This is a genomic window from Pseudomonas sp. TH49 (assembly GCF_016650625.1).
Taxonomy (GTDB): domain Bacteria; phylum Pseudomonadota; class Gammaproteobacteria; order Pseudomonadales; family Pseudomonadaceae; genus Aquipseudomonas; species Aquipseudomonas fluorescens_H.
Genome location: NZ_JAEKFL010000002.1, coordinates 2805067 through 2848636, shown reverse-complemented (window position 1 = coordinate 2848636; position 43570 = coordinate 2805067). Strand labels below are relative to the sequence as shown.

Annotated in this window: 47 protein-coding genes and 1 pseudogene (1 of these 48 cut by a window edge); 27 read left to right on the top strand and 21 right to left on the bottom strand. The window is 59.4% G+C overall.

Going from position 1 to position 43570, the window contains the following annotated elements:
* Positions 1 to 553, bottom strand: a 553-nt coding sequence (locus tag JFU48_RS29845; RefSeq protein ID WP_201138489.1) for an SOS response-associated peptidase, incomplete at its 3' end; no start/stop codon positions are given.
* 95 nt (positions 554 to 648) lie between these two features.
* Between JFU48_RS29845 and JFU48_RS29840 the strand changes: the two genes are divergently transcribed.
* From JFU48_RS29840 to JFU48_RS29830, 3 genes are all read left to right on the top strand, one after another.
* Positions 649 to 1074 carry a LexA family protein gene (locus tag JFU48_RS29840; protein ID WP_034154886.1) on the top strand — a complete coding sequence of 142 codons (426 nt, stop codon included), beginning with the start codon at positions 649 to 651 and terminating at the stop codon, positions 1072 to 1074.
* Positions 1067 to 2344 carry a translesion error-prone DNA polymerase V subunit UmuC gene (umuC, locus tag JFU48_RS29835; RefSeq protein WP_201138488.1) on the top strand — a complete coding sequence of 426 codons (1278 nt, stop codon included), beginning with the start codon at positions 1067 to 1069 and terminating at the stop codon, positions 2342 to 2344. The genes JFU48_RS29840 and umuC overlap by 8 nt, the downstream gene beginning before the upstream one ends.
* Positions 2345 to 2454: 110 nt before the next feature.
* Positions 2455 to 3408 (top strand): DUF2971 domain-containing protein, encoded by a 954-nt coding sequence (locus tag JFU48_RS29830; protein WP_201138487.1) that lies wholly within the window; start codon positions 2455 to 2457, stop codon positions 3406 to 3408.
* A 47-nt stretch (positions 3409 to 3455) separates the two neighbouring features.
* Here the strand turns inward: JFU48_RS29830 and JFU48_RS29825 are convergent, their stop codons facing one another.
* The 3 genes from JFU48_RS29825 to JFU48_RS29815 form a co-directional block, all read right to left on the bottom strand.
* Positions 3456 to 4415: a hypothetical protein gene (locus JFU48_RS29825; RefSeq protein WP_201138486.1), complete on the bottom strand. Its 960-nt coding sequence runs from the start codon at positions 4413 to 4415 to the stop codon at positions 3456 to 3458.
* Positions 4416 to 4902: 487 nt separating this feature from the next.
* Complete coding sequence (locus JFU48_RS29820) at positions 4903 to 5109, bottom strand: hypothetical protein (RefSeq protein WP_003222579.1); 207 nt, start codon at positions 5107 to 5109, stop codon at positions 4903 to 4905.
* Between the two features lie 153 nt (positions 5110 to 5262).
* Positions 5263 to 5454, bottom strand: coding sequence for a YegP family protein (locus tag JFU48_RS29815; protein WP_003222582.1), 192 nt, complete (start codon positions 5452 to 5454; stop codon positions 5263 to 5265).
* Between the two features lie 275 nt (positions 5455 to 5729).
* Here JFU48_RS29815 and JFU48_RS29810 point away from each other — a divergent pair, with 275 nt between their 5' ends.
* From JFU48_RS29810 to JFU48_RS29780, 7 genes are all read left to right on the top strand, one after another.
* Positions 5730 to 6695, top strand: a complete 966-nt coding sequence (locus JFU48_RS29810; RefSeq protein ID WP_003222584.1) for a glycosyltransferase family 2 protein — start codon at positions 5730 to 5732, stop codon at positions 6693 to 6695.
* A 3-nt stretch (positions 6696 to 6698) separates the two neighbouring features.
* The gene (locus tag JFU48_RS29805) at positions 6699 to 7409 is read left to right on the top strand and encodes a class I SAM-dependent methyltransferase (RefSeq protein ID WP_201138485.1); all 711 of its coding nucleotides are present in this window, start codon (positions 6699 to 6701) and stop codon (positions 7407 to 7409) included.
* A complete protein-coding gene (locus tag JFU48_RS29800; RefSeq protein WP_201138484.1) occupies positions 7406 to 7792 on the top strand; it encodes a GtrA family protein in 387 nt (128 codons plus the stop codon). Before JFU48_RS29805 ends, JFU48_RS29800 begins: the two co-directional genes overlap by 4 nt.
* A complete protein-coding gene (locus JFU48_RS29795) occupies positions 7789 to 9885 on the top strand; it encodes a DUF6311 domain-containing protein (RefSeq protein WP_201138483.1) in 2097 nt (698 codons plus the stop codon). The genes JFU48_RS29800 and JFU48_RS29795 overlap by 4 nt, the downstream gene beginning before the upstream one ends.
* 74 nt (positions 9886 to 9959) lie before the next feature.
* Positions 9960 to 10880 carry a LysR substrate-binding domain-containing protein gene (locus tag JFU48_RS29790; RefSeq protein ID WP_027614510.1) on the top strand — a complete coding sequence of 307 codons (921 nt, stop codon included), beginning with the start codon at positions 9960 to 9962 and terminating at the stop codon, positions 10878 to 10880.
* A 175-nt stretch (positions 10881 to 11055) separates the two neighbouring features.
* Positions 11056 to 12264 (top strand): low temperature requirement protein A, encoded by a 1209-nt coding sequence (locus tag JFU48_RS29785; RefSeq protein ID WP_201138482.1) that lies wholly within the window; start codon positions 11056 to 11058, stop codon positions 12262 to 12264.
* Positions 12265 to 12317: 53 nt separating this feature from the next.
* A complete protein-coding gene (locus JFU48_RS29780; protein WP_003222593.1) occupies positions 12318 to 12683 on the top strand; it encodes a 5-carboxymethyl-2-hydroxymuconate Delta-isomerase in 366 nt (121 codons plus the stop codon).
* A 3-nt stretch (positions 12684 to 12686) separates the two neighbouring features.
* Here JFU48_RS29780 and JFU48_RS29775 read toward each other — a convergent pair whose 3' ends face one another.
* Positions 12687 to 13622: a LysR family transcriptional regulator gene (locus tag JFU48_RS29775; protein ID WP_045122326.1), complete on the bottom strand. Its 936-nt coding sequence runs from the start codon at positions 13620 to 13622 to the stop codon at positions 12687 to 12689.
* A 199-nt stretch (positions 13623 to 13821) separates the two neighbouring features.
* Positions 13822 to 15003, bottom strand: a complete 1182-nt coding sequence (locus JFU48_RS29770; protein ID WP_201138481.1) for a cyanate transporter — start codon at positions 15001 to 15003, stop codon at positions 13822 to 13824.
* Positions 15004 to 15270: 267 nt separating this feature from the next.
* Here JFU48_RS29770 and rnd point away from each other — a divergent pair, with 267 nt between their 5' ends.
* The 3 genes from rnd to JFU48_RS29755 all read left to right on the top strand — a co-directional run bounded on the left by rnd (position 15271) and on the right by JFU48_RS29755 (position 17745).
* Positions 15271 to 16404, top strand: a complete 1134-nt coding sequence (gene rnd / locus JFU48_RS29765; RefSeq protein ID WP_103485622.1) for a ribonuclease D — start codon at positions 15271 to 15273, stop codon at positions 16402 to 16404.
* Positions 16401 to 16694, top strand: a complete 294-nt coding sequence (locus tag JFU48_RS29760; protein WP_201138480.1) for a YcgL domain-containing protein — start codon at positions 16401 to 16403, stop codon at positions 16692 to 16694. Before rnd ends, JFU48_RS29760 begins: the two co-directional genes overlap by 4 nt.
* A gap of 118 nt (positions 16695 to 16812) precedes the next feature.
* Positions 16813 to 17745 carry a D-2-hydroxyacid dehydrogenase gene (locus JFU48_RS29755; protein WP_003222601.1) on the top strand — a complete coding sequence of 311 codons (933 nt, stop codon included), beginning with the start codon at positions 16813 to 16815 and terminating at the stop codon, positions 17743 to 17745.
* Between the two features lie 124 nt (positions 17746 to 17869).
* On the opposite strand, the gene JFU48_RS29750 is transcribed toward JFU48_RS29755, so the two are convergent.
* On the bottom strand, positions 17870 to 18463 hold the full coding sequence (locus JFU48_RS29750; RefSeq protein WP_003222603.1) for a nitroreductase family protein: 594 nt from the start codon (positions 18461 to 18463) through the stop codon (positions 17870 to 17872).
* Between the two features lie 165 nt (positions 18464 to 18628).
* Here JFU48_RS29750 and JFU48_RS29745 point away from each other — a divergent pair, with 165 nt between their 5' ends.
* A complete protein-coding gene (locus JFU48_RS29745; RefSeq protein WP_064586443.1) occupies positions 18629 to 19078 on the top strand; it encodes a YcgN family cysteine cluster protein in 450 nt (149 codons plus the stop codon).
* Positions 19079 to 19113: 35 nt separating this feature from the next.
* Positions 19114 to 20343, top strand: coding sequence for a hypothetical protein (locus JFU48_RS29740; RefSeq protein WP_201138479.1), 1230 nt, complete (start codon positions 19114 to 19116; stop codon positions 20341 to 20343).
* A gap of 354 nt (positions 20344 to 20697) precedes the next feature.
* On the opposite strand, the gene JFU48_RS29735 is transcribed toward JFU48_RS29740, so the two are convergent.
* The 4 genes from JFU48_RS29735 to JFU48_RS29720 form a co-directional block, all read right to left on the bottom strand.
* The gene (locus JFU48_RS29735; RefSeq protein ID WP_003222608.1) at positions 20698 to 21075 is read right to left on the bottom strand and encodes a YgaP family membrane protein; all 378 of its coding nucleotides are present in this window, start codon (positions 21073 to 21075) and stop codon (positions 20698 to 20700) included.
* Between the two features lie 82 nt (positions 21076 to 21157).
* Complete coding sequence (locus tag JFU48_RS29730; protein ID WP_007911337.1) at positions 21158 to 21628, bottom strand: RNA methyltransferase; 471 nt, start codon at positions 21626 to 21628, stop codon at positions 21158 to 21160.
* A gap of 192 nt (positions 21629 to 21820) precedes the next feature.
* Positions 21821 to 22192: a YajD family HNH nuclease gene (locus tag JFU48_RS29725; protein WP_003222612.1), complete on the bottom strand. Its 372-nt coding sequence runs from the start codon at positions 22190 to 22192 to the stop codon at positions 21821 to 21823.
* Positions 22193 to 22241: 49 nt separating this feature from the next.
* Complete coding sequence (locus JFU48_RS29720; protein WP_003222615.1) at positions 22242 to 22928, bottom strand: spermidine synthase; 687 nt, start codon at positions 22926 to 22928, stop codon at positions 22242 to 22244.
* A gap of 80 nt (positions 22929 to 23008) precedes the next feature.
* Between JFU48_RS29720 and JFU48_RS29715 the strand changes: the two genes are divergently transcribed.
* The gene (locus JFU48_RS29715; protein WP_103484421.1) at positions 23009 to 23293 is read left to right on the top strand and encodes a hypothetical protein; all 285 of its coding nucleotides are present in this window, start codon (positions 23009 to 23011) and stop codon (positions 23291 to 23293) included.
* On the opposite strand, the gene JFU48_RS29710 is transcribed toward JFU48_RS29715, so the two are convergent.
* Both JFU48_RS29710 and JFU48_RS29705 read right to left on the bottom strand, forming a co-directional pair.
* Positions 23290 to 23763, bottom strand: coding sequence for a cyclic nucleotide-binding domain-containing protein (locus tag JFU48_RS29710; RefSeq protein WP_103484422.1), 474 nt, complete (start codon positions 23761 to 23763; stop codon positions 23290 to 23292). The genes JFU48_RS29715 and JFU48_RS29710 overlap by 4 nt on opposite strands.
* Before the next feature lie 202 nt (positions 23764 to 23965).
* Positions 23966 to 26020 carry a S9 family peptidase gene (locus tag JFU48_RS29705; protein ID WP_201138478.1) on the bottom strand — a complete coding sequence of 685 codons (2055 nt, stop codon included), beginning with the start codon at positions 26018 to 26020 and terminating at the stop codon, positions 23966 to 23968.
* A gap of 226 nt (positions 26021 to 26246) precedes the next feature.
* On the opposite strand from JFU48_RS29705, the gene JFU48_RS29700 reads away from it, so the two are divergent.
* The 3 genes from JFU48_RS29700 to JFU48_RS29690 are packed head-to-tail and all read left to right on the top strand — an operon-like array spanning position 26247 to position 28094.
* On the top strand, positions 26247 to 26744 hold the full coding sequence (locus tag JFU48_RS29700) for a hypothetical protein (protein WP_007969598.1): 498 nt from the start codon (positions 26247 to 26249) through the stop codon (positions 26742 to 26744).
* A 16-nt stretch (positions 26745 to 26760) separates the two neighbouring features.
* On the top strand, positions 26761 to 27537 hold the full coding sequence (locus JFU48_RS29695; protein WP_003222625.1) for a class II glutamine amidotransferase: 777 nt from the start codon (positions 26761 to 26763) through the stop codon (positions 27535 to 27537).
* A 14-nt stretch (positions 27538 to 27551) separates the two neighbouring features.
* Positions 27552 to 28094, top strand: a complete 543-nt coding sequence (locus tag JFU48_RS29690) for a DUF2937 family protein (RefSeq protein ID WP_003222626.1) — start codon at positions 27552 to 27554, stop codon at positions 28092 to 28094.
* A 152-nt stretch (positions 28095 to 28246) separates the two neighbouring features.
* Here the strand turns inward: JFU48_RS29690 and JFU48_RS29685 are convergent, their stop codons facing one another.
* On the bottom strand, positions 28247 to 29161 hold the full coding sequence (locus JFU48_RS29685) for a LysR family transcriptional regulator (protein WP_201138477.1): 915 nt from the start codon (positions 29159 to 29161) through the stop codon (positions 28247 to 28249).
* A gap of 158 nt (positions 29162 to 29319) precedes the next feature.
* On the opposite strand from JFU48_RS29685, the gene JFU48_RS29680 reads away from it, so the two are divergent.
* The 4 genes from JFU48_RS29680 (at position 29320) to JFU48_RS29665 (ending at position 33042) form a co-directional block, all read left to right on the top strand.
* Positions 29320 to 30606 (top strand): MFS transporter, encoded by a 1287-nt coding sequence (locus JFU48_RS29680; RefSeq protein ID WP_003222629.1) that lies wholly within the window; start codon positions 29320 to 29322, stop codon positions 30604 to 30606.
* Positions 30607 to 30668: 62 nt separating this feature from the next.
* On the top strand, positions 30669 to 31421 hold the full coding sequence (locus JFU48_RS29675; RefSeq protein WP_201138476.1) for a 5-oxoprolinase subunit PxpA: 753 nt from the start codon (positions 30669 to 30671) through the stop codon (positions 31419 to 31421).
* Complete coding sequence (locus tag JFU48_RS29670; protein WP_201138475.1) at positions 31418 to 32122, top strand: 5-oxoprolinase subunit B family protein; 705 nt, start codon at positions 31418 to 31420, stop codon at positions 32120 to 32122. Before JFU48_RS29675 ends, JFU48_RS29670 begins: the two co-directional genes overlap by 4 nt.
* Positions 32119 to 33042 (top strand): 5-oxoprolinase subunit C family protein, encoded by a 924-nt coding sequence (locus tag JFU48_RS29665; RefSeq protein ID WP_201138474.1) that lies wholly within the window; start codon positions 32119 to 32121, stop codon positions 33040 to 33042. The genes JFU48_RS29670 and JFU48_RS29665 overlap by 4 nt, the downstream gene beginning before the upstream one ends.
* Positions 33043 to 33134: 92 nt before the next feature.
* Here JFU48_RS29665 and JFU48_RS29660 read toward each other — a convergent pair whose 3' ends face one another.
* Positions 33135 to 34313 (bottom strand): vWA domain-containing protein, encoded by a 1179-nt coding sequence (locus tag JFU48_RS29660; RefSeq protein WP_201138473.1) that lies wholly within the window; start codon positions 34311 to 34313, stop codon positions 33135 to 33137.
* 10 nt (positions 34314 to 34323) lie between these two features.
* Positions 34324 to 35169, bottom strand: a complete 846-nt coding sequence (locus JFU48_RS29655) for an AAA family ATPase (protein WP_003222636.1) — start codon at positions 35167 to 35169, stop codon at positions 34324 to 34326.
* Positions 35170 to 35449: 280 nt separating this feature from the next.
* On the opposite strand from JFU48_RS29655, the pseudogene JFU48_RS29650 reads away from it, so the two are divergent.
* Positions 35450 to 35716, top strand: a pseudogene (locus JFU48_RS29650) (DUF2442 domain-containing protein); the annotation flags it as partial.
* Here the strand turns inward: JFU48_RS29650 and JFU48_RS29645 are convergent.
* The gene (locus JFU48_RS29645; RefSeq protein WP_003222643.1) at positions 35712 to 36788 is read right to left on the bottom strand and encodes a DUF748 domain-containing protein; all 1077 of its coding nucleotides are present in this window, start codon (positions 36786 to 36788) and stop codon (positions 35712 to 35714) included. The pseudogene JFU48_RS29650 and the gene JFU48_RS29645 sit on opposite strands and share 5 nt — an antisense overlap.
* Before the next feature lie 127 nt (positions 36789 to 36915).
* Between JFU48_RS29645 and cysK the strand changes: the two genes are divergently transcribed.
* Positions 36916 to 37890: a cysteine synthase A gene (cysK, locus tag JFU48_RS29640; protein WP_003222645.1), complete on the top strand. Its 975-nt coding sequence runs from the start codon at positions 36916 to 36918 to the stop codon at positions 37888 to 37890.
* Positions 37891 to 38074: 184 nt separating this feature from the next.
* Positions 38075 to 39013 (top strand): aspartyl/asparaginyl beta-hydroxylase domain-containing protein, encoded by a 939-nt coding sequence (locus JFU48_RS29635; protein WP_103521574.1) that lies wholly within the window; start codon positions 38075 to 38077, stop codon positions 39011 to 39013.
* A gap of 58 nt (positions 39014 to 39071) precedes the next feature.
* Here JFU48_RS29635 and JFU48_RS29630 read toward each other — a convergent pair whose 3' ends face one another.
* Together JFU48_RS29630 and JFU48_RS29625 are read right to left on the bottom strand one after the other, a co-directional pair.
* On the bottom strand, positions 39072 to 39230 hold the full coding sequence (locus JFU48_RS29630; RefSeq protein WP_003222649.1) for a hypothetical protein: 159 nt from the start codon (positions 39228 to 39230) through the stop codon (positions 39072 to 39074).
* Between the two features lie 35 nt (positions 39231 to 39265).
* Positions 39266 to 39793, bottom strand: coding sequence for a hypothetical protein (locus JFU48_RS29625; protein WP_103521575.1), 528 nt, complete (start codon positions 39791 to 39793; stop codon positions 39266 to 39268).
* A 449-nt stretch (positions 39794 to 40242) separates the two neighbouring features.
* On the opposite strand from JFU48_RS29625, the gene JFU48_RS29620 reads away from it, so the two are divergent.
* Positions 40243 to 41106 (top strand): DMT family transporter, encoded by an 864-nt coding sequence (locus JFU48_RS29620; protein ID WP_201138472.1) that lies wholly within the window; start codon positions 40243 to 40245, stop codon positions 41104 to 41106.
* Positions 41107 to 41241: 135 nt separating this feature from the next.
* Here JFU48_RS29620 and JFU48_RS29615 read toward each other — a convergent pair whose 3' ends face one another.
* Complete coding sequence (locus tag JFU48_RS29615) at positions 41242 to 42150, bottom strand: DMT family transporter (RefSeq protein WP_103484433.1); 909 nt, start codon at positions 42148 to 42150, stop codon at positions 41242 to 41244.
* Between the two features lie 86 nt (positions 42151 to 42236).
* On the bottom strand, positions 42237 to 43570 hold the 3' portion of the coding sequence (locus JFU48_RS29610) for a methyl-accepting chemotaxis protein (protein ID WP_201138471.1). The gene runs 292 nt beyond the window's last position; only the last 1334 of its 1626 coding nucleotides appear in the window; its start codon lies beyond the right edge, outside the window; the stop codon is at positions 42237 to 42239.

The window sequence follows — 43570 nt, the reverse complement described above, 5'->3', positions numbered from 1 at the left end:
TAGGCGTGGCCGGGTCTAACCATTCCTTAGCGAATTCAGGCGAAAGCGTTACTGGACGTCGGTCGTGAATATCCACCATGCCCCCAGCACTGTCGGCGGTAATGATTACAAAGCCGTCGTGTTCGCCAGGTGGATGTTCTGCAATGGGATACTGCCCAATCGCGGCGCAGAGGATCGGCGCCCGGTCTCGCCGGCGAATCAAGTAGGGCTGCTTCTTGGGTCCGCCTTCATCCACCCATTCAAACCAATTGTTAATCGCAATGATCGCCCGGTGCGACCAGATTGCCCGGAAGAAGGAGCCATGTGCGACTTTCTCTACCCGAGCGTTGATCGGTGCGGCGCGATCCTTCGCCCAGTGTGGACGCCATCCCCAACGGACCATGTCGGCGTGCAGGTACTGACCTTCCTGATGGAAAATCGCCAGCTGGGTGGTGGGAGCTGCGTTGTAGCGCTCGAAGGGTTGGTCGCCGGTGTGATTGACTAGCGCGTTGGGCATGCTCAGCGCCGCCACAAAGTCGTGTATGCCGTCGTATTGTGAAAGTCGTCCGCACATAGCTCGCCCGCTTATCAGATATCTCCTACAAAAATTGACCGCAAGCGCTTCTGAAAGTTAACTGTACATTCGTACAGTGTCGGAAGTCGTGCGTCATGAGCTATTCAATTTTAGGCCGTATTGCAGAGGTCGGCCGGAAACTGCCTCTATGTCTGTTCCAAGTACCGGCTGGGTTTCCTTCGCCTGCAGCGGATCACATTGAGGCACACATCTCCTTGGATGAGGTACTGAACATTCGCGCCCCGCATGTCTATTTGGTGAAAATTACCGGGGAAAGCATGCAGGGTGCGGGCATCTTTGACGGGGACCTGGCGGTCGTAGATCGCTCGCTGGAGCCGGCCCATGGTCACATCGTCGTGGCGCTGCTGAACAACGATCCGCTGTGCAAACGACTATGCATCCGCGGAAAGGATGTGATCCTTTTGTCGGAGAATCCCAAGTATCCACCACGCTATGTGCTTGAAGGGGATGAGCTGGCCATCTGGGGCGTAATCATCGGCAGCGTGCGCAGCCATGTCTAAAGTAGCGCCGGTATTCGGCTTAATTGATTGCAACAGCTTCTACGCCAGTTGCGAACGCGTGTTTCGTCCTGACCTTGCCAAGGTGCCCATCGTGGTGCTTTCAAACAACGACGGCTGCGTCATCGCCCGCAGCTACGACGCCAAGCCCTACGTGAAAATGGGCGAGCCGTACTTTCAGATCAAGAACAAGCTCAAGCAGCACGGCATCGTCCCGTTCTCCTCGAACTACGCGTTGTACGGCGACATGAGCGAACGCGTCATGACCCTGATTGAGTCGATGGTACCGGCCGTTGAGGTGTACAGCATTGACGAAGCCTTCGCCGACCTCACCGGCATCAATGACCTGGACGGCCTCGGCCGCAAGATCCGCAGCCAGGTACTGCGTTGCACGGGTATACCTGTTGGTGTCGGTATCGCGCACACCAAGACCTTGGCCAAGCTGGCCAACCACACCGCCAAACGCCTGCAGGGGCAAACCGGTGGAGTCGTGAACATCTGCGACCCAATCAAGCGCGACTGGGTGCTGCGTAACACGGACATAGCGGAGGTTTGGGGAGTAGGACGCCGCATGAAAGTGCACCTCGACGGCATGGGAATCAAGACCGCCATGGATCTGGCCAAAGCAGACCCGTGGACGTTGAGAAAAAACTTCAGTGTAGTGATCGAGAAAACTGCCCGGGAATTGGCTGGCACACCGTGCCTGGAGCTGGATGAGCCAGATCCGCCCAAGCAGGAGATCTGCTGCAGCCGGATGTTCGGCAAAAGGCTGAAAGAGCTGCCACCGATCAAGGAAGCAGTGGCGACCTACATGATGCGGGCATCAGAAAAACTCCGGGCGCAGCGGTCGCTGTGCAAGAAGATTCGGGTCAGCATTCGCACCGGAATGTTTAACCCCGATGAGGCAAAGTACGCGAATGGTGTTGTGGTCGATCTGCCATACCCAACGGATGACGTTCGGCTGTTAACCACGGTGGCCATCGATGCGCTTGATCGGGTGTTCCGTCCGGGATTCAGTTACAGCAAAGCTGAAGTCATGCTGCTTAATCTATGCCAGCCTGGTGAATACACAGACGATCTGTTCGCTGCGTCTCAGCCTGCTGAGGCTACAAAAGTGATGGCAGTGCTGGACCAGATCAATGAGCGATGGGGGAGGGGGACGCTCCGGGCTGCCAGTGTGCCGAGTAATCCAGATTGGGGTATGCGCCGGGAAATGATGAGTCAGAGTTACACTACTAGACTTGATCAGCTATGGATTGTGGCTTGCAGATAGTGGAAATGGCAATAAAAACGATGCACGTTGCAGGGGGGTACGTCGGCGCTTTAAATAATAATAAAATGAAAAAATTAAAAAACTAAGTGAATATTATTGAGGTGGGCGTCATGTCAAAGGATTGGGTCGAAGATTTAATGCAGCTCATGTGTGTGCCAGCGCTATCGCTAGAAAATATACGCGCGGCTCAGGAGTTGAAGTTTTCGAAATTTCCTTCCAAGTTGTACAAATTTCGTGAAGTAAATGAGTATTCACTGAACAATCTAAGAGAGGCCACGCTTCATCTCACATTTGCAAGTAATTTCAATGATCCCTATGATTCGGCCGTAGACTTCGATCCTCATTTTGGAGTAACTCATGCTGAGCTATTGTTGGAAGGAATTGAAGACGTTTCTGAACGTGATCGTTCAGCCATTCTGGAGGCGACGGATCCAGTGCTTGAGGTGGTGAGGCTTCTTTATGCTAGGTCGGATGAAGTGGTCACAGTAGATGAAAAGGTATTGGAAGTTATTGCGGATGTAATTAAAAATAATCATGCTGGATTTGTGGCTAAAACAGTTGAAGAGCTGAATGGCAAGCTTCAGAATTCTTATAAAATTTGCTCTCTTACTGAGCGGCTAGATTCGCTACCTCTATGGGCTCATTATGCCAAAAATCATTCTGGATTCGCCATGGAATACGATTTTCGGAGCCTGCCGTTCGATAGTTTGCTGGGGCTTGCACTTTGGCCAGTAAGATATAGCGGTGTTTTCAATGCTTCTGATTTACTGCTAGGAGTCAAGACGAAGAAGTCTTTCAATAATTTATTTGGAATAATAGCGGCTCTTCACAAATCACCGGATTGGTTCTATGAGGAGGAATGGCGTCTCGTTTTAGCGGATAGCGCGTCGATGCCGCCAAAGAACTATAAGGTGCCGCTAAGAGCTGTTTATCTTGGGTCGAAAATAAGCGAAGGCGACGAGAGCCTCATATTAAGGGAAGCCGCCGTTACTGGTATTCCCGTGTTCAAAATGCGCTTGGTACCACACGAATTTCGAATGGAGGCAACTCCCAAGAACACGTAAAGATTGCGGACTCTACTGGGTTCGGGAGGTGTGGATGCTGTTCATTATTAAGTGGTAGATTGAGGTTTGTTGAATTCAACGATGCTGCTGACGATATCCCCGTTAGTCTGTCGTAACATCTGAATGGTGATTTTGGTAAGAAAATCGCTACGATTGGTAAGCCATTTTAAAAGGGGTATTTTATTTTCGTTGATTTGGTCATTTTCTGAGTGATGTCCGGAAAGGAGGTCCTGAATTACGCCTGCGGCAAAGTCAGTAATGCTAAGTAAGTCATCGAGGTGAGATTTCTCCTTAAATGACTTTGCGAATCCTAGTAATTCGAATGAGTGTCTTATGTAAAATCCTAAAGTTCGATTTAAAATATTTTTTGTATCATTGAAAAAGACTTCGTTATTATTTACCGTGTCGTTATCGCAATACCATAGAAGACGCTGGTTGTTATGAGTTGTCAATGATGCGAAGAAAGATATAGCGTGACAAATACGAAGTGCTTTTTCAGCGGGTTCAAACTTCCACTCGCCTAAGCCAGCCTTGCAAAAATCCTGTTTTATTTGTGTGTGAACTGCTTGCCTGGTTACGCCAAATAGGCTTTCAATATTTTTGTCGACGGCGATAGTAATGATCGCGCCATGGAGTAAGCTATCGACAATTTTCAAGAACTCGGGTAAGGCCCGTTTGCGTGGGCCGTATTTGAGATCCTTGTACATGAATTCGCTGTAGGGTTTTAGAATTTTATGCTTGCGGCGTAACTTATCTACAGCTTGGATGAAAGGCGAAATTTTATCGTAAGAGATTATTAAAAAAGTATACGTCAAGAAGTCCGCACCTTTGTGCTCGCCTCCGAAGTCCGAGAGTACAGCGATTTTTTTGTCGCCAGAGAAGTCAGGTAGTTCAGTTAGCTGATTAGTCGCTTGTGCAAGCAGGTGAGAAATTAGAGGGTGCTCATTGCCGATGTATGAAATGTCAAAAGGAGGATGTTTCATGGTGACGCGTTCAAATAAAGTCATATGGAATGATCCTCTACCGTGTATGCCGATCAGAGAAACATTGAGCTTAGGTGCGGTTCAACGTCTATTGCAAGGTGTTCCTTGCAGCGTGAGTGCGCGGGACTAGCCTTCCATTTTGGCCGTTTATGATTGACGCGGCTCATTTTCTGCTTCAGCTTTGGGCCGATAGCTGCGAAACACATATGATCGTTTGCGGTCGGGCTTCCATTTGATCAGCAAACGGGATTGTCTCGATCACGTTTCCCTGAAGCACTACGCAACTGACAACTTAGGGCAAAATTAGGGCATATAGTAGGCCGCTATGGGCCGCCGGATGCCATCGGCGATGAGTGGAAACGCCGTTTTTTGTGGTCTAAAGCGGCCTGCTAGCATGTGAGAAGGGGTTCGAATCCCTATCTCTCCGCCATACATAGAAAAAGCCCCGTAGCTGAAAAGCTGCGGGGCTTTTTTGTAACTGTGGGTTTTATCGAGCACCCGCCTCAGTCACTCACGGTTGCGAGTGCCCCAGCTTCTGTTTGATCAGGTCATACACTTGCTTGTGCGTCGAGTTGCGCAGGGTGTTGTCCTTGCAAGCCGAGGCCAGGAAGGTTTTTACTTCGTCCCTGGCGTGCGGATAGAGGCTGGCGACGTAGTCGGCTTCATGCGTCTGGGTACAGTTGAAGTGCTTGTCGTCTTTCGCTTTGTCTCTAGCCATGGTGCGGCTCCTTTTTTGAGTTGAATGTCATGTGGCGGAACAGGGCTGGATCGCCCCATACGCTGAAGAGCGTAGGGGCGCAAAAGTGCTTCGCCAGTGGGGCAGGCAAAAAAGGAAGACGCTGTAGGAAACGGCGCCATATCGGCTGGCGGGTCAGATCTCCTTCACCGGTGTCTCCGCCTGCACACCCTTGATCAATTCGATCACATGTAAACAATCGGCCTTGTTCACATACGACTCGCCACTGGCGATCGTCTCGTGGTTGCCCGCCCGCAGCCTCCAGCGCCATTGGCCTTTGCCGGTGCTCGGGGTGCCTCTGGATTGGCGGTAGATCTCGAAATACATTCAGTTCGCTCCTTGCGATGGTGTTTGCGACAACCTGTGTGGCGCATCGTCGCAAGCCTAGCGGAGCGAGTTTTTTTCGCTATCGGGCATTTGTTTCCAATCGTTGGCAGATGTTTCTGAAGAGTGCGGACTAGAGCGCACGCATCGTCGTCTGGATTGGCAAAAATGTCGCCAATTCCACCTTGCAAGCCTATCGGCGCTACTGCTTAATACGGGACGGCTCATGGCGTCGAAAATCTTCGACGACCGACAATCACTATAAAAAGAGCACTCCATTGACTGAGCACGGAACGCCACAGGCCACACGGGTCAGATTATCGCTGGTTGTCCCCGTTTTTAACGAGGAGGACAGTCTCCATGCGTTCATCCTGCGCATTGACGAAGTGTTTCAACATCAGCCGTCGATCGAGCTGGAGCTGGTGTTCGTCAATGACGGCAGCACTGATGCCACGCTAGAGCGGCTGCTGGAGCGTCAGCAGCACGACGCGCGTCTGCGGATCGTCGATCTGAGCCGCAATTTCGGCAAGGAGGCGGCGTTGTCCGCTGGCCTGCAGATCGCCTCCGGGCAGATCGTTGTCCCCATTGACGCCGACTTGCAGGACCCGCCCGAAGTCATCCTGCAAATGATCGAGCGTTGGCGCGAAGGCTATGAAGTGGTGCTCGGTCACCGCATCAGCCGCCGCAGCGACACCTGGGCCAAACAGACATCGGCGCATTGGTTCTATCGTTTGCACAACAAGATCGCCGAGCAACCGCTGCCGGAAAACGTCGGTGATTTTCGTCTGATGGATCGTTGCGTGGTCGATGCCTTGCTGACCTTGCCCGAGTCCCGGCGCTTCATGAAAGGTCTGTTCGCCTGGGTCGGGTTTCGCACCACCCACGTTGATTACGAGCGTCCCGAGCGTGTGGCGGGGCAGAGCAAGTTCAACGGCTGGCGGCTGTGGAATTTCGCGCTGGAAGGTATCACCAGTTTCAGTACCGAGCCTCTGCGAATCTGGACTTACATCGGCGCGGCGGTCTCACTGGTGTCTTTTGCCTTTGCCATTTTTATCGTGGTGCGCACGCTGATCCATGGCGTCGATATGCCCGGTTATGCCTCGCTCATGGTGGCTGTGACGTTCCTCGGTGGCCTGCAACTGATCGGCATCGGCGTGCTCGGCGAGTACCTGGGCCGCACTTATATCGAATCCAAACGCCGGCCGGTTTTTCTGGTGCGTCGCGTCTACGACCCCAAGGACTGAAACATGGATCTCAAGGAAACCGACATCCTCGGCGACAGCATCGATGAGCATTGGTATTACTGCTCCAAAGCGGCGGCGACTCGGCGTGTGCTCGGTGATGCACCGATCACACGGATTCTCGACGTGGGTGCCGGCTCGGGTTTTTTCTCCCACCACCTGCTGACTCGAACCGCTGCGCGCGAGGCGTGGTGCGTCGACATCAGTTACCCCGCCGATTCCGATGCGACCACCGCCGGAAAACCGGTGCATTACCGCCGCGATATCGACGCCATCGACGCCGATCTGGTGCTGCTCATGGATGTGCTGGAGCATGTCGACGATGACCTCGGTCTGCTCAAGGCTTACGTTGACAAGGTGCCGTCCGGCAGCCGTTTCCTGATGACCGTGCCGGCGTTTCAGTTCCTGTGGAGCGGTCACGACGACTTCCTCGAACACAAGCGCCGCTACACCCTGCCGCAGTTTGAAACCCTGGCCCGTGATGCCGGTTTGAGCGTGCAGCGCGGCGCTTACTTTTTCGGCGCGGTGTTTCCAATCGCGGCGGCGTTGCGGTTGCTGCCCAAAGGGCCGCAGGCCGCAGCGCCGCAGTCTCAGCTCAAGCGCCATCATCCGCTGGTCAACGGCGTGCTCAAGACGCTGTGCAGTCTTGAACTGCCGTTGATGGGCCACAATCGTCTGGCCGGCCTGAGCGTGTTTGTGCTGGCGCAGAAACCGTGACCTCAAGCGACAGGAAAGCGCTGATCCAGCGCGGTCTGCGCTTTGCCGTGACCGGTCTGTTCGTCACCGCGCTGCATGCGCTGGTGGCGGTGCTGTTCATCCATTTCGTTGCGCCTCAACCGCCGCTGGCCAACGGTGTGGCGTTTGCCGTGGCGACGGTGGTGTCTTACGTGATCAACACCACCTGGAGTTTCTCGGCCCGACTGCACGGCAGAACATTGCTGCGATTTTTATCGGTATCGGCGTGCGGTTTTCTGTTGGCGATGTTTGTCGCGTGGGCCGCGCAGATGGCCGGGTTGAATTATCTGTTGGGCATCGTCGCGGTGGCACTGACGATTCCAGCGTTCACCTTCGTCTTGCACAATTTCTGGACCTATCGATGAGCCCCGCGCCAAAGCATTCGGTACTTTCTTTACTGCCGCTGATGCTTGGTGCGCTGATGTTTTTTGTCGTGATCGGGCCGCAGGCGCTGGATCCGCAAAACATTGCCTGGCTGGAGCAGGGCGATCCAGCGACGCATTATCTGGGCTGGGAATTCTTTCGGCATTCGCCCTGGACGTTTCCGGTCGGACTCAACCCGTTCTATGGGCTGGAACTGGGCAGTTCGATTATTTTTTCCGACTCCAATCCGCTGTTGGCGCTGCTGTTCAAACCCTTCAGCGCATGGCTGCCGGAGACCTTTCAGTATTTCGGAATGTGGCTGCTGGCGTGTTTTGTACTGCAAGCCTGGTTCGCCTGGAAACTGCTCGGGCTGATAACCGCCCAGCCGCTGATTCGCTTGCTGGGCACCGCGTTGCTGGTGTTTTCGCCGCCAATGTTCCTGCGCATGGGCGGACACCTTTCCCTTGCCGGACATTTTCTGATCCTCGCCGCACTGTATCTGGCTCTCCTGCCGAATCTGCATCGTCGCCGTCTGGCGTGGGGCACGCTATTGGCGGTGACAGCGTTGGTGCATGCGTACTTGCTGGCGATGGTCGCGCTGATCTGGGTGGCGGATCTGCTCGGCAAGACGTTCAGCCAACAATTGACCCGTCGCCAGAGTCTGATTGAGGGCGTGACGCTCTTCGCCCTGGTGAGTGTGTGTTGCTGGCAGGCAGGCTACTTTGCCATTGCCGATGGCGCGGCCTCCGGAGGTTTCGGTCTGTACCGAATGAATCTGCTGTCGCCCGTCGACCCGGCGGGCTGGTCGTTGATCCTGCCTGATCTGCCGAAGGCCAGTGGCGACTACGAAGGCTTCAATTACCTCGGCCTGGGCGTGCTGTTGTTGGCGCCGTTGTCGTTGATTGCCTGGTTGAGGAACATGCAGGCCGTGAGCAATGAACTACGTGCCAGGCCCTGGCTGTTGCTGGCATTGTTTGGCCTGTTCCTGTTTGCCCTTTCAAACCAGATCGGAGTCGGCGCATGGACGGCTCACTACCCGCTGCCGAAAAAAATCATCGGCCTGGCGAATATCTTTCGTGCGTCGGGACGAATGTTCTGGCCCGTGTTCTATGCGCTGAGCCTGGCCCTGATTTTCCTGGTGGTGCGCGGTTATCGTCCGCGCGTGGCCATCGCTTTGCTGGCTTTGGCGGTGACGGTGCAAGTGGTCGACACCCGTAACGGCTGGATGGGCCTGAGGCAGGGCAAAACGGTCGCGCCAGCCTCGGTCTGGAGCACGCCGATGCAGGATCCGTTCTGGGCCAGCGCGGCTGCGCATTACACCAAGGTGCGTATTCTGCTGCCGCAGAATCAGCCGGATCGCTGGCAGATGGTGGCCGGTTTCGCAGCCACTCACGGCATGAAAACCGACGCGGTCTATCTGGGGCGCATGAGTACATCGGCGACGGCCGAGGCCCAACAGAAGGCTCGAGGCATGCTTGAGTCGGGTCAGTACGACACGGACTCGCTGTACATCCTCGACGATGACGTGGTGGAGGCGGCCGCCAAAAGCATCAACAGCGACACCGACCTGCTGACGCGAGTGGATGGCGTGGTAGTGCTCGCACCTGGCTGGAAACGTTGTGCGCAATGCCTGTCCGTCCATGATGAAGGACGGCAGATGTCGCTGATTCCACTTCTTCAACCCGGGCAGGCGCTGACGTTCAATCATAAAACGCGGCAACTGGCCGACGGCTGGTCGACGCCGGAGAACTGGGGCACATGGTCACAAGGGCAGCAGGCGCAAATCATTTTGCGGGTGTCGCCGCAAGCGCGTTCAATCGTCATCGATGCGTTGGCATTCATCCAGCCACAACACCCTGGCCAGCGGGTCATTGTGAGCTTGAATAGCCAGCAGGTGCTGTCCACGCAACTGACGCAATTCCAGGCTAACCGTCTGGACATTCCGATTAGTGCTGCGCTCAGTCAACGCCTGAAGGACGATGATCGACTGACGATCGAGCTGCAACTGCCGGACGCCATCAGTCCGCAGCAGTTGGGGCTCAACGACGATACAAGGGTCATGGCCCTTGGCATCAGGCAGCTGACGGTAGATTGAGCCATCGTGGTGATGGACGCCATACCCAAGGCCTTTCTACACTGCCCTCCAGTCTGGGATCGGGGGGGCAATGGATGAATCGAAATGAATTGCGCAAGGCCGACATCAACCTGATGGTGGTGTTCGAGACCTTGATGCTCGAACGCAACGTGACCCGGGCGGCGGAAAAGCTGTTTCTCGGCCAGCCGACCATCAGTTCGGCGCTCAATCGCTTGCGCGCGATGTTCAACGATCCGCTGTTTATCCGCGTCGGCCACCGCATGGAGCCGACTGCCCGGGCCGAGGAACTGTTCAAATACCTGTCGCCGGCCCTCGACTCACTGTCGGTGGCCCTGAGCCTGACCCACGACTTCGACCCGGCCGTGAGTAACATGACGTTTCGCATCGGCCTGTCCGATGACGTCGAGTTCGGTCTGTTGCCTCCGTTGTTGCGGGCGCTGCGCCAAGAGGCTCCCAGCGTGGTATTCGTGGTGCAACACGTCGATTACTGGCGCATCCCCGACCTGCTGGCCGCCGGCGACATCACCGTCGGTATCAGCCAGACCCGAGGTTTGCCGGCCAATGCCAAGCGCAAACTGCTACGGCATATCCAGCCGAGCATCCTGCGCGCCGATGCCTCCGATTCGCCGCTGACCCTCGATGAATACTGCTCACGTCCGCACGTGCTGGTGTCGCATACGGCCAACATCAGCGGCTATGCCGATGAATGGCTCGCGGAAATCGGTCGCACCCGGCATGTGGTGTTGTCGGTGCCGCAATACAGTGCGCTGCCGGCATTGCTGGCCGGCACCGACCTGATCGCCAGCCTGCCGGACTACACCGCCGAAGCCATGGCTGCCTCCGGGCTGCTGTTCAAGGAACCGTTCCCGTTCAAAACGCCGATGCTGGATCTGTCGATGGTCTGGCTCAGTCATGTCGACAGCGATCCGGCCGAGCGCTGGCTGCGCTCGCGGCTTGAGGCGTTCATGAGTGAACGGCCACTGACCGCGCCCTGAAAACACCACAAACCTCCCCTGTGGGAGCGAGCCTGCTCGCGAAAGCGCTGTGTCAGACACCATTGATGTCGCCTGACACGATGTCTTCGCGAGCAGGCTCGCTCCCACGGGGGTTGCGTTCGTCTGGTCGGGCTGCTTTGCTCAATGGCAATGACCCCGGCTGGAGACTTGTCCGATGAGCATTTCCCGTTCGTTGCTGCGTGGGCGCGGCAGTCTCGACAGTGGCAAGGTCGGCATGGTCGAGCTGTTTTTCGATCTGGTGTTTGTGTTTGCCGTGACTCAGCTCTCGCATTCGCTGCTCGCGCATTTGTCGATCCTGGGCGCGGTGCAGGTGGCGCTGTTGATGGTCGCGGTGTGGTGGGTGTGGATTTTCACTTCGTGGATCACCAACTGGCTCGACCCGGAAAAATTGCCGATTCGTCTTGGCCTGTTCGGGCTGATGATCGCCGGTCTGCTGCTGTCGTCCTCGATCCCCAAGGCCTTCACTGAGCGCGGGCTGATGTTTGCCGCGGCGTTCGTGTTCATGCAGGTCGGGCGCACGCTGTTTGCGATCTGGGCGGTGCGCGGCGAGTCGTTGAGCATGACCCGCAACTTCCAGCGAATTCTGGCGTGGTTGATGCTTTCCGCAGTGTTCTGGATCGCCGGAGCCTTTCTCGACGGACAGCAGCGTCTACTGTGCTGGACGCTGGCGCTGTTGATCGAGCTGATCTCGCCTTCGCTGTATTTCTGGGTGCCGGGACTGGGGCGTTCGTCGTTGAGCGACTGGAACGTCGAAGGCAACCACATGGCCGAGCGTTGCGCACTGTTCGTGATCATCGCCCTGGGCGAGTCGTTGCTGGTCACCGGTGCGACTTTTGCCGAACTGACGCTGAGCGTCACCGGGGTCATCGCGTTTCTGGTGGCGGTACTGGGCAGCATCGGCATGTGGTGGGTGTACTTCGACAGCGGCGCCGAGCGCGCGCATCACCGCATCGCGCATTCGAGCGACCCGGGGCGCCAGGCGCGCATCGCCTACACCTACCTGCACGTGCTGATTGTTGCCGGGGTGATTGTCAGTGCGGTGGCCGACGAACTGGTGCTGGTGCATCCGGATCACGCCAGTGACGCCGGGATCCTGGTGATCGTGGGCGGGCCTTGGCTGTTTCTGTTGGGCAATGCGCTGTTCAAGTGGGTCATGTCCGACCGGCCGCTGCCGCCCTTGTCGCATGTGGCGGGGCTGGTGTTGCTCGCACTGGCACTGCCGCTGGCGTTGCACCAATGGGTTTCGGCGTTGATGCTCGGGGCGCTGACCACGGCGATCGTGGTGCTCGTTGCGCTGTGGGAAAGCCTGGCATTGCGTCAGACACCGGCCTCGATAACCGCCGAAAAAGCCGCAGGAGAGTAGGGCGGTGCTGTGGTATACGTACGACCTTTCTGCCGACTGACTGGAGCACTTGAATGCCACACCTGCATTTGGAATACACCGCCAATCTGCCGCAACTCAATGCCGACGTGGCGTTGATCCGGCTCAACAATACGCTGGTGGGTTCTGGTCAGTTCGCAGCGGAATTCGACATCAAGAGTCGCGCAGTCAAAGTCGAAACCTTCAAGGTCGGCACCGGCATGGGCGAGCGCGCCTTCGTTCATGTGAAGCTGGCGCTGCTCAGCGGTCGTTCGCCGCAGATCAAGAAGCAGCTCTCGGAGAGCCTGCTGGCGGTGTTGCAGGATCTGTGCGAGTGGCCGGCCGGGGTCGAAGTGCAGTTGTGCGTGGAGTTGCTCGATATCGACCGCGATTCCTATACCAAGACCGCCATCGGCGTGTAGGACTCAGGCTGCTTCCAGCTCACTGCACACCTTGATCACCTGCTCGCGCAGCCAGACGTTGGCGCTGTCCTGATCGGCGTTCTGGCTCCACTGCATGTCGAGGGTGAATCCTGGCAGGCCGTTCGGCGCCTCGCAGTGATTGAACACCGCGTCGTTGGTCAGCAGGCGCTGGATGCGCCGGGGCAGGGTGAGGATGAAGTCGGTCCCGGTAATCATCTTCAATGCCGCGCTGTAGCTGTTGGAGCGCGCGACGATCTGCCGCTTTTGCGCCTGACGCGCCAGCCAGCCGTCGACCATGTTGGTGGTGGAGGTCCACGGTGTCGGGAACACGTGCCGCCGTTCGGTGAAGGCCTGCAGACTCAGCCGCGGTTCCAGCGGCGTGGCGCGTTTGTCGAAGACACAGACCAGATCATCTTCCAGCAGCATTCGAGACTTGAGGTCGGTGTGGCTGCGGTGGAAGTTGGGACCGAAACAGATCACCAGATCGAGGCTGCCGTCGCGCAATTCGTCAGCAGGCACGTCGGTCTCGAACTTGTGCATGTTGACCACCACCGGCAAATCGTCGAAGTCGAAACGCTTCAACAGGCGCGGCAACACCAGTTGCTCGAAGTATTCCGGGGCGCAGATATTGAAGGTCACCGCTTGCCGGGTCGGATCGAAGACCGGGGCGCCGGCGTGGCACAGGTTGATGCTTTCGAGGATCTTCTGCACATGGCCGTACATGGTGCCGGCCTTGTAGGTAGGACGCATGCCCGTGCGGGTGTTGATGAACAACTCGTCTTCGAAACTGGTGCGCAATTTTTTCAGGCAGTAGCTGACAGTGGACTGGCTGACGCACAGTGTCTCCGAGACATCCGTGACGCTGCTTTGCTCATACACGGCGATAAACACCATGAGGTCCTGCATGTCGAGCTTTCGAAGCAAGTTACTGTTCAGCATCCGTTCCGTCTCGCTGTGCTCCTTGCGCTGAATCCGCGCAAACGTGTGCGCATGATCGTAGCGGAACGATGGTGCCAGGACAAAGCCCTGTAGGACGTTTCAATGTCGCCAGTGGGACAGAAACTTTTAGCAACACGACGTCGGCAAATAAACCGCAAAAAGATGGCAACAAGCCTCTAGCCCGGCGATGGTATTTGGTTCAGCGGATGTGTCGGGCGTAGTGCCGAGGGTCAAAGCGCAGCACTATCAGCAACATCATCAACATCACTGCAGTCAGCGACCACCAGGCCCATTCGAAGCTGCCGAGCCGGTCGCGGATCATTCCGGCCAGCAGCGGCGAAAGCCCGGCGATCAAGTAGCCGATGCCTTGCACGAACGCGGTCAGGCTGCCGGCACGCTGCGGGTGGTCGAGGTGATCGAGCGAGACGATCAGGCTCATCGGGAACAAGCCGCCAATCCCCAGCCCCAGCAGGCACGGCCACAGCAGGCTGAGGTGTTGCGGGCTGAGGATCAGTCCGCAGAAGCCGCCGATGATCAGCAGCAGCAACCCTGCCAGAACTGCCCGTCGATCACGGCTGCGGTTAGCGATGGCCGGCGTCACCAGCCCGGAAATCACCTCCATGGCCGTCAGAAAACCCAGCAGCAGCCCGGCCTGTTGTTCGCTCCAGCCTTGTTCCACGTAGTACGGCGCCAGCCAGGCGAGTACGCAGGTGTAGGACGCCGTGCCGAGGCCGAAGAAGATAGCGAGCAGCCAGGCGCGGGAATTACGCGTGAAGGATTCTTTTCCTACAGGCATGTTCTGGATGGATGACGGGGGCGACTGTGTCCACCAGACCAGCAACGCGAGCAAGGCCAGTGCTGCCCAGATCGCCAGGCCTGTGCGCCAGCTGCCGGTCTGCACCAGCACCAGTGGCGAAAATGAGGCGGCCAGCGCGGCGCCGCCCATGATCGACGTGACATACAGGCCCATGCACAGCGCCACGTGGTCAGGGAAGCGTGATTTGATCAGCGCGGGCATCAAGGCCTGAATCAGGGCGATACCCATCCCGGCCAGCACCGCGCTGCCAATCAACTGCGGTGCCGAATCGAGCACCAGTCGCGACAGTGTCGCCAGACCGATAATCCATAGCGACAGGATCACCGTGCGTTGCTCGCCCAGCCGGCGGCTGATGCCGATGCCGAAAAACATCGCCAGCCCCATCGCCATCACCGGCAGCATGGTCAGCAGCGAAGCGACGCTGAAGCTCAGCGGGATATCGCCGCGAATCGCCGACAGCAACGGCCCGACGGCGGCCATGGAGGGGCGCAGATTGAGCGCGACGAGGATGATGCCGATCATCAGCCAGACAGCGGGGCGGGAGGTAGCGCGGACGTTTTCCATCGGTAGACTCTGGATTGCGGAGGCTATCGATTAGGCCGCGGCCACGCGGTGCGGACAAATCAGATTTCCCGAGTGTTATTTAAAAACTAAATACCGCTCTTCTGGTAACGCGTCATGGATCGTTAAGCTCGGATTAATCTTGCGAACCTCGCTGTAAGACTATTCTTTCTCTCTGGCAGGACATTTCGTTACAGCTCTGGCCCAGCGCAGGCGCGTAAAACGCCGGCGGCGATATATACTGCGCGCCATTCTTCAAGGGAGAGCCGTGTGGCCATCGATATTCACTGGATTCGCGACAACGAAAGCCTCGCGCAGTTTTGCGCCGAGTGGCAGCAGCTGCCGTTCGTTGCCCTCGACACCGAATTCATGCGGGTCGACACCTTCTACCCGATTGCCGGTTTGTTGCAGGTCGGCGACGGCAAACGCGCCTACCTGATCGATCCGCTGACCATCGACGCCTGGCAACCGCTGGCGGCGTTGCTGGAAAATCCGGCGGTGCTCAAAGTCCTGCACGCCTGCAGCGAAGACCTCGAAGTGCTGTTGCGTCTGACCGGCAGCCTGCCGGCGCCGTTGTTCGATACTCAATTGGCAGCGGCTTACCTGAACCTCGGGTTCTCGATGGGCTATTCGCGGCTGGTGCAGGAAGTGCTCGGTATCGAGCTGCCGAAGGGCGAAACCCGTTCCGACTGGTTGCAGCGCCCGTTGTCCGACACTCAAGTCAGCTACGCCGCTGAAGATGCGGTGCATCTGGCGGAAGTTTTCGTACAACTGCGACCGAAACTGTCCGACGACAAATTCGCCTGGGTGCTGGAGGATGGCGCTGAACTGGTGGCCAACCTGCGCCGCGAGACCGACCCATACGAGGTCTATCGCGAGGCCAAACTGGCGTGGAAACTGTCCCGTGCGCAACTGGCTGTGCTGCGTGAACTCTGCGCCTGGCGTGAGCGTGAAGCCCGCGCGCGCAATCTGCCGCGCAACCGCATCGTCCGTGAACATTCGCTGTGGCCGCTGGCCCGCACGCAACCGGACAACCTCGCCGCGCTGGGCAAGATCGAAGACATGCACCCGCGTACCGTGCGTCAGGACGGCGAATTTCTGCTTGATCTGATCAAGCGCTCTGGCAGTGTGGGGCCTGATCAATGGCCGCCAGCGGTGCCGGAGCCATTGCCGGTCGAAGCGGCGGCGCTGATCAAGCAACTGCGCGCCCTCGGCCAGGCCGAGGCCGAACGCCTGGGCATCGCGCCGGAACTGATGCTGCGCAAGAAAACCCTCGAAGCGCTGGTCAAAAGCGGCTTCCCCGAGGGCCCTTATCAATTGCCTGAGTCGCTGCGTGGCTGGCGCCGCGAACTCATGGGCCAGAAGCTGCTGGACAGCCTGGCCACCGCCGGAGAACAGCCTTGAAACGTATTTGCTCCATTTACCAAAGCTCGAAGAAACCCGGGATGTATCTTTACGTGCTCAAGAGCGATGCTCTGGAGCGCGTGCCCGAAGCGCTGATGGCGGCCTTCGGCAAGGCGAAGCATTCCTTTGACCTGGTGCTGACCCCTGAGCGCACGCTGGCGCGCGAGGACATCGTCGTGGTCCTGGAAAACCTCGACAAGCAGGGCTATCACCTGCAAATGCCACCGGCCGAGGACGAGTACATCGAACACCTGCCCGAAGAGTTGCTGCGACGCAACGACCCGGTCTGATCTGCGAGGCCCTGTTCTGGGCCTCTTGCCACCCTGGAACTGATTTTACGGCGACGACCGCCACGAAGGAGCACGGCTCTTTCGGCGGTTGCCTGCACGGTTTGCGAAAGGTTTGAAGATGCGCGTTCTGATTGCTGAACACGACCACGCGGTGTACGCCCGGCTGCTGCGTCAGGCGGCCCCCGAACTTGAAGTACTGACCAGTGGCGACTCTGCCGAACTGGCCCGTCAGGCTGCCGATTGCCCGGTGTGGCTGGGGCAGCCGGATCTGCTGGCGACCCTGCTGCGTCAGGGCCACCAGCCGCAATGGCTGCAATCGACCTGGGCCGGCATCACGCCGCTGCTCGCCGACGGCTTGCGCCGCGATTACCGCCTGACCCGTGCGGTGGGGATCTTCGGTCAGGTGATGGCCGAATACGTGCTGACCTACATGCTCGGTCACGAGCGGGAAGTGCTGGCGCGCCTGGTCAGCCAGGTCGAGCGCAAGTGGGACAACCGCACCGGCCAGAGCCTGGTCGGGCGCAAGGTGCTGATCGTCGGCACCGGCGATATCGGCCAGAGCGTGGCGCAGTTCCTGTTGCCGTTTGGCGTCGAGCTGTACGGCATCGCCAGCAGCGCGCGCGAGCAGGCGCCGTTTGTCGAGGTCGGCTCGATGGCGGATCTGCCACGGCTGGTGGGCGCGGTCGATTACGTGGTCAACCTGCTGCCGAACACCGAGCACACCCACGACATTTACGACGCGGCGCTGTTCAAGCAATTCAAACCGACCGGGCTGTTCATCAACGTCGGACGCGGCGTGGCAGTGGTCGATGCGGATCTGGTGGAAGCCTTGAAGGAAGGGCATCTGGCGGGCGCGGTGATCGACGTCTGCCGTCAGGAGCCGTTGCCACAACGCCATCCGTTCTGGACCGCCTGGGGCTTGTTGCTCACCGGGCACAGCTCGGCACCGACGTCGCCGGCGTTGATGGTGCAATTGTTCGTCGAGAATCTGAAGGCGTATCAGGCGGGTGAAGCGTTGCGCGGGGAAGTGGATTTCAACCGCGGATATTAAATCCACCGCGATACCTGTAGGAGTGAGCCTGCTCGCGATGGCGTAGTGTCAGTCGACATTGATGTTGTCTGACACTACGCCATCGCGAGCAGGCTCACTCCTACAGTGGTTTTTGCATGCTGGCTTACAGGGTGAAGTTGCCTTCAGCCACCAACTCGCTCAGCGGACGACGCGGGCTCGGCGTTTCACGGGCCTGCAGGTACTCGGCCAGCGTCGCCTTGTCGCCCAGCTTGCCGACAGCGACCGCCGCGTGCAGCGCATAACCTTCCGGAATATTCAGCTCCTTGCGGGTCAGCTCCTGATCGAAGCCGGCCATGCCGTGGGTGTGCCAGCCGCTGATGCTCGCTTGCAGCGCCAGGTGGCCCCAGGCCGAACCGGTGTCGAAGGTGTGCCACAGCGCCGGGGTTTCTTCGCTGGCGCCGGGGGCGGTGAAGGTGGTTTTCGAAATCACGATCACCAATGCCGATGCGTGTTGCGCCCAGCTGCGGTTGAACTCGTTCAGCAGACCCAGGAAGCGCTCCCAGTTCGGCGTATCACGGCGCGCATACAGAAAGCGCCACGGCTGCGAGTTGTAGGCCGATGGGGCCCAGCGTGCGGCTTCGAAGAAGCTCAGCAGGGTTTCTTCCGGGATCGCTTCGCCGGTGAAGGCGCGGGGCGACCAGCGCTCGGTGAACTGCGGGTGAATGGCGTAATCGGCAACGCGAGGGTTGGCACTCATCGAAAGATTCCTTGCTGTGTTTGAGTCATGAATTCGTGGCAAAACCCTACTGGGCGGCGATTCGCCTGACAAGCGGGATTTACCGACAGTCGCCAGCGCTTGGCCCGCAAGGCCGTGGGCACTAGACTGGCGGCCTTTTCACCACCTGATGTTGATGCTTGAGCCATGGCCGCCAAAGTCGAACCGTTCTGGAAACGCAAAACCCTCGATCAACTGGATCACGAGGAATGGGAATCGCTGTGCGACGGCTGCGGTCTGTGCTGCCTGCAGAAACTCGAGGATGAAGAAGACAACAGCGTCTATTACACACGCATCGCCTGCAAACTGCTGGACCTGAAAACCTGCCAGTGCAGCGACTACCCGAATCGCATCCAGTTTGTCCCGGACTGCATCCAGCTCACTCCGGGCCAGGCCGAAGAATTCAAATGGCTGCCGCCGACCTGCGGTTATCGTCTGGTCAGCGAAGGCAAGGACCTGCCGCTGTGGCACCACCTGGTGTGCGGCGACCGTGACGCGGTGCACCACGAACGGATTTCCCAGTCCGGGCGCATGCTCGCCGAAGGCAGCGTGCCGGAGGATGACTGGGAAGATCACCTGATTTTCCGCGCCGGTTAAGCACCAAGGGTTCCAGGATTCAACAAGGAGTGTGTATGGCTGGGGGATTGCTGCGGGCATCGCTGATCGGTCTGCTGGCGCTAAGCGCGCCAGTGTGGGCGGCAAAGAAAGTCGATCTGGATTACCACGTACGCCTGCTGCCGCAAAGCGATCAGGCCGAAGTGAGCCTGACCCTGGCCAAAGGTGACGCGGTGCGCAGTCTCGATTTCGACCTCGGCGACGGCAGCCACTACAGCGACTTCAAGGCCGACGGCCAGTGGCAGTTGACCCCGGGTAAACAGGCACGTGGCCTGTGGCGTCCGAGTGGCGACAAGCCCAGCCTGACTTACCGCGTCAGCATCAGCCACGGCCGCAAGAGCGGCAGCTTCGACACGCGCATGACCCCGAACTGGGCTTTGCTGCGCGGTGATGACCTGGTGCCGCCGGCCAGGCTCGATCAGCAGGATGGCGTCGAGCTGGTGTCGCGCCTGCAATTCGAACTGCCCAACGGCTGGCAAAGCGTCGAAACCGCTTGGCCGCGCATCGGCAAGAACAAATTCCGCATCGACAACCCTTCACGGCTGTTCGACCGTCCGACCGGCTGGATGCTCGCCGGTCACCTCGGCAGCCGCCGCACGCGCCTGGGAGAAACCGAAGTCACCGTGGCCTCGCCGCAAGGGCAGGGCATGCGCCGCATGGATGTGCTGACGCTGCTGACGTTCATCTGGCCGCAGGTGCAGGCCGTGTATCCACGGCATCCGAGCAAGCTGTTGATCGTCGGCGCCAACGACCCGATGTGGCGCGGCAGTCTGGGTGCGCACGAATCGATCTACTTGAACACGCGTCTGCCGCTGGTCAGCGAGAGTGGCAGCAGTGCGCTGGTGCGTGAGCTGGCGCAGGTGTTCGGCCGGATCAACGACGAGCATCGCAGCGACTGGATCAGTGAAGGGTTTGCCGAGTATTACGCGATCGAACTGGTACGCCGTGCCGGTGGCATGAGCGATGAGCGCTATCAGGCGTTACAGGCGAAGCTGAACAGGGAAAGTCAGAAAGTCACGACCCTGCGCGGCGAACAGATCAGCCCGGCGCAAGTTGCCAAAGCGGTGGTTGTGCTGCAGGAACTCGATCGCGAGATTCGCTTGAAGACGCGCAACAAGCGTTCGCTGGATGATGTGTTGCGCGGGGCGATGCATCTCGGGACGGTGGACACCAAGGCGTTTGTGCAACTGGCCGAGAGTGTTCTGGGCGAATCCTCGAAAGTTCTCGATAGCGCATTGCTTCAGTAATACCGCCTTCGCGAGCAAGCCCGCTCCCACATTTGATCGCATTCCAACTGACGGAATCCGGTTCAAAGTGGGAGCGGGCTTGCTCGCGAAGAGGCCAGAAGCCTCAACGAAAATCTCGAATCAAACCCCGGTTTTTGGTGATTTCACCGAAGATCGCATTCCAACTGACGGAATCCGGTTCAAAGTGGGAGCGGGCTTGCTCGCGAAGAGGCCAGAAGCCTCAACGAAAATCTCGAATCAAACCCCGGTTTTTGGTGATTTCACCGAAGATCGCATTCCAACTGACGGAATCCGGTTCAATGTGGGAGCGGGCTTGCTCGCGAAGAGGCCAGAAGCCTCAACGAAGATCTCGAATCAAACCCCGGCTTTTGGTGATTTCACCGAATCATTGCCAGTCACCGTGGCCGTGCTGGTCGCTGCCTCGGCATTGGCCTTGAGCTTGCTCAATTCTTCCCCGGCCCGTTCGATCTTCGCCCGGACGTTGTTCATGTCCTCGCGGCTTTTTTCCAGCAGGCTTTTCATCGAGCTGTGCCCGGTGATGCCACGGGCCATTGCCACGCCGCCAATCGCCACCTGAATCAGACCGAACACGCCGCCACGGCGCAGGCCCTTGCCGACCATGATCACGCCACCGGCCAGCGAGCCGATGCGCTCCCAGCCCTGAACGTTCTGCTCGGTCGGGCTCTGGAACGGGGTGGAATCGATACGTTGGACGCGTTTGAGTTCGGTCATGATCTGTCTCCCAGGCAATGTGCAATAGATAGATAAGCTGACTGCCGCAGCGGCCGGCTCGTTCCATCGGATGTGCGACGTTTCAGCGGAATTTCGGACCGGAGCGAGTATTCAGGCCCTTGGCCATGCGGTCGTAGAGCACGACGTTGACCGTCGCCGCCAGGTTCATGCAGCCGGTGGTCGGGATGTACACGACGTCTTCGCACCAGTCGCGGATCTCTTTATCCAGCGAGCCGTCTTCCGGGCCGAAGATATACAGCGCACGGTCCGGGTGGGTGTATTCCGGCAGCGGGCGGGCGCCCTCGACCAGTTCCACGGCGACCGGGACGCAGTTGAGCGGGAGGATCTTTTTCAGGTCGTCGATGCCGATCAGCGGGATGTCGTAGTGCACGCGCTTGGTATCGGTGACGAAATCGGCGGCGCGTTCATAACGCTTGCCGGTGTAAAACACCGACGCCACGCCGTAACAGCCTGCGGCGCGCATCACCGAACCGACGTTCTCCGGTGATTTGGGGTTGTACAAACCAATGCAGCTGTAACGTTTGTCTGCCACGAGCGGGGTGCCTTCGGGAAAAAGAGGGCGATTATACGGGGATTGGGCAGTTGTGGTCAGATCAAGGATTACCGGTGCCCGAACGGCCGCCTTCGCGAGCAAGCTCGCTCCCACAGTGGTTTTGTGTATGACACCGATCCAGTGTGGGAGCGAGCTTGCTCGCGAAGGGGCCAGTCGGGCCAATGAAGAACTTTAATCTTCTTTCTTCATCAGCCCGGCGAGGGCGGCAAACGGATTATGCGTGGCCTTGGCGATTTTCGGCGTGCTCAGCGAGCCGTCGCCGAAATATTGCTGGTCGGTGTAGCGCGAGTGTTCGTTGTCGTGGCAATACAGGCACAACAGTTCCCAGTTCGAGCCGTCCTGCGGGTTGTTGTCGTGGTTGTGATCGCGGTGGTGCACGGTCAGTTCGCTCAGACGCTTGCCGGAAAACTCACGAGCGCAGCGGCCGCAGACGTGCGGATACATCTTCAGGGCCTTGTCGCGGTAGCCCATTTCCTTGTCGCGCTGATTGTCGGCAAGGATGCGATCGAGCTTCGACGTGTTGGTCGGGGTGGACGAACTCATGGGTTCACCTTTGTAAAAAGACTAATGACGGTTATGTGCAGAGTTTAGCTCAGCCCTTGAGCTTCTCGGCAATCCAGATCGTGTGGCGGGTGCCCTTGTTGCCGTGGGCGAAAACCTGCACTTCCTCGGCCTTGAAACCGGCCTTCTTCAATTTGTCGGAAAACTGCCGGTCGGCGCTGGCCGACCACACCGCCAGCACACCCTTGGGCCGCAGGGCTTTGGCGCAGGCGTTCAGGCCGGCGGCGGAGTACAGCCAGCTGTTGGCTTTCTGCGTCAGGCCTTCGGGGCCGTTGTCGACGTCGAGCATGATCGCGTCGAAGCCGTTCGGCTCGCTTTGCAACACTTTGGCCACGTCGTCCTGACGGATCACCGTGCGCGGATCGAGCAACGGTCGCCCAGACTTTTCACCGAGCGGCCCGCGATTCCACTCGACCACGCCGGGCACCAGTTCGGCGACCACCACTTCGGCACCCTTGCCCAGATGTTTGAGCGCCGAGGCAAGGGTGAAACCCATGCCCAAACCGCCGATCAACACCCGCGAATTCGGCCGGCCGGCGACCTTGCGGCAAGGGATCTCGGCCAGTGCATCTTCCGAACCGTGCATGCGTGTGTTCATCAATTGCCCGCCGTCGCCGCCCTGGATCTTGATGACGAAATCCTCGCCATACTCGAACAGGCACAGAGCGCCACCGTTGTCAGGGATCGGCGTGGTGTCGAGCAGAACGAAACGTTTCATGGAAATCTCTACAAAGGGGAAGGCAAGCAGGCCCGTTGGGAGTAGCCTGAGCGCAGACTAAAGGCCAAACGGAGCCCTTGATGAAGCGCACCATTCTAACGGTCATTGCCCTGGCCGCGCTCTCGATTACTGCAGTGCAGGCGCAGCAGACCATTCCGGTCAGCCCGACGCCGCAACCCGGCTCACCCGGCACCGCCACGCCGACGCCGTATCCGCAAATCACCCCGATCAGCGCACCGAAGGCCGGTGCCGGCAGTGGCAGCCCGCCGCTGGTGCCGATCGAAATGCCTAGCCCGCCGAGCAAGGATCAAGCGGTGCCGGGCATCGAACCGAGCGGCACCAAGGTCAAATCCCCGGGCGGTTAAATCTGTTGCGCCGCGAGTTGGCCGTCAGCCATGCGCAGGCGTTTGGAGAGGGACACGGCAAGGGCGCGGATGATCTTGGCGGCGATCTTCGGTGCGTCGTTGAGCATCTTTTCCAGCGAATCCTTGCCCAGATTGAGCAACTGACAGTTGCTCGCGGCGACGCAGGTCGCCGAACGGCGCTCGCCATCCAGCACGGCCATTTCCCCGAACGCCCGACCGCTGCGCAGGGTGGCCATGGTGATGACCTGGCCGTCGGGGCCAGTCTTCTGCACGGCGACCTGACCGGTGTGGAGGATGCACATGAAACTGCCGGCATCGCCCTCACGGAAAATCGCTTCGCCCTCCGCCACGGTGCTGATGCTGAAGTAGCCCGAGGCTGCGGCAAAGTCCGCCAGTTGCAATTGATCGAACAGGCCACAGTCCATCAGCCAGTCGCGAATTTCGTTGTTCAGCAGGGTGGGTTCTGACATGTCATTGCGGTCTTTATTGTTTTCACATTTTCAAGGCACTACACGGGCCCTTGTAGGAGTGAGCCTGCTCGCGATAGCGGTCTGTCATTCACATCACCGGTGACTGATACACCGCTATCGCGAGCAGGCTCACTCCTACAGGATCTGTGGTGTATCGGCCCCTTGGGTCTGGAGTTAAGACCCAAGTGACCGACGGAGTTCCTCAGGCCAGGCCCAAAACCTTGAACACAAACGCATATTCGAGCGCTACGTCACGTAATCCCTGATAACGCCCGCTCATTCCGCCATGCCCGGCACCGAGTTCGGTCTTGAGCAGCAGCAGATTGTTGTCGGTCTTGGTCGCGCGCAATTTCGCCACCCACTTGGCCGCTTCCCAGTACTGCACGCGACTGTCGTTGTAGCCGGCGATGACCAGGGTTGCCGGATAATTCTGCGCGGTGACGTTTTCGTACGGTGCATAGGCCTTGATCCGCTCGTAGACGTCCGGCTCTTCGGGGTTGCCCCACTCGTCGTATTCAGTGACGGTCAGTGGCAAGTCCGGGTCGAGCATGGTGTTGAGCACGTCGACGAACGGCACTTCGGCAATCGCCACGCCGAACAGGTCTGGACGCTGGTTCAGCACCGCGCCAATCAACAAGCCGCCAGCGCTGCCGCCACTGATCGCCAGTTTTTCAGCGGTGGTGATGCCGTTGAGGATCAGGAATTCGGCGCAGGCAATGAAGTCGCTGAAGGTGTTGTGTTTGTGTTCCTGTTTGCCGGCGCGATACCAGGCTTCGCCCAGCTCACCGCCGCCACGCACATGGGCGATGGCGAAGGCCATGCCGCGGTCCAGCAGGCTGAGGCGTGCGTGGGAGAACCACGGATCGAGGCTGGAACCGTAGGCGCCATAACCGTACAGATACAGCGGCACCGGTTTGCCGACCATCTCGCGTTTCATCACCAGGCTGATCGGCACCTGCGTGCCGTCCGGCGCGGTAGCCCACAGGCGTTGGCTGATGTAGGCGTCGGCGTCGAACGGGCCGAGCACCGGGGTTTCCTTCAGAACGGTTTGCTCGCCGCTGGCCAGCAGCAACTGCCGAACCTGCGCCGGACGGTTCAACGCCTCGTAACGCAGACGGATGCGGTCGCTCTCGAACTCCAGACTGTTCTGCACATAGAGGCTGTAGGCCGCGTCCGGCAGTTGCACGCGATACGGCGTCTGGCCTTGCGGGTGAACTTCGATGATCGGCAAACCGCCTTCGCGCAGGCTCAGGGTCATGGCCGCGGTGTTCAGCGTCACGCCGTCGAGCATCACCGTGTCGCTATGCGGGATCAGGTTCTGCCAGTCGGCTTCGCTCGGTACCGCACCGGTGTCCGGCGCCTGATACAGGGCGAAGTTGATGCCGTCGCGGTTGGTGCGGATGAACCAGGTCCACGCGCCATCCAGCACACCGTGGTCGACGTCGTATTCGTGATCCTCGACCCGTGGCGCCAGACAGGTGAAGGGCAGGTGCGGCTGATGCGCATCCAGTGCCCAGACTTCGCTGGTGGTCTTGCTGCCCAGGGTCAGCAGCAATTGCTGCTCGGAACTGGAGCGGTAGCAATGCAGGAAGAAGCGCCCGTCCGGCTCATGGAACACCTCTTCGGCGGCCGTGCCGTCGAGGCGATAGCGATACAGTTTGTGCGGGCGATGGGTGTCGTCGAGCACGCCAAAGAACAGCGTCAGGCTGTCGTTGGCCCAGGTCATGCTGCCGTCGCAGTCTTCGAACTCCAGTTCGCTGACCTTGTCGTTGGCCAGTTCCTTGACGAACAGCGTGTAGATCTCGTCGCCCGAGGCATCGACGCTGTAGGCCAGGCGCTGGTGGTCGGGGCTGATGCTGAACGCGCCGAGCGAGAAGAAACCGCCATTGGCCAGCACGTTCGGGTCGAGCAGCAGTTGTTCGCGGCTTTCATCGAGGGTCAGGCTGTCGTCAGCCGGACGCGGGCAACGGTAATGCCGGGCGTACTCGTCACCCGCCGTGGTGCGGGTGTAATACAGATACGGCCCCCAGGGCGAGGGCAGGGACAGGTCGGTCTCGAGGATCCGGCCCTTGATCTCTTCGAACAGGCTTTCGCGCAGGCCGGCCTGATCGGCGGTCTGTGCTTCCTGATAGGCGTTTTCAGCCTTGAGGTAGTCGAGCACCGCGTCGGTGTCGCGTTCCTGCAGCCAGGCATACGGGTCGGCACCGGCAGCCTTGTGGGCGATCGGGGCGCGGAGGACGTGGGCGGATTCGGGCATGGAAGGCTCTCGGACAATGTTCGGAAAAAGGGATTTCGCAGCTCTTGAAACCGCCGCAGATCTTGTAGGAGTGAGCCTGCTCGCGATAAGGCCGGCACATTCAACATCAATGTTGTCAGGCAGTCCGTCATCGCGAGCAGGCTCACTCCCACAGGTCGTGTGTCTATTGGGACAAGCCTGACGGGCGAAAAGTCGTTACTATAAGCGCCTCTTTGCCTGCCTTGCCATGGACACCATGACCGAGAACGACTATCTGATCGCCTGGGGCCTCTACGCTTTTGCCGCTGTGGGCTGCCTGTTGGTATGGATGCGCCTGACCCGCTGGATGTGGCGCTGGCTGCGCGAGCCGCTGCGGGTGCTGATGGCGGTGTTGCTGTTCAGCCCGACCATCATTGACCCGGTGAAAGCCAAGGTCGCACCGTCGATCGCCATTACCGCGCTGGATCTGGCCTTCAAGGTCGGCAACAACGCCTGGCGAGCGATTTCCGATCTGTTCATGTACGGCATGATTGCGTTCGGCATCTACCTGATTTTCGTGCTGATCCGCTTCCCGATCGAACGTGCTTCACGAGCGCGCCGCGAACAGGCCGAAGCCGCCAAGGCTGCGGCCCGTGCCGATGATCGCGACGACGATCAGCCGTTCGGTGGTGCCGGAGACGACCGTTACGGTCGCCCGCCATTGCCGAACAATCCGCAACGCATGCGCGTCGAGCCGCGTCTGTAATCACGAGAGTCAGCACATGTGTGAACTACTGGGCATGAGTGCCAACGTGCCGACCGATATCGTGTTCAGCTTCACCGGCCTGATGCAGCGCGGCGGGCGTACCGGCCCGCACCGCGACGGCTGGGGCATCGCTTTCTACGAAGGTCGCGGCTTGCGCCTGTTTCAGGACCCGGCGGCGAGTTGCGAGTCGGAAGTCGCCAACCTGGTGCAGCGCTATCCGATCAAGAGCGAAGTGGTCATCGGTCATATCCGCCAGGCCAACGTCGGCAAGGTCTGCCTGTCCAACACCCACCCGTTCGTCCGCGAACTGTGGGGTCGTAATTGGTGTTTCGCGCACAACGGCCAGCTCGCCGACTTCACCCCGATCAAGAGTTTCTACCGCCCGGTGGGCGACACCGACAGCGAAGCGGCCTTCTGCGATTTGCTCAACCGCGTGCGTGCCGCATTCCCGGAACCGGTCGATATAGAAGTGCTGCTGCCGGATCTGGTCGCCGCCTGCGCCGAATACCGTAGCAAAGGCGTGTTCAACTGCCTGCTCAGCGATGGCGACTGGCTGTTCTGCTATTGCTCGACCAAACTGGCACAGATCACCCGGCGCGCACCGTTCGGTCCGGCGCGGCTCAAGGATGTCGATGTGATCGTCGATTTCCAGGCAGAAACCACGCCCAACGATGTGGTCACGGTGATCGCCACCGAGCCTTTGACCGAAAACGAAACCTGGACCCGTTACGAACCGGGCCAATGGAGCCTGTGGCGACGCGGCGAATGCGTCAGCCAGGGCACGACCGAATAAAGGATCTCTCCTCGATGTTGCTCAGTTATCTACGGCTGGTGTTGTTTGCGGCGGGCCTGTTGATCGGTGTCCAGGTGCCGGGGTTCATCAACGATTACGCCAAACGTGTCGAAGCCCATCTGATCGAAGCGCAGACCGGTTTGCGCGGTTTCCAGGGCACCGCCGAGCAGTTCTTCAAGGGCGACTTGCAGGCGCTGGTTGCACATTACCGCGCCAGTGACGATCCGGTGTTTCGCAGCGATGCCGACAGCCTGAGCACTTTGCTCGACCGGCAGTTGGCGCTGGATAAACAGTTCCAGGCGATGCAGGGCCCGTGGTACATCCGCTTCCTGCAAGTGGTGCTGGCCGCCGACCCGGACATTCGCAAGGAAACCTGGAACGGCTACAGCTACCAGATCCTGCTGACTCCGGAAGCGATGATCTGGGGCATGAGCGGCGCGTTGCTGCTGTCGTTCGGCATCGAGTGCCTGATTCGTCTGATTGACTGGGTGGTGCTCGGTGGCCGGCGTTTGCGCCAGAGCCGGCCGATTGAAGACCGCGACGTGCGTGGTCTTTAAGGACCGCGCGATCACTGTGGCGAGGGAGCTTGCTCCCGCCCGGCTGCGCAGCAGTCGTAAACCTATGAGCTCAATTGTCCTGGATGATTAGGGTGTCTGGTTTTGGGCCTGCTTCGCAGTCCAGCGGGAGCAAGCTCCCTCGCCACAGGGTGTCAGGCACTCAAGACGATGTAGTTTTCACCAACCTTGCGCGCATACCCCTCCAGCACCTGCTGACACAACGTCACCATCTCCTCGACCCACTCCACGCCCACCCGCCACGACACCACCACTTGCAGATTCGGTGGTCGCTGGTCGATGTCGAGCAATGTCAGTTCACCCCGCGCCAGTTCCTCGGCCACCAGCACCGGTGGCAGTACGCCGATGCCAAATCCATCACGCAGCAGCCGGGTAATCGCCGACACCGAGTTCACGCAGTTCAGCCGCGGCGCCAACACACCGTTGGTCTGCATCAATGCCAGCAGATCCTGATGCGGTCGGGAGTTTTTCGAGTAGGTGATGAGCCGTTCCTGCGCCAGTTCGCCGAGGTCGGCGTACTCGCGGTTGTAGATCGAATTGCTCGCAACGATCCAGCCCAGCGGATGGCTGGCCAGCTCCAGACTGCGCACGCTTTCGTGACGTACCAGATCGGTTTGCAGAACGATGTCGAGAAAGCCTTTTTGCAGCTGATCGCAGAGGTTCAGCGAGGTATCCGCCACCAGCTCGATTTCCACTCGTGGATACAGATCGGTCATCTGCGCCACCAACGGGCTGAGCCAGGTGTGGATCACCGTGTCCATCACGCCGATGCGCACCCGGCCGACCTTGCTCGAGCGGGTCTCGATCGATTGCTTCAGGGCTGACATCGTATCGAGCATCTGCTCGGCATAATCCAGCACCTTCAGGCCTTCGGGCGTCAGGCTGACGCCGCGTGAATCACGCAGAAACAGCTTCACCCCCAGTTCGCCTTCGAGCACCGCGATGCGGCTGGAAATCGACGCCTGGGTGGTGAACAGCTTGTCGGCGGTCAGGCGAAAACTCTTCAGCCGGGCGACCCAGACAAAGGTCTCGAGAAACTTCAGGTTCATGGCAACGGCTCGGGTGACAAATTTTTCTTATGCCTAAGGCGGGTTTTTATTCGTTGGACGCAGCAGGGCCGGGCGACGAAAAATCGGCGCATCCGGTTCCCACGATAGGCGTCGTCGGAACTTCGAACAAGACCAATAAAAGCCTGCGGAGACTTGCCATGCGTGCGCCCGACACCCTCGACCTCCCCAAGAGCACGGCCCGCCCCGGACCGTTCGACTGGTATCGCAACATCAATCAGCAAGAGCGTCGCACCTTCTGGAGCTGCAAGATCGGCTATGGCCTGGATGGCATGGACACGCAAATGCTCAGCTTCGTGGTGCCGACCCTGATCGCCATGTGGGGCATCACTACCGGGCAGGCCGGGCTGATTCACACCAGCACCCTGATCGCCTCGGCCATTGGCGGCTGGGTCGCGGGGATTCTCTCCGACCGGATCGGCCGCGTGCGCACCCTGCAACTGACGGTGCTGTGGTTCGCCTTCTTCACGTTCCTCTGCGGTTTCGCGCAGAACTACGAACAGTTGCTGATCGCCCGGACCCTGATGGGCTTCGGTTTCGGCGGCGAATGGACCGCCGGCGCTGTGCTGATCGGTGAAGTGATCCGCGCCAAGGATCGCGGCAAAGCGGTGGGCATGGTGCAATCCGGTTGGGCGCTGGGGTGGGGGCTGACGGCGATTCTGTATGCGCTGCTGTTCTCGGTGTTGCCGCCGGAAGATGCCTGGCGTGCGCTGTTCATCCTCGGCATCGTCCCGGCAATTTTCGTGATCTTCGTGCGGCGACTGGTAAAAGACCCGGAGATCTATCGCGAAGCCAAGGCTGCGCAAACTCCGCAAAACCCGGCGAAGTTCTACGAGATCTTTGCCCCGGGCATGCTGTTCACCACGTTCCGTGCGTCGCTGCTGACCACCGGCGCACTCGGCGGTTATTACGCGATCACCTCGTGGCTGCCGACTTTTCTCAAGAACGAACGCGGCTTGAGTGTGCTCGGCACTGGCGGGTATCTGGCCATGGTGATTGTCGGGTCCTACGTCGGCTATGTGATCAGCGCTTATTTGACTGATCTGCTCGGGCGTAAAAAGAATTTCATCCTGTTCGCGGTCGGCTCGTTCACCATTGTTCTGCTGTACACGCAAATGCCAGTGAGCAACGGGGTGATGCTGTGGCTGGGATTTCCGCTGGGCTTCTTCGCCTCGGGGATTTTCAGCGGCATGGGCGCGTTTCTCACCGAGCTGTTTCCGACGCGGATTCGCGGTTCGGGGCAGGGCTTCTGCTACAACATCGGCCGGGCGCTGGCGGCTTTGTTTCCGCTGCTGATCGGCCTGCTCAGCCAGACAGTGCCGTTGAGCGTAGGTATCGGTGCGTTCGCGGCGGTGTCGTACGGCGTGGTGATTCTCGCAGCGTTGAGCCTGCCGGAAACCCGTGGCAAGCAACTGGATGCGCAGTAACTGATAACCTGCTGAGCAAGCGTCCTACAGACAAAAAGACAAGAAGCTACAGGAGTTTCACCGTGAGCCGCCTGCTATTGAATTGTGATATCGGCGAGAGTTTCGGCAGCTGGACCATGGGTCTGGACGCCGAGGTCATGCCCTACATCGACTGCGCCAACGTGGCCTGCGGCTTCCATGCCGGTGACCCGAGCATCATGCGCAAGACTGTCAGCCTGGCCCTGAGTCACGGTGTGCAGATCGGCGCGCACCCGGCCTATCAGGATCTGGTCGGTTTCGGCCGGCGTTCCATGGCCTATTCCGCGCAAGAGCTGCACGACATTCTGCATTACCAGATCGGCGCGCTCGACGGCATTTGCCGCGCGCAGGGCGGGCGGGTCAGCTACGTCAAACCCCACGGCGCGATGTACAACGACATGATGGCCAACCCGGCGCAATTGCGTGCAGTGATTCAGGCCGTGGCCGCCTATGATCGCAGCCTGCCGCTGATGCTGATGGCCACCCGCGATAACGCGGCGGCGCAGCAGCTCGGTGACGAATACGGCGTGACCCTGTGGTTCGAAGCCTTCGCCGACCGCGCCTACGACAGCGCAGGTCGACTGGTTTCGCGGCAACTGCCGGGCGCGGTGCATCACGAGCCAGAAAAAATCATCGAACAGGCCCTGACCATCGCCCGTGGCGGTGAACTCGTCGCCAGCGACGGCAGCGCATTGCAGTTGCAGGCCAACACCTTGTGCGTGCATGGCGACAACGCCAGTTCCGTGGCTGCCGTGCAGCGCATTCGCGAGGCCCTGAATCAGCAGAGCGCGCCATGAACCCACGGATTGAAGTGGTGGCCGTGGATTGCCTGATGCTGCGCCTGTTCGATGAAATCGCCGAAGCCAACATGCCGTGGATGCTCGCTGCCAGCGAGCGCCTGCGCACGGTATTTGGCGCGCTATTGATTGATCTGGTGCCGTCCTACACCACGCTGATGGTGCATTACGACCTGACGGTACTGAATCCGAATCAGGCCCGTGAATTGATCGCTGAAGCGTTGATCGATCTGTCGCCGAACGCTCGAACCAGCGGCCAGTGCCATGTGTTGCCGGTCTGGTACGACCTGAGTGTCGGCCCCGAACTGAGCCTGCTGGCGCAGCGCAGCGGGTTGGCGGTGGAGGAGGTGATTCGGCGGCACAGCGCTCGCGAATATCAGGTGTTCGCCCTTGGCTTCGCACCGGGATTCGCCTTCATGGGGCTGGTGGAAGAAATCCTCGCGGCGCCACGCCTGGACACCCCACGCAAGAAAGTCGCGGCCGGCAGCGTCGGTATCGCCGAGCGGCAGACGGCGGCTTATCCGGTGGTGTCCCCCGGCGGCTGGAACCTGATCGGCCGCACTCCGGCGAAACTGTTCGACCGCCTTCGCGACGGCTACAGCCTGATGCAACCCGGCGACACCGTGCGTTTCGAAGCGGTGAGCCACGCCGAGTTCATCAACCTGGGCGGCGATGACACGCCACTGGAGGCGCTGGCATGAGCCGACTGACGATTGAGGCCAGCACGCCGCTTTGTTTGTTGCAGGACGCCGGGCGTTTTGGCGTGCGCCATTTGGGCGTGACCCAGGGCGGCGCCGCGGACGGGTGTTCGATGAGCTGGGCCAACTGGTTGCTGGGTAACGCACTGGATCTGCCGGTGCTGGAAATCACCCTCGGCGGGTTTGCCGTGCGGGCGCAGGAAGACTGCTTGCTGGCGTTGGCCGGGGCGGATCTCGGCGCGCAGATTGACGGGCAGGCGCTGGCGCCGTGGCGCAGTTTCAAGCTCAGCAAAGGGCAAATCTTGAAGTTCAGCCAACCGCTGCTCGGCGCCCGGGCGTATCTGGCGGCGCCCGGCGGTTTCGACGCGCCGCAGGTGCTGGGCAGCAGTGCCACGGTGGTGCGCGAAGAGCTCGGTGGTCTGGATGGCATGGGTTTGCCGTTGGCCAAGGGCGCGACACTGAGTTATCGCGGTGCGGTTCTTCAGGTGCGTGAAGTGCCGCTGGCACATCGACCTGATCTGCGCCTCAATGCGCCGCTGGATCTGGTGCTCGGCGCACAGATTGGCCAGTTCAGCGGGCAGAGTCTGTTTGATGTGTTCAACAGTCCGTGGACGCTCGACAGTCGCGCCGACCGCATGGGCATTCGCTTGTTGGGCAAGGCGTTGCAGTATCAGGGCCGGCCGATGATTTCCGAGGGCATTCCGCTGGGCGCGGTGCAGGTGCCGCCGGATGGGCAGCCGATTGTCTTGCTCAATGATCGGCAGACGATTGGTGGCTATCCACGTTTGGGAGCGCTGACGCCGTTGGCGCTGGCGCGATTGGCGCAGTGTCTGCCGGGGGCGCAGGTGCGGTTGAGGCCGGTGGTGCAGGAAGTGGCGCACCGGGAGCATGTCGAGTATTTGCGGCGCTTTCGAAATAGCTGAGAGCTTCGCGAGCAAGCCCGCTCCCCCAGGGGAATGCATTCCAAATGTGGGAGCGGGCTTGCTCGCGAAGGGGCCATCACGGCTAACGAAGATTATTTCGACAGAAACCGCATCCCTTCCTCAAGCCCGCGCAGGGTCAGTGGATACATCTGATCCTCGATCAAATCGCGCACGATATTGGTCGACGAGGTATAGCCCCAGGTGTCCTTCGGATACGGGTTGATCCAGATGAGCTTCTTGTACTTTTCCATGAAGCGCTGCATCCACACATAGCCGGGCTCTTCGTTCCAGTGCTCGACGCTGCCGCCGGCCTGGGTGATTTCGTAGGGCGCCATGGCGGCGTCACCGATGAAGATCACTTTGTAGTCGGCGCCGTACTTGTGCAGCAGATCCTGCGTCGAGAAACGCTCGGACGTGCGGCGCATGTTGTTCTTCCACACCGACTCATAAATGAAGTTGTGGAAGTAGAAGTACTCCAGATGCTTGAACTCGGTCTTGCAGGCCGAGAACAGTTCCTCGCAGATTTTCACGTGTGCATCCATCGAGCCGCCGATGTCGAACAGCAGCAACAGCTTTACCGTGTTGCGCCGCTCGGGGCGCATCTGGATATTCAGCAGGCCGGCGTCCTTGGCGGTGTGGTCGATGGTGCCGTCGATATCCAGCTCCTCCGCCGCCCCCTGACGGGCGAACTTGCGCAAGCGACGCAGGGCGACCTTGATGTTGCGCGTGCCCAGCTCCACCGAATCGTCGAGGTTCTTGTACTCGCGCTGATCCCAGACCTTGACCGCTTTGCCCTGACGCTTGCCGGCGTCGCCGACGCGGATGCCTTCCGGGTTGAAGCCGCCGGAACCGAATGGGCTGGTGCCGCCGGTGCCGATCCATTTGTTGCCGCCGGCGTGACGTTCCTTCTGTTCTTCCAGACGTTTCTTGAACTCTTCGATCAGCTTGTCCAGGCCGCCGAGGGACTGGATCGCCGCGCGTTCCTCATCAGTCAGCGAACGCTCGAATTCCTTGCGCAGCCAGTCTGCGGGAATCAGCGCCTGCAAGTGATCGTCAAGCTTTTCCAGACCATTGAAGTAGGCGCCGAACGCACGGTCGAATTTGTCGAAATGCCGTTCGTCCTTGACCAGAATCGCCCGCGACAAGTAGTAGAACTCGTCCATGTCGGCGAAGGTCACGCGCTGTTTCAGCGCGTTGATCAGGTCGAGCAGCTCGCGCACCGACACCGGCACCTTGGCTGCACGCATTTCATTGAACAGGTTGAGCAGCATGACGATGCCCTTATCGAGAGCCGCGACGGCTCATGAATGCCAGGCGCTCAAGCAACTGCACGTCCTGTTCGTTCTTCACCAGGGCGCCGGCGAGTGGCGGAATGGCCTTGGTCGGATCGCGCTCGCGCAGCACCGCTTCGCCGATGTTGTCGGCCATCAGCAGCTTCAGCCAGTCCACCAGTTCGGAAGTCGACGGCTTCTTCTTCAGCCCCGGCACCTTGCGCACGTCGAAGAACACGTCCAGCGCTTCGCTGACCAGATCCTTCTTGATGTCCGGGTAGTGCACATCGACGATTTTCTGCAGGGTGCTGCGGTCCGGGAAGGCGATGTAATGGAAGAAGCAGCGGCGCAGGAAGGCGTCCGGCAGCTCTTTCTCGTTGTTCGAGGTAATGATGATGATCGGGCGCTTCTTGGCCTTGATGGTCTCGTCGATTTCGTAAACGTAGAACTCCATCTTGTCGAGTTCTTGCAGCAGGTCATTGGGAAACTCGATGTCGGCCTTGTCGATTTCGTCGATCAGCAGGATCACCCGCTCTTCGGACTCGAAAGCCTCCCAGAGCTTGCCCTTCTTCAGGTAGTTGCGCACGTCGTGGACTTTTTCGTTGCCCAATTGCGAATCGCGCAGACGGCTGACCGCATCGTACTCGTACAGGCCCTGATGGGCCTTGGTGGTGGATTTGATGTGCCAGGTGATCAGCTTGGCGCCGAACGATTCGGCCAGTTGCTCGGCGAGCATGGTCTTGCCGGTGCCCGGCTCGCCCTTGACCAGCAGCGGCCGCTCCAGGGTGATGGCGGCGTTGACCGCCAGCTTCAGGTCATCGGTGGCGACGTAGGCCTGGGTGCCTTCGAACTTCATCTGCTAATCCTCGAACGGTAACGCCGACCTGCACGGGCAGGGCGGGGGCGAAAAAATCGGATGCTCCGACTATAACGCGCAGCCCGGTCGACTGTGAACGCAGACGGCTTATTCAGTCTCTGAATGGAGCGTCACATGTTGACTCAGTTTCGGCTGATAGCCAGCATTCAGGGCTTGCTGATTTAGCGATAGCCTCCAGGATGCCCACTAAATCTGTGGCGAGGGAGCTCGCTCCCGCTGGGTTGCGAAGCAGCCCATCATCTGATGAAGGACTTGCATGATGTTACCGATGAAACGCCCCCGCCTGTCGGCGGTTCGTGTCTGGTCTGATTTTTGTCTGGAACTGACCTTTATCGATGATCAGCGATGGGTGGTCGATTTGAGTCAAGATCTTCAAGACGGTCCAGGACTCCAGCCATTGCTGGACCCTGAGATATTCGCCTCTGTAATCCTGGGCGATCACGGCTGGAGTGTGGAATGGCCGGAACCGGATATTCAGATCGGCGCAGATACACTCTATTTGGAAATGCTGGCGCAGCGCTCTAGCCCGCATCCGGCTTAGGCCGCTCATACCGCGCATTGAAAGCCTGAATGAAGCCATTGCGCAAAATCTGCAAAAACGCTTCGAACGCGCTGATGTTTTGCTGGTGCACGTTGCCACTGAGTTCGACCTTGGTTGCGAACTGGTTTTTCGCCTGGTTCTTCAACACGGTTTCCGTGCCGCCGACGATGGCCTCCCAGACTGAGCGGAAGATGCTCTTGTCCTTGTTTTCCACGTCCTGCTGCCAGTTGAACACTTCGACGTCGCGCAGCAGCGGCTTGATGTAGCCAGTGACCTGGGCTTTTTTCGCCTGGGCTTCGATGACCACGTCGCCATGGCCGGCATTGAAGTCGAACTTGCCGTAGGCCGAGGCGAAGTCGTTCAAGCGCTTGAGTTCGATGTCGCGGGCGCGCAGGCGGAACTGAAAGTCCTCGAAGTTGCTCAGCGGATCGAAAGTCGCCGTGGTTTCCAGTGGTGCCTGGCCGAGCAGTTTGGCCTTGCCTTCGAAACGCGCGTCGCGCTTGCCCTGTTTATCGACCACGTTGGTCAGATTGTAGATGCTCGCTTCGACATTGCTGGCGTTCATGTTGACCGGCGGTTTGGAATTGAAATTGCGGAAACTGATCTTGCCGTCGTGGATCTGCACTTCGTCGAGGGTGATCGGCAGCAGCTTGCCCAGTTGTGCCCGCCAGTCAGTGCCTTTACCGGTTTGTGAATTCTGTTTGTTGGGGCCGCCATCGACGAAGTTGATCTCGGGATTGAAGAATTGCACCTGCGCTACCACGGCATGGTCGTACCACAGCGAGTGCCAACTGACCGCCAGATCGATCACGGGCGCGTTGACGAACGGCACCGGTACCTTGCCGTCGACCTTGACGATTTTCAGGCCGTTGATCCGGTAGGCGCCACGCCACAGGGCCAGATCGACGTCGGTGACCTGGCCACGGTAATCGCCCATGTCGGCCAGTTTGTCGTTCAAGTAATCGCGCACCACGTAGGGCAGGGCGATGTGCAGGACGATCAGCAGCACAACGACGACGGCAAAAATCCCTAATGGCCAGCTGTAGCGACGCTTCATGGCAACAATTCCCGAACGATGTAAGCGATTGACTGTAGCGCGGCGCAGACGTTCGACCCGACTGGACTGTGCCCGGCAACAGGCATACCTTGAAAGGCTGAATTCAACGCTGCATAAGGACCCAGCCATGAGCCGTATTTTCGCTGACAACGCCCATTCCATCGGCAATACGCCGCTGGTGCAGATCAACCGCATCGCGCCGCGCGGCGTGACCATCCTGGCCAAGATCGAGGGGCGCAACCCCGGCTATTCGGTCAAGTGCCGGATCGGCGCGAACATGATCTGGGACGCCGAAAGCAACGGCAAACTCAAGCCGGGCATGACCATTGTCGAGCCGACATCGGGCAATACCGGCATCGGTCTGGCCTTCGTTGCCGCCGCCCGTGGTTACAAATTGATGCTGACCATGCCGGCCTCGATGAGCATCGAGCGGCGCAAGGTGCTCAAGGCACTTGGCGCAGAACTGGTCCTCACTGAACCGGCCAAGGGCATGAAAGGCGCGATCGAGAAGGCTGCCGAAATCGTTGCCAGCGACACTGGCAAATACTTCATGCCATCGCAGTTCGATAACCCGGCCAACCCGGCGATCCATGAAAAAACCACCGGCCCGGAAATCTGGAACGACACCGACGGCGCCGTTGATGTGCTGGTGGCCGGGGTCGGGACCGGCGGAACCATCACTGGCGTTTCGCGGTATATCAAGAATACCCAGGGCAAACCGATTCTGTCGGTGGCGGTGGAGCCGGTGTCTTCGCCGGTGATCAGCCAGGCACTGGCGGGCCAGGAGATCAAACCGAGCCCGCACAAGATTCAGGGGATTGGCGCCGGTTTCGTGCCGAAGAACCTTGACCTGTCGATGGTCGACCGGGTGGAGCAGGTCACCGACGAAGAATCCAAGGCCATGGCACTGCGCCTGATGCAGGAAGAGGGGATTTTGTGCGGTATCTCTTGCGGCGCGGCCATGGCCGTAGCAGTGCGTCTGGCGGAGACCCCGGAAATGCAGGGCAAGACTATCGTAGTGATTCTGCCGGACTCCGGTGAGCGTTATCTGTCGAGCATGCTGTTCAGCGATCTGTTCACGGAACAGGAGAATCAGCAGTAATCGAATTGATGCAGATCAGTCGGGATTCAGGAACCTTATGCTAATAAATGCTTTGTTGCGCAATTCTTAACACTGAATCTTTGGTTCGGCGGGTGTTGCCCCACGCCGGTAGTGTTTATCATTGCCGGCTGCCATGCCTGATGAAGGGCCATGCGCAGCGTTGTCTTTATTCAAGGAGTCGTTGATGACCTTTTCGTTAGCCGCCAAGGTGTTGGTGTTGCTGCTGTTTGTGGGCAGCATCCTCTATGTGCATTTGCGCGGCAAGGCGCGTCTGCCGGTACTGCGTCAGTTCGTCAATCACTCGGCGCTGTTCGCTCCGTACAACGCCTTGATGTACCTGTTCTCCGGCGTTCCGTCCAAGCCCTATCTGGATCGCAGCAAGTTCCCGGAACTTGACGTGCTGCGCGATAACTGGGAAACCATTCGCGACGAGGCCATGCACCTGTTCGACGAGGGCTATATCCGCGCTGCCGAGAAGAACAATGACGCCGGTTTCGGCTCGTTCTTCAAGAAGGGCTGGAAGCGTTTCTACCTCAAGTGGTACGACAAACCGCTGCCGTCAGCCGAAACCCTGTGCCCGAAAACCGTGGCGCTGGTCAGTGCGATCCCTAACGTCAAAGGCGCGATGTTCGCGCTGTTGCCGGGTGGCAGCCACCTGAACCCGCACCGCGATCCGTTTGCCGGTTCACTGCGCTATCACCTGGGCCTGTCGACGCCAAACTCCGACGACTGCCGGATCTTCGTTGACGGTCAGGTCTACGCCTGGCGCGACGGTGAAGACGTGATGTTCGACGAGACCTACGTGCACTGGGTCAAGAACGAAACCGATCAGACCCGCGTCATCCTGTTCTGTGACGTCGAACGACCACTGAGCAACCGCCTGATGACTCGCATCAACCGCGCCATCAGCGCCTGGCTGGGGCGTGCCACCGCCCCGCAGAACCTTGATGACGAACGTGTCGGTGGGATCAACCAGGCTTACGCCTGGAGCAAGAACTTCAGCGACCGGTTCAGCGGTGTGGTCAAACAGTGGAAGCGCCGCAATCCCAAGGCCTACCGCGTCCTGCGCCCGGTGCTGGCGGTGGTGGTGTTGACGTTGCTGGGGTATTGGCTGTTTGGTTGAAGCCGGATGTTGAAATGAAAAAACCGCTCCTTGTGAGCGGTTTTTTATTATCTGTGAGTCAGCGGCGCCCGGCGAGAACGTTGGGTTCGTCTTCAATGCCTGCAATCAGTAGCTGCAGAAAGCGCTGCTGATTGGCTGATAGCCCGGATGACACAATCTTTTCTTCTGTTTTGATTGATCTTTTCTTAGCGGGGGATTTCTTGACTGATTTGCGCATGCTCCCTCCCTCATTGATCATTACTTGAGCTGTTTTCACGATACTTTACTCTCCACTGCGAGGACAAGACGACCTTCCAAATCAAATTTGAAGCCGAGCTTTGTATAAACAGGAATTGCTCCCTGCATCGGCTCCTGGACTTCAATGAACTTGCTGCCGATTATTTGGGCGAACTCATCGATGACCATCATTGCCAAGGTTCCGATACGATTTTTCAGCGGGTGAGAATCTCCGGGTCGCCCTTCCAATCGTACGATTCGAATACGTTGGCGGCTTTTGTTCGGATTGACGAAACACAGTCCGCAGAGCTGTTCTTCGAACCAGATTGCGATATCCAGCGACAGGGGTTCTCGTGATTTCCATGCGGCAACCTCTCGCCAGCAAAAAAGTGGATTCTCCCAGAGCTCGAACGCGCTCAGTGCTATGGCGTCGATGGGTTCGAAGCGTACTTTCGACAAGTCTTGCCGCGCTGGTAGCTGTAATAGAGCTTTGGCGATGCTTGCCTGTTTCCTGGCCTGCGACCTGTGCAACTGATACCGCAAATTCGTCCGTTCCCTTGGCATGTGATTTCGAGCATTCCCTGTCTCCCCATCAATGGGCCTATCCGTTGCTCATCAGCCTATGCGCCAGCCTTCGACCTGTCCCTGCTGGCCCTTTGTCCAAATCGTTGCAATCCATGTCCCACGCTGGTTATAGTCGGCGCTCGTGAATCAGCTGATTCACTCTCCAAACCCTTCAAAAAAGATCAGCCCAATGCCTGCATCCCTCATCAACGCGGTAGTCGATTCAGCGGTCAACGCTGGCGTCGTGCCGTGCGGGAATCAGCAGCCAGGGCAGATCAGTCATTACCCTCCACCTGTCAGTAGCACGCCGGTGTGCGCAGTCGTATCACCGCCGGGCGTTGGCGTTTCGGGCTGATCGGCAATCTTTGCTGACCCCTGCGCCCGCCAGAACAACTACTGAATTTCAGCTTCGGCTGAGTTGGCTATTGGCCTGACTACAGGTGGTATTCATGTTTGTCCTTTCGAAAAAATCCGCGCTTGCGGCGACGTCCACGAGCCTGTTCGTTCTGCTGTGGAGCAGCGGGGCGATCTTCTCCAAATGGGGGCTGGCCCACGCTTCGCCCTTTGCCTTTCTGCTGATTCGCTTTGTGATCGCCCTGTGTGGGTTGCTGCTGTTGGCGCCGCTGCTCAAGTTGAAGCTGCCCAAGGGCGGTCGGCCGATGCTGTTTGCGCTGGCTACGGGCGTGGTGTTGTTGGGGGCGTATCAGATTTTCTATCTGCTGGCGCTCAACACCAAAGTCACGCCGGGGGTGATGGCGACCCTCATGGGCGTACAGCCGATCCTCACCGTGGTGTTGATGGAGCGCCAGCGCTCGGCGAGCCGGATGTTCGGTCTGGCGCTGGGGCTGGCCGGGTTGATCATGGTGGTTTATCAGGGGATCGGGCTGGCGGGGATGTCCTGGGCAGGGATGCTGTTCGGTCTGCTGGCGCTGGCGAGCATGACCCTCGGCTCGATCATGCAGAAACGCATCACCGACAATCCCCTCGGTACGCTGCCGGTGCAGTACCTGGCCGGGCTGTTGTTGTGCGGGATCTTTGTGCCGTTTCAGCCGTTCCACTTTGAACACAACGCAGGCTTCATCGTGCCGGTGTTGTGGATGGGGCTGGTGGTGTCGGTGCTGGCGACGCTGTTGCTGTATCGCCTGATCGCCCGCGGCAATCTGGTGAATGTCACCAGTCTGTTCTATCTGGTGCCAGCGGTGACGGCGGTGATGGACTTCCTGATTTTCGGTAATCGTCTGGCGGCGTTGAGTGTGCTGGGGATGCTGTTGATCATTGTCGGGCTGGCGTTTGTATTCCGTAAAACTGCTTGAAAACCTTCAGGCCAACCCGGGCATTTTCAGTGTCTGGGCCGGCCTCTTCGCGAGCAAGCCCGCTCCCACCATTGGAATGCATTCCTCCTGTGGGAGCGGGCTTGCTCGCGAAGACTGACTTGTTAACGCCGCAAATCAGCGGACGGTTACGGCAGCGGGCTTCACCACCGCAGGCTTCAACACCAACCACAACGCCAGCGCAATCAACACCCCGCCATAAACATGCGCCATCGACAATGGCTCATCCAGCAACAGCGCCCCCCACAACACACCGAACGGCGGGATCATGAAGGTCACGGTCATCGACTTCACCGGGCCGATCGAACTCATCAGGCGGAAATAAATGATGTAGGCGAACGCGGTGCAACCCAGGCCCAGGCCCAGCAGCGACAGCCAGACACTCCAGCCACCCCAGCTCGCCGGGGGCTGCGTGATCACGCTGTAGCCGAACAACGGCAACAGGAACAACGTCGCGCCGAGCATGCTGCCCACGGCCGAAAGCCGGCTGTCGAGGCCACCGGCATGATCCAGCCAGCGTCGCGTCAGGAACCCGGCAAAGCCGTAGCAGGTGGTGGCGAGCAGGCAGGCGAGGGCGCCCATCAGCAGTTGCAGATCGAACGCCACGGGACCGGCGCGGGTCAATACGCCGACGCCGAACAGGCCGAGGAATACGCCGCCAAATTTGGCCGCGGTGAGCTTTTCACTGAAAAACAACGCGCCAATCAACACACCCATCAATGGCGTGGTGGCGTTGAAGATGGCCGAGTAACCGGCCGGCAACACTTGGGCCGCGACCGAGTACAGCGTCGCCGGAATCCCCGAGTTGATCACCCCCAGCAGCATCACCGTTTTCAGCTTGCCCTTGAAATCCCAACTGATGCGCATCAGGCCGAGAATCACCAGCAGCCCTACAGCCGCAATCGACACGCGAAAGAACGCGGTGGGAATGGTGCCGATCACCGGGGCGATGATGCGCATGAACAGAAAGCTCGCACCCCAGATCGCTGCCAGCGACAACAAACGAAAGATATCGACAGGGCTCACGGTGGGTACTCCTTCCTTGATGGGGACGAGAGTGTTGCCGAGCGCCCCGACGATGGCAACCGCTAATCGGGCATTTAATTTCGCACTCAGAGCACGAAACGCGTCACCAGACCATTGAGGTCGATCGCCAGCCGTGACAGTTCCTGACTGGCGGCAGAGGTCTGGGTGGCGCCGGCGGCGGTCTGGGTCGAGAGGTCACGGATGGTCACCAGATTCTGATCAACCTCACGCGCCACCAGCGCCTGTTGTTCGGCGGCACTGGCGATTACCAGGTTGCGCTGGTTGATCTGCGAAATCGACGCGGTGATTTTCTCCAGTGCCTGACCGGCACTGTTGGCCCGGCGCAACGTGTGGCTGGCCTGCTCGGCACTGCTTTGCAGCGCACCGACGGTAGCACCGGTGCCTTGTTGGATACTGCTGATCATCAACTCGATTTCTTCGGTGGAGTTCTGCGTGCGTTGTGCCAGCGAGCGCACTTCATCGGCGACCACCGCAAAGCCGCGTCCGGCTTCACCGGCGCGCGCCGCTTCGATGGCAGCGTTGAGCGCCAGCAGGTTGGTCTGCCCGGCGATGCCGCGAATCACCTCCAGCACCTTGCTGATGTCCTGGGCCTGCGTGGCCAGGCCTTCGGCTTGCTCGGAGGCGCCGAGTACTGCGCCAACCAGTTCCTGAATCGAGCTGATGGTCTCGCTGACCTGCACATGTCCGTGCTTGCTGTCCTCGTTCGAGGCTTCGGACGCCTCGGCACTGGACACCGCGTTGGCGGCGACTTCATCCACTGCCGTACTCATTTCCGTGACGGCCGTGGCGGCCTGCTCGATCTGGTCGTTTTGCTGTTGCAGGCCACGGGTGCTCTGTTCCATCACCGAACTCATTTCCTCGGCGGCGGAGGCCAGTTGTTGCGCCGATTCGCTGATGCCCCGGATGGTCGAGCGCAGATTGCCTTGCATCTCGGCGAGGGCCGTGAGCAACTGCGCCGTCTCATCGCGACCGTTGTCGGCGATCTGGCCGCTGAGATCGCCGGCGGCAATTTTTTGCGCGACGTTCAGCGCCTGATTGATCGGTGTAGTGATGCTGCGGGTCAGCAGCCAGGCGAGCAGCAGGGTGGCGATCAGGGCGACAACGATGATCGTCGCGACAATCCACACCGCTCGCTGGTACATCGCAGCCGCGGCCCGGGCGGCGGCTTCGGCGCCCTGCTGGTTAAGGCTGATCATCTGCTCCAGAGTCTTGTCGAGCACTTTGCCCTGCGGGGCCAGATCATTGTTCAGGCGGTTGTAGGCCTGTTCGTTTTGCCCAGCGTCAATCTGGCTGATGATCTGGTCGAGAATGCTCAGGTACCGGGTGATGTCGGCGTTCAAACCGTCGAGCATCACGCGTTCCTGATCGCTGGCGAGTAAGGCTTCATGGCTTTTGAGGC

Excerpts from the sequence above, each read along its gene's own strand:
- JFU48_RS29830 (WP_201138487.1), top strand. The coding sequence starts at position 2,455 with ATGTCAAAGGATTGGGTCGAAGATTTAATGCAGCTCATGTGTGTGCCA.
- JFU48_RS29645 (WP_003222643.1), bottom strand. The coding sequence starts at position 36,788 with ATGAAGCGTCGCTACAGCTGGCCATTAGGGATTTTTGCCGTCGTCGTT.
- JFU48_RS29745 (WP_064586443.1), top strand. The coding sequence starts at position 18,629 with ATGGCCGCCAAAGTCGAACCGTTCTGGAAACGCAAAACCCTCGATCAA.
- JFU48_RS29790 (WP_027614510.1), top strand. The coding sequence starts at position 9,960 with ATGAATCGAAATGAATTGCGCAAGGCCGACATCAACCTGATGGTGGTG.
- JFU48_RS29710 (WP_103484422.1), bottom strand. The coding sequence starts at position 23,763 with ATGTCAGAACCCACCCTGCTGAACAACGAAATTCGCGACTGGCTGATG.
- JFU48_RS29695 (WP_003222625.1), top strand. The coding sequence starts at position 26,761 with ATGTGTGAACTACTGGGCATGAGTGCCAACGTGCCGACCGATATCGTG.
- JFU48_RS29720 (WP_003222615.1), bottom strand. The coding sequence starts at position 22,928 with ATGAAACGTTTCGTTCTGCTCGACACCACGCCGATCCCTGACAACGGT.
- JFU48_RS29750 (WP_003222603.1), bottom strand. The coding sequence starts at position 18,463 with ATGAGTGCCAACCCTCGCGTTGCCGATTACGCCATTCACCCGCAGTTC.
- JFU48_RS29705 (WP_201138478.1), bottom strand. The coding sequence starts at position 26,020 with ATGCCCGAATCCGCCCACGTCCTCCGCGCCCCGATCGCCCACAAGGCT.
- JFU48_RS29770 (WP_201138481.1), bottom strand. The coding sequence starts at position 15,003 with ATGGAAAACGTCCGCGCTACCTCCCGCCCCGCTGTCTGGCTGATGATC.
- JFU48_RS29690 (WP_003222626.1), top strand. The coding sequence starts at position 27,552 with ATGTTGCTCAGTTATCTACGGCTGGTGTTGTTTGCGGCGGGCCTGTTG.
- JFU48_RS29740 (WP_201138479.1), top strand. The coding sequence starts at position 19,114 with ATGGCTGGGGGATTGCTGCGGGCATCGCTGATCGGTCTGCTGGCGCTA.
- JFU48_RS29795 (WP_201138483.1), top strand. The coding sequence starts at position 7,789 with ATGAGCCCCGCGCCAAAGCATTCGGTACTTTCTTTACTGCCGCTGATG.
- JFU48_RS29700 (WP_007969598.1), top strand. The coding sequence starts at position 26,247 with ATGGACACCATGACCGAGAACGACTATCTGATCGCCTGGGGCCTCTAC.
- JFU48_RS29805 (WP_201138485.1), top strand. The coding sequence starts at position 6,699 with ATGGATCTCAAGGAAACCGACATCCTCGGCGACAGCATCGATGAGCAT.
- JFU48_RS29655 (WP_003222636.1), bottom strand. The coding sequence starts at position 35,169 with ATGAAGTTCGAAGGCACCCAGGCCTACGTCGCCACCGATGACCTGAAG.
- JFU48_RS29630 (WP_003222649.1), bottom strand. The coding sequence starts at position 39,230 with ATGCGCAAATCAGTCAAGAAATCCCCCGCTAAGAAAAGATCAATCAAA.
- JFU48_RS29625 (WP_103521575.1), bottom strand. The coding sequence starts at position 39,793 with ATGCCAAGGGAACGGACGAATTTGCGGTATCAGTTGCACAGGTCGCAG.
- umuC (WP_201138488.1), top strand. The coding sequence starts at position 1,067 with ATGTCTAAAGTAGCGCCGGTATTCGGCTTAATTGATTGCAACAGCTTC.
- JFU48_RS29670 (WP_201138475.1), top strand. The coding sequence starts at position 31,418 with ATGAACCCACGGATTGAAGTGGTGGCCGTGGATTGCCTGATGCTGCGC.
- JFU48_RS29725 (WP_003222612.1), bottom strand. The coding sequence starts at position 22,192 with ATGAGTTCGTCCACCCCGACCAACACGTCGAAGCTCGATCGCATCCTT.
- JFU48_RS29780 (WP_003222593.1), top strand. The coding sequence starts at position 12,318 with ATGCCACACCTGCATTTGGAATACACCGCCAATCTGCCGCAACTCAAT.
- JFU48_RS29840 (WP_034154886.1), top strand. The coding sequence starts at position 649 with ATGAGCTATTCAATTTTAGGCCGTATTGCAGAGGTCGGCCGGAAACTG.
- JFU48_RS29825 (WP_201138486.1), bottom strand. The coding sequence starts at position 4,415 with ATGACTTTATTTGAACGCGTCACCATGAAACATCCTCCTTTTGACATT.
- JFU48_RS29785 (WP_201138482.1), top strand. The coding sequence starts at position 11,056 with ATGAGCATTTCCCGTTCGTTGCTGCGTGGGCGCGGCAGTCTCGACAGT.
- JFU48_RS29620 (WP_201138472.1), top strand. The coding sequence starts at position 40,243 with ATGTTTGTCCTTTCGAAAAAATCCGCGCTTGCGGCGACGTCCACGAGC.
- JFU48_RS29685 (WP_201138477.1), bottom strand. The coding sequence starts at position 29,161 with ATGAACCTGAAGTTTCTCGAGACCTTTGTCTGGGTCGCCCGGCTGAAG.
- JFU48_RS29735 (WP_003222608.1), bottom strand. The coding sequence starts at position 21,075 with ATGACCGAACTCAAACGCGTCCAACGTATCGATTCCACCCCGTTCCAG.
- JFU48_RS29775 (WP_045122326.1), bottom strand. The coding sequence starts at position 13,622 with ATGCTGAACAGTAACTTGCTTCGAAAGCTCGACATGCAGGACCTCATG.
- JFU48_RS29715 (WP_103484421.1), top strand. The coding sequence starts at position 23,009 with ATGAAGCGCACCATTCTAACGGTCATTGCCCTGGCCGCGCTCTCGATT.
- JFU48_RS29660 (WP_201138473.1), bottom strand. The coding sequence starts at position 34,313 with ATGCTGCTCAACCTGTTCAATGAAATGCGTGCAGCCAAGGTGCCGGTG.
- JFU48_RS29665 (WP_201138474.1), top strand. The coding sequence starts at position 32,119 with ATGAGCCGACTGACGATTGAGGCCAGCACGCCGCTTTGTTTGTTGCAG.
- JFU48_RS29680 (WP_003222629.1), top strand. The coding sequence starts at position 29,320 with ATGCGTGCGCCCGACACCCTCGACCTCCCCAAGAGCACGGCCCGCCCC.
- JFU48_RS29820 (WP_003222579.1), bottom strand. The coding sequence starts at position 5,109 with ATGGCTAGAGACAAAGCGAAAGACGACAAGCACTTCAACTGTACCCAG.
- JFU48_RS29755 (WP_003222601.1), top strand. The coding sequence starts at position 16,813 with ATGCGCGTTCTGATTGCTGAACACGACCACGCGGTGTACGCCCGGCTG.
- JFU48_RS29815 (WP_003222582.1), bottom strand. The coding sequence starts at position 5,454 with ATGTATTTCGAGATCTACCGCCAATCCAGAGGCACCCCGAGCACCGGC.
- JFU48_RS29635 (WP_103521574.1), top strand. The coding sequence starts at position 38,075 with ATGACCTTTTCGTTAGCCGCCAAGGTGTTGGTGTTGCTGCTGTTTGTG.
- cysK (WP_003222645.1), top strand. The coding sequence starts at position 36,916 with ATGAGCCGTATTTTCGCTGACAACGCCCATTCCATCGGCAATACGCCG.